Below are 56,812 nucleotides of genomic sequence, written 5' to 3' on the forward strand. Positions count from 1 at the left end.
GCTGGCTGATCTGGCGCTATCGCGAGCAGAGCTCCCTCCCACATCCATACTGGGCTGGTACGGCACACACGACACCCTGCTTACCAACCTCCACCCAGCGCCTTGTAAAGCCCCACCAGCGCCAGGGTCTGCGCGGTGCTGCTGTCGACCAGTTGCTCCTGACTGGCCAGCAACGAACGCTGCACCGTCAGTACATTGAGGAAATCCACCACCCCCTCCTTGTACTGCTGGTGGGCGGTGTTCAGCGCGAGCTGGTTCTGCGCGACGGCTTCACGCAGCTTGCCTTGTTGCAACTGGCTGGCGTTGTACAGGCTCATGCTGTCGTCGATTTCCTGCCAGGCGCGCAGCACGGTCTTCTGATAATTCAGCGCCGCCTCCTGCTCTTGCGCCTCGCGCAGATGCAACATTCCACGCAACCGCCCCCCCTCGAAAATCGGCACACTCAATTGCGGACCGATGCCGAACTGGCGCGATCCCCAACTGCCGAAATCCGCCAGTTGCATCGACTGAAAGCCGACATTGCCCGACAGTACGATACGCGGATAGAAATCGCCCTCAGCCACACCAACGCTGGCCGCCGCGACATGCAGACGGGCCTCGGCCTGACGAATGTCGGGGCGGCGCTGCGCCAGCTCCGATGGCAGTCCCACGGCAATCGCCGTCGGCAACGGCAGCCGCTGAACGGTTGTGCTCAGCTCGCTCTGCAAGGTGCGCGGCGTCTGCGCCAGCAGCAGGCTCAAGGCGTTGATCAATTGCGCCTGACGCTGCTCCAGCAGCGGAATGCGCGCCTCGACCGTCGCCACCTGCGCCGACGCTTCGGCCACGTCCAGGTGGGTCGCGACACCGCTGGCCTGCCGCACTTTCGACAGTTCCAGACTGTTGCGCGCCACCCCAAGATTGTCCCGAGTCACCGCCAGGGTGTCCTGCACGCCGCGCAATTGCAGATAGTCTCGCGCTGTCTCGGCCTGCAGCGACAGCAGCACACCGCGACGGTCGTTATCGGCCACTACGACACTGGCGTCGGCGGCCTCGACTTCGCGCCTGACCCTGCCCCACAGGTCAACTTCCCAGGACGCATCCACCCCGCCATCCCACAAATTGAACGCCGCCTTGCCGTTCTTGCCCGACGGGTCGCTCAAGCCTTCGCCGCTGTTGCGCGCACGCTGATAGCTCATGCCCGCCGCGACACTCGGCAACTGGTCTCCCGCAACCACCTGACGGGCCGCGCGGCTCTGTTCGAGACGGCTGCCGGCGATCTTAAGATCGAGATTCGCCGCCGTCGCCCGGTCGATCAGCGATGACAGCAGCGGATCGTTGAAGACCTCCCACCAGCGCGCCTTGATCGGGGCCGTCTGAACGCGGCTCGGCGCCTGCTCGCCGTTGACCGGCAGCCAGTCCACCTGAGCACTTGAGGCCGGTGCCTGAAAGTCATCGCCGACCTGACAGGCGGACAACGCCAGCACACACCCGGCCAATGCCAGCCCTTGCAGCATCACGAACGGCTTCATTGCGCGCTGGCCTCTTGCTGGTCAGCCACCGAGTGCACATCGATGCTCGCCTCCACCGACATACCCACGCGCAAGCGCTCCAGCAACGGCTGCTGGGCGTCGAAGACGATCTTCACCGGCAGACGCTGCACGACTTTGGTGAAGTTGCCAGTAGCGTTATCCGGCTTGATCGCGGCAAAGGTCACGCCGGTCGCCGGGGCAATGCTTTCCACGCGCCCCTTGAGGGTGTGCCCGGCGAAGGTGTCGACGCGCACCTCGACCGCCTGCCCCGGCAGCACGTCGGTGAGCTGGGTTTCCTGGAAATTGCCGACCACGTAGACCTGTTTCAGCGGCACCACCGACAGCAAGCGGCTACCCGGTGTCACGTAGTTGCCGACCCGCATCGCCCGCTCGCCGACCATACCGTCTACCGGCGCGACGATGCGCGTGTAAGACAGCTGCAATTGCGCCTGGTCGTGGGCCGCTTCGGCGCGCTTGAGCCCGGCGGCGGCAGCATGTTGTTGCGCAGTGAGGATGTCGATCTGCTTGCGGTCGGCAGCCAGCGAGGCCGTAGCACTGTTTTGCCGGGCGCGCGCCGTGTCGATGCGGTTACGCGCCTGCTGGGCGTTCTGCACCGTGCCGGCGCCCATGCCGGCCAGATGCGCGTAGCGCGCCTGTTCCTGTTCGGCAAAGGTCACTTCCGCCCTGCTCGCCGCCAGCACGGCATCGGCCTGGGAGATCACCGAAGCCTGCCGTTGCAGCACGGCACTGGCCTGTTCGAACTGCGCACGGGCGCTCAGCACTTCGGCTTCGGAGGCGGCCAGTGCGGTCTGGAAGTCACGGTCGTCGATCACTGCCAACAATTGACCGGCCTTGACCTGTTGGTTGTCTTCCACCAGCACCTGGCTGATGAATCCGGCCACCTTTGGCGCCACGTTGGAGTAATCGGCGACGATGTAGGCGTCGTTGGTGGTCTGTCGGCCACCATGGCCGGTCAGCGTATAGATACCGACCGCCGCCAGAGCGATCACCACGCCGCACAGGGCCAGGGTCTGTTTCGAAGTCATGCTCATGCTTGTGTTCTCAAAGGTCGCAATCAGGTGGGCGCACGAGGTGGATAGACCCGTCGTGTCATCAACGGAATGAGCAGGATCAGCGCCGCCGCCACCCAGCCCATGCAGTAATAGAGATCGATGCTGGTCAGGGTCACGACCTGCTCGTGGATGCGCTGCGCCAGCGATGCCGGCGAATCCGAGCCGGCCAGCTCAGGGCTGTTGCCAAGGCGGTCGACCAGCATGTTCGAGTGAAAATGCTGACGGGATGTGGTCAGCGCATCGAGTACCCCGGTGGCTACCACGGAGGCCAGGCCCCTGACCGTGTTGAACCACGCCGAGGCGAAGGGTCCGTCGGGTGGCGCGATGCCGCTGGTGGCCTGGATCAGCAACGGCAGCACCGCCATGGGCTGGCCGAGCACCTGCAGCAATTGCAGGCTGTAGAAATGGTCGCGAATCCATTCCGGGCTCATCTGTGTGGCCGCGAAGCAATACAGCGCCAGCAAACAGAGCCCGCAGGTCAGCACCCAGCGGCAGTCGATCCAGCGCAGGTTGCACAGGGCGGCCAACAGCGGCAGCACGATCAGTTGCGGCAGCGCCACCAGCAGGAACATCGGCGCCGTCTGCAGCGGCCGATAGCCGTGGACCTGGGCCAGGTACGCCGCCGGAATAGAACCGGTCGCCGTCAGCACCACCAGTACGCCGCCGAGAGTCAGCAGGGCGTGGGACAGGTTGAGGTTGGTCAACATGCGCAGGTTGAAGAACGGCACGGCGGTGAACCATTCATTGATCATGAACAGCACCAGCAGCAGCGCACCACCGCCGAGCAGCCAGCCGATCAGTGCCGACTCGAACCAGTCCAGCCGATTGCCCTGCAACAAGCCGGTCACCAACATGCCCAAGGACGCCGCGCCCAGCAGCGCACCGCGCCAGTTGAAGTCGCGAAAACGCTCCAGCCGTGGCGGATCCTGGGGGATGCCGTGGGCAATGGCGATCATTGCCACCACACACGGCGTGACCACCTGCCAGAACGTCCACTGCCAGTTGAAATACTCGGTCCACAGCGCCGCCAGCGGCACACCCAGACTGGGGCCGAACGTGGCGGTCAGCGCATAGCCCGCCAGGCCGTACAGCTTGATGCCCGGCGGCAGAAAACGCAGGGCCACGGTCATCAGCATCGGCGGCAGGCAACCGGCCGCCAGCCCCTGCAACAGGCGCAGCAGGATGAAACTGTGATAGTCGGGAGCCAGCGGCGACAGCAGTGCCAGTACCACGAACGCGCCTACGGCAGCGAGGGTGAAACGGCGCAGGGACAGGGTCACGGCAAACCAGGGCGCGAATGCTGTGGCGATCAGCGAGGTCGCGGCATAACCGGCAGTGACCCAAGTGCCTTCGTCGTAGCCGATGAACATCGCACCGCGAATGTCGGCCAGGGCAATCCGCGTCACGCCTTCGTTGATCCCTGCTACTAACACGGCCACCAACACGCCGACCAGGCCGAGGATGGTCTGCAGGCCGAACACAGCCGGGGCCGCCGGTTTGAGTGGCGAGACGGACACCACCGCCGTCACGCGCCGCTCCCGCCAACGTGCGGAACACAGGCAAATACAGCGTGAAACATGGCTATTCACTCCGGAAAATCAGGGAATTTCCGCTAGTTTAAAAAGCCGGTGGAATCACGAAAATTGATATTTGCTCAGTGTATGAATGCGTCAGACGCACGAATGAAGGATTGAATGATGACGTACGCGACAGCACCCGTTCAGGGTGCCGCCGCGCAGTGAAAAGAGACAGATCGCCAGAAAACCCGGCTGATCCGCAGATCAGCCGAGTACTTCGCTCAACGGAATGAAATCGAGCAGATCGCCCTCGGCGACGGTGGTGCCCTCTCTCACCTCGATCAGGCCGTCGGCCCAGGCTGCGCTGCGCAGCACGCCAGAGCTCTGATTGCGATAAGCGATCAGGCGCCCGTCTTCGATACGCCCGCGCAGGTACTCACGGCGGGTGCCCGGCTTGCCCCAGACAAACCCGGCGGGCACTTTGAACTGCAAGGGTTTGACCTTGCTGACGCCCAGCCGGCGCAGCAGGTAAGGTCGCGCCAGCAGCGCAAAGGTCACCAGCGTGGACGCCGGATTACCCGGCAAACCGATCACCGGCACGCCACGGAAATGGCCGAAGGTCAGCGGCTTGCCCGGCTTGATCGCCAGTTTCCACAGGGAAATTTCGCCTTCTTCACGCAGGGCATGGCCGAGGAAGTCGGCCTCGCCCACCGACACGCCGCCGGTGGACAGGATCAGGTCGACATCGCCAAGAGCACCGAGCGCCGCACGGGTCTTTTCCAGGTTGTCCGCCAGAATGCCGGCGTCGACCACTTCGCAGCCCATGCGTTTGAGCCAGCTGCACAGCAGCACCCGGTTGCTGTTGTAGATCTGCCCCGGCCCCAGCGGCAGACCCGGTTCGATCAGTTCGTCGCCGGTCGACAGCACCGCCACCCGCGCACGCCGCACCACCTGCAGATGGCTCAGGCCCAGGGTCGCTGCCAACCCCAGTTCAATCGGGGTGAGTCGAGTGCCAGCATCGAGCACCTTGTCGCCGACCGTGGTTTCCTGGCCCTTGGGGCGGATGTTCTGGTCGATGCTCAGCGGTTCGAGGAAACGCACGCGCTCATCGCCCTGAACCTCGGCGTTCTCTTGCATTTCCACGCAATCGGCGCCTTCCGGCACCGGCGCACCGGTGAAGATCCGCGCGCAGGTGCCCGGCTGCAAAGGCTGTGGTGCCTGCCCGGCGAAGATCCGCTGGCTGACCGGCAATGGCTCGCCGGTCCAGTCGGAAACCCGCAGCGCATAACCGTCCATGGCACTGTTCGGCCACGGCGGCAGGTCGAGGGTCGACACCAGATCGTCAGCCAGCACTCGCCCTTGGGCATCGGCCAGCGCCACCGTTTCCTGTTCGCGAATCGGCGCCGCAGCGGCCAGTTGCATCAGACGCTCCATGGCCTCTTCGACTGGAATCAGGCCCGGCTTTTCAGGATTACTCATCGTGCTCACCCGCGGCTGCCACAGGGTTCGGCCTTCTTCAGGTGCGGCACGAAATTGCACGGGCGGAAACTGTTGTTCAACTGGTCGGCGAGGATGCCGTCCCAACCGGTGCGCACGGCATTGGTCGAACCCGGCAGACAGCAGACCAGCGTGCCGTTGGCCAGACCGGCCAGGGCACGGGACTGGATGGTGGAGCTGCCGATATCGGCGAGGGAAATCTGCCGGAACAGCTCGCCAAAGCCGTCGACTTGCTTGTCCAGCAGGCAGGCCACCGCTTCCGGCGTGCTGTCGCGGCCGGTAAAACCGGTACCGCCGGTGATCAGTACGACCTGCACCTGATCGTCGGCAATCCAGGTCGCCACCTGGGCGCGGATCTTGTACAGGTCATCCTTGAGCAGGACGCGATCGATCAAGCCGTGACCCGCTTCGGTCAGGCGATCGACGAACATCTGCCCGGAGGTGTCGTTTTCAAAGGTACGGGTGTCGCTGACGGTCAGAACGGCAATGTTCAACGGCACAAAAGGAGTGTCAGCCTTGGCTTTCATCGGCAGGGTCCGGTTGTAGGAGAAACAGTGCGGTGTTATATCACAGCACTTCATTTTCCTCGCTGACCGAGTTCGCCATGAGTGCCGTCGATACCCTCGCCCCCTGCTCCATCCTGTTACTTGCCGGCGGTCAGGGCCAGCGCATGGGCGGTCGTGACAAGGGCCTGATCGAGTGGCGCGGCGAGCCGCTGATCCAGCATCTGCACCGATTGACCCGTCCGCTGACCGACGACCTGATCATTTCCTGCAACCGCAACGCCGAGCAATACGCCCGCTTCGCCGACCGCCTGGTGCAGGATGATGACCGCGACTTTCAGGGGCCGTTTGCCGGCATTCGCGCCGGACTGGCAGCCGCCCGTCACGGGTTTCTGCTGGTCATGCCCTGCGATTCGCCGCTGCTGGACGTCGAGCTGTTGCAGGGGCTGCGCCGTACCGCCGCCGAACACCCGGACAAACCGGTGATGGTCCGTCAGGGCGATCATTGGGAGCCGCTGCTGTGCTGCATTCCAACCACCCATGCCACAGCGTTCGAGCAGCATTGGCAACAGGGCCGGCGCAGCCCCGGCAAGACCATGGTCGAACTCGGCGCCGTGGCGCTGCACTGCCCCGACGACGATCCGCGGCTGGCCAACCTCAATACCCCGGATCTGTTGAGCGAGATCAAACCCTGAACCGCCCGACAACGGTTTCATGGAACTTTGCTGGCGAGCGTCACGTCAGAAAAGTTACTACACAAAGAAATATCTCTCGGAGACACAGTAATGAAACAACGGACTATCCCCGCAGCCCTTCTGCTCGCACTGAGCCTCGCCGGCCTGGCCGGTTGTTCCTCGCCCACTGTGATCACCCTGAATGACGGTCGCGAAATCCAGGCAACGGACACGCCAAAATATGACGAAGAGTCCGGCTTCTATGAGTTCAAGCAACTGGACGGCAAGGAAACCCGGATCAACAAGGATCAGGTGCGTACCGTCAAAGAACTGTGATTCCGGCCTGAACGCAAAAAAAGACCCGCCAACCATGGCGGGTCTTTTTTTATGGGCTGTCATTCTTGCCCTGCAGGAGCGCGCTTGCCCGCGATAGCCGTGGGTCAGGCGCTACAGCATTGCCAGGACTGACGCCATCGCGAGCAGAACCCTCTCCCACAGATGTGCATTTGCAAACCATCACAACTGCAAAAACACCATAAATCCCTGTGGGAGGGATCCGAGTTTGCGAGGGTCGCGAAAGCGGTCTGCCTGAAACACCGGCTTCAACGACAACACCGCTCCGTTCACCACTGCAAGCGGATACGGCTCTCGAACTGTCGCGCTTGCCCGTTGACCGGGTCGATAAAACGCAAGCCCCGCGCCAGCAGCTTCAGCGGGTTGTCGTAGTCGTCGACAGCATCGCGAATCACCTGCGGATAAAACGGATCGTTGCAGATTGCCGCCCCCAGCGCCGCCATATGCACCCGCAACTGATGCTTCTTGCCAGTCACCGGATACAGCCCGTAACGCCACAGGTCGCCGTTGCGCTCGCACACCTCGATACGGGTTTCGGTGTTGCTCGGCCCTTCCGCCGCTTCCTGCATGCGAAAGAACGGCTCGCCATCGACCAGTCGGCTTTTATGCACCATCGGAAACTCAAGATGAGGCAACGCCGGAGCCACGGCCTCGTAGCACTTGTCGATCTGCCGCGTGGGAAACAGCGCCTGATACGCCGCACGGGTGTCGCGATTGGCGGAGAACAGCACCAGCCCGGCAGTGGCCCGGTCAATCCGGTGCAGCGGCACCAGATGCGGGTTGTCCAAGGTACGGATCAGTCGGCGCAACAAGGTCTGTTCGACGTATTCGCCGGACGGTGTCACCGGCAGGAAATGCGGCTTGTCGGCCACCACCAGATGCTCGTCGGCGTACAGAATCGCCTCCTGCACCGGGATCGGTGTTTCATTCGGCACTTCGCGGAAGTAATGAATGCGCAGCCCTTCCCGATAGGCCAGGTCCACCGCAATAGGTTTGCCATCCGCGTCCAGCACCCGACCACGGGCGATCCGGTCGAGCCAGCGCTCACGGCTGATGGCACTGAAGCGGTCGCACAGGCAATCGAGCACGGTCAGCCAGGGACCGGGCGGCAGGTACAGGGTGCTGGCCTGACGATCGGCCGGGGTGAAAGCGGAATCGGACATGGATGACTCGACATCGGGGTGACGGAAGTGACGCGCGCCGCATTATCACCCGGCATGGGCAACGGATGCGAGGGAGGTCACAGCGCACAGCCCGTACTGGCGTTTCAGCCAGCGCAACACGTCGACCGGCGACTTGCGGCTCGGGTCGAACAGCGCGTAGATCTGACCTTCATAACCCAGCACGTCGATCTGTCGGTGATAGCCGGCGCGCTGGAACAACGCTTCGATCTCGGCAAAGCACGTATTGAAGTGCAGGCGGTTGAACGGGGTCTGATACTCGATCACGACGCCGTCCATGCGCAGTTCGAGCAGCGCCTCGCAGATCGCATCGGCCGGCATGTTCAGGACGTGGGATTTCAATTGCTCAACGTTAACCATGAGTAGCCTGCTTCCTTGTGAGTTACCTGTTTTCAATAGGTAAATGTGCGAAGTGTCAACGGCTGTACATGGTTCAATCGTAAGCAGGTACTGGACAAGCAGAACGGTAAGCGGGCGCTGTAGGACTTCACGCCCAGCCTGCTGAGGATGAAAACCGGATGACGACAGACATTCGCCACGAGCCCTGTGCGTGACGAAATGTCGCAGGAAAAAACAGCACCAGTTGTCTGACAACCACATGACGGCGGTAGATGCGCGAAGCCGTTTTGTTCTAAAATGTTTCCAAATCGGCAGACAGGCGCGAAAACGCACGACCCGGGCAATCCCGGTGATCGAAAGCGAACGCGTCTGCAAGACCTGAACTCATAAAAAGAAAGCCCGTCCTAGACGGGCTTTTTTCGTTTTCAGCTTTTGTTCAGCGCAAACATGCGTGAATGCCGCAGGTTCAGCGTCGGCACTGAAGACGCGCGACAGCCGCTGTCGCCCCACTGCCCACGTACAGATTTCTCTTTCAACTTTCGAGGTTTCACCATGCTGGTTCAACTGTTTCAATGGATCAAACGACTTTCCACCGGGACGTCCGCACAAAACGAAGAGAACTACTCGCAGTCGTTCAGCAATGAAGACAACGACGTCGGTCGCTGGACCTTCATGTCACTGTTCATCATTTTCACCCTGAGCCTGTACGTCGTTGCCGGCCTGGGCTACTACGCCAAGGTTCACGTCTGGGACGGCATGAGCGAAGCGCAGAAAGAAGCGGTCGCCAAGGCGATGGTGGTCGACACGCAATACCTCTGAAGCCTTTCAGGGTTTCTCGCTCTACCGCAGAAAATGCGCCACTTGCGCGGCGTCGAACGGCCAGTCCAGTTCGGCGCCGGTGTCGGTGCGCCGCAACACCGGAATACGCAGCTCGTACTTCTGGTTCCAGTCTTCACGCTCAGTGATATCGATCAGCTCGACCAGCAGGCCATGCTCCACCAGGGGCATCAACTCGGCCTCGGCGATTTCGCACAAATGACAACCCAGGGTACCGAACAGTTGGCATTCCGGCGACATGGCGGGTTCCTCGGTTCAAGGCGCGGGTCGCCAGTTTAGGTCGGTCCGCCCCCATCGTCGAGACTGAAACTGCGCCTGCCCGCCCACCGAACGGCGAGCGGTACAGGCACTCGCGGGTCAGTCGTGGCTGACTGCGCCGATCTTGTGAATCGACAGATCCGCGCCGTAGTACTCCTGCTCCTGTGTCAGACGCAGCCCCAGACACAGACGAATCACGCCATAGACCAGAAAGCCGCCAGCCAGGGCGATGACCACACCCAGTGCGCTGCCGATCAACTGGCTGATCAGGCTGACCCCGCCGATACCGCCAAAAGCGGTCTGGCCGAAAATGCCGCAGGCGATTCCGCCCCAGACACCGCACAGGCCATGCAGCGGCCAGACGCCCAGCACGTCGTCGATCTTCCAGCGCACCTGGGCCGCCGTGAAGCACCAGACGAACAAGGCACCGGCCACGACGCCGGTGACCAGCGCGCCAACCGGATGCATCAGGTCGGAACCGGCACACACCGCAACCAGGCCCGCCAGCGGGCCGTTGTGCAGGAAGCCTGGGTCATTGCGCCCCACCAGCAACGCTGCGACGGTACCGCCGACCATGGCCATCAGCGAGTTGACCGCCACCAGCCCGCTGACGCCGTCGAGGGTCTGGGCGCTCATGACGTTGAAGCCGAACCAGCCGACGATAAGAATCCACGAGCCCAGCGCCAGGAACGGAATGCTCGACGGTGGATAGGCCACCAGCTTGCCGTCGCGATAACGGCCATTGCGAGGGCCCAGCAAGGTGACCGCCGCCAGCGCCAGCCAGCCGCCCATGGCATGCACCACCACGGAGCCGGCGAAGTCATGGAAGCTGGCACCGAACCGCGCCAGCAACCAGGCCTGCAAGCCAAAATTGCCGTTCCACACCATGCCTTCGAAAAACGGGTAAACGAAGGCGACGATCAGCACCGTGGCGCACAACTGTGGGGCGAAGCGCGCACGCTCCGCGATGCCACCGGAAATGATCGCCGGGATTGCTGCGGCAAAGGTCAGCAGAAAGAAGAATTTGACCAGGCCGTAACCGTGGTCAGTGGCGATCACGGCCGCTGGCGCCAGGAACGTGACCCCGTAGGAAATCCAGTAGCCGACAAAGAAGTAGGCAAGGGTCGACACCGCGAAATCGCTGAGGATTTTCGACAACGCGTTGACCTGGTTCTTCTGCCGGACCGTACCGACTTCAAGAAAGGCGAAACCGGCGTGCATGGCCAGAACCATGATCGCGCCGATCAGAATGAACAGGGTATTGGAGCCATGGACCAGCGTGTCCACCGCGCTTTGCACATTTTCCATCGAGAGGCAGGCCTGCAAATGATGAAAACGCATCCGGACGGCACAATCTCTCTACCCTTCCGCAAAAAAAGCACCAATTAAGCGCACAAGGATGCAAGCACGACTCTTAATGGCGCACACAGGCAGGCAGACCGATTGACCGCGACGGCGTTTTTCTCGGTTTTATGATGTTCGGATCATGATTTCGGCGATATCGCCGCCACCCACGCTCCGCAATGGAGCGCGACACCTCCCTGGCGCACCAGCAGATAGCAAAAGCTGTACCAGTGTCGACGTGTCAACGCCGCGCCGATTGGAATGAACCTTCAGTTATCAGCCATACTCGAAACCCCATAACGCCACCTCAACGGAGAACACCATGGCTCGCCCGACAGCAGAGAAAGCCCAGGACATATTGATGGCAGACTTCCAGACACTGGTTGCCGACACGGAAAAGCTGCTGGCGCACACGGCCTCCCTGGCGGGAGACCAGGCCGACGAACTGCGGGCGCAGATCCAGGACAGCCTGCTGCGTGCTCGTGAAACGCTAAAACTGACCGAGGAAACCCTGCGCGTGCGCAGCGAGGAAGCGGTGGTGGCCGCTGAGGAATACGTGCAGAACAACCCGTGGCAGTCGATCGGCATCGCGGCCGGCGTAGGCTTTCTGATCGGCCTTCTGGCCACCCGGCGCTGATCGATATGACAGAAACCGGATCCGGTCCTTCGTCGACCGACACTGGCTCGTCCACTCGCCGCCTGGGCGCGGCTTTTCTGGGCCTGCTGCACAGCCATGTCGAGCTGTTCGGCATCGAGTTGCAGGAACAGAAAGCCCGCACCGTCAGCCTGCTGCTGTTTGCCGGCCTGGCGCTGGTGTTCGCGCTGCTGCTGCTCATCGGCCTTTCCGCACTGCTGCTGATTCTGCTCTGGGACAGCTATCGCCTGAGCGGCATCATTGGCCTCTGCGTGTTCTACACGCTGGCTGCGCTGTTCTGCGCAATGCGCCTGAAGGCGGCGATTTTCGATGAGTCCTCACCCTTCCACTCCACCCTGGAAGAACTGGCCAATGACCGCGAGCGATTGATGCCATGAGTCTGCCTGAATTGCCCCATGGCAATAACCGCCGTGAACTGCGCAAGGCGCTGATTCGTCTGCGCATGGAAATGCACCGCCAGGAAATCCGTCATGAGTCGGCCCAGGTGCTGCGCCCGCTGCACCGGATGCGCGGCATGGCCCACGACCTGCCCGGCTCGCTGGGGATCAAGCACGCGCCATTATGGGGAGTCGGCATCGTCACCCTGCTGGGCTTCCTCAGCGGCAAGGGCGCACGCAGCCCTGGTGGCAGCAGCCTTACCCGGCTGGTCCGTCTGAGCGCCACCCTGGCGCCGTTGATCAAGCTGGTGCTGCAGGGAACGTCCCGTCGCCCCTGAGATGGCCATCTGGCTGCATTCTTGCAAACAAACCTGATCCGCACCGCTGCCCCGCATTCCGTAGGGGGCAGCAGTGCGACCTTTGCTTTGCATAACAATGCCAATAACCCTTAAGGAGGCCACGTGATCGATGGGCAACCGCTAGCCTGTTTTCAGCCGTTCATCGACACCGCGACAGGCCGTATCGCCGGTATGGAAGCGCTGGGGCGCCTGCGTCAGGAGGATGGCAGCCTGCACAGCGTCGGGCCACTGTTCGCCGACCCGAAACGCCCCGCTGCGGAGCTGCGCCGGCTCGACCGGCAGATCCGCGATGACGCCCTGAGTCGCCTGCATGAAGCCCCTGCCGACTGGTTTCTGAGCCTGAACATTTCGCCGCGCTGGATCAGCCGCCTGCGCCCCGGTCAACCGCTGCCCAGTCTCAAACAGCTGCAACAGCACGGCATCGCGCCGCAGCGGATCGTCTTCGAAATCACCGAACTGGGTGGCGACAGCCAGCGCCTGGCCGATGTGGTGGCGCGCTATCGCAACGCCGGCGCGCGCATCGCCATCGACGATTTCGGTGCCGGTTATTCGCAACTGGATCGGGTGCTGGCGCTGCAACCGGACATTCTCAAGCTCGACATGCGCCTGTTTCAGGCCGCAGCCCGTGGTGGTCCGAGCAGCGATGTGGTCAAGGCTCTGGCACAGATGGCCGAAAAAACCGGCTGCTGGATCATTGCCGAGGGCGTGGAAACCGAGGCCGAACTGCATTTCGCGCTGGAGTGCGGATCGCGTTATGTGCAGGGCTTTCTGTTTGCCCAGGCACATCCGCAGTTCTTCGCAGCCACGGCCTTCGTTGAGCGCTTCGCCGAATTGCGTGATCGCTATGTGGCGCAGAAAGTCATCGAACGCGAACGCCTGATGAACCTGCGCAAACAGCTGAGCCACCTGATGACGCGGCTGCAGGGCTGGGCCGAAGGCAACGCACCGTTGAGCGACCTGCCCGATGTGCGCGAATACCCGTGGCTGCTGCGTTTCTATCAGTGCGACCGCCATGGCACCCAGCTCACGCCGAACCTGGAATGGCGTCAGGGCGCATGGGTCGCCGACACCCGTTATCTGGGACACAACTGGTCGTGGCGCCCATACTTTTATCACCTGCTTGCCGAAGGCTGGCACGAGCGACGCCTGACGCTTTCCAACACCTATCGCGACGCCACCAGCAACCAGTATTGCCTGACCGCCGGCCAGTTCTTCGATAACGGTCAGCGCCTGTTGTTGATCGATGTCGACGCCCTTGGATTCTGAACAGCGGCCTGAATCTTGTGCTTGCAGGCGGGCGGGTGAACCGGGAAGCTAGGACCGTTCCTCACCCGATGGAGTACGGCCTTGGATTGGCACACCCTGCTCACCCGCGAGCGCCTCGGCAAAACCTTGCACAGCCCCGAAGAACTGGGGCGCAGTCCCTTCCACAAGGACCACGACCGCATCATTTTTTCCGGCGCCTTTCGCCGCCTCGGGCGCAAGACCCAGGTTCATCCGGTCACCAGCAACGATCACATCCACACGCGCCTGACTCATTCGCTGGAGGTCAGTTGCGTCGGGCGGTCGCTGGGCATGCGGGTCGGCGAGACACTGCGCAAGGCCCTGCCCGACTGGTGCGAGCCGAGCGACCTGGGCATGGTGGTGCAGTCGGCCTGCCTGGCCCACGACATCGGTAACCCGCCCTTCGGCCACTCCGGCGAGGACGCCATTCGCAACTGGTTCAAGCAGGCGGCCGGGCGCGGCTGGCTGGACGCCATGAGCGACGCCGAGCGTAACGACTTCCTCAATTTCGAGGGCAATGCCCAAGGGTTTCGCGTACTGACGCAGCTGGAATATCACCAGTTCGAGGGCGGTGTGCGGCTGACCTACGCCACCCTGGGTACTTACCTCAAATACCCGTGGACCGCCCGACACGCCGACTCCATGGGCTACAAGAAGCACAAGTTCGGCTGCTATCAGAGCGAACTGCCACTGCTTGAACAGATCGCCGGCCGCCTGGGTCTGCCGCAACTTGAAGAACAGCGCTGGGCACGCCATCCACTCGTGTACCTGATGGAAGCGGCTGACGACATCTGTTACGCACTGATCGACCTGGAAGACGGTCTGGAAATGGACCTGCTCACCTATCCGGAGGTGGAGTCGCTGCTGCTCGGGCTGGTAGGCGACGATCTGCCGGAAACCTATCGACAGCTCGGCCCCGGTGATTCACGTCGTCGCAAACTGGCGATCCTGCGTGGCAAGGCCATCGAGCACCTGACCAACGCCGCTGCCCGCGCCTTCGTCGAACAGCAGGACGCCCTGCTCGCCGGCACCTTGCAGGGTGATCTGGTGGAACACATGCACGGCCCGGCCAAGCGCTGCGTGCTCAGCGCCAAGGACATGGCACGGAAAAAGATCTTCCAGGACAAGCGCAAGACTCTGCATGAAATCGGCGCCTACACCACCCTGGAAATCCTGCTGAATGCCTTCTGCGGCGCAGCGCTCGAACAATATGGCGGCCATACGCCGTCATTCAAGAGCCGCCGCATCCTCGACCTGCTGGGCAATAATGCCCCCGACCCGCAGTGGCCGCTGCACACCTCCTTCCTTCGGGTCATCGACTTCATCGCCGGCATGACCGATAGCTACGCCAGCGAAATGGCGCGAGAGATGACCGGACGCTCAAGCCCACCGTGAGCCCCTTTGGCTACTGACACATGCCCGATTTCCTATGAGAACTCGGGCATTTCTTTTCTTAAGTCCAGGAAAGCGGAATAGAAACTTCGGATCCGTCCTACACGCCGGTCGGAAATGCCTTATCGCCAACTTCACATCACTGCCGAATAATCCCGCCAGTTCTACGCATGGGACGACACGAGCCAGGACTTGCCTGCAATGCGAACACCCTTACCGGCCCCGGTATCGCAGGCAATCCGCCAGCGCCTTGATGCCCTTCGCTCTCACCGCATTGACTGGACGCTCAGATGCCCAAACAAGACCTTCGGATTTTATTGGTAGAGGATCACCCTTTTCAGCTGATCGCCCTGCAGATTCTGCTGAACAACCATGGCATCTATCGGTTGACCCCTGCGATGACTGCTTCCGAAGCATTGAGTGCACTGGAACGCAACGCCGGCAATTACGATCTGCTGCTGTGCGACCAGCGTTTGCCCGACATGTGCGGAATAGAACTGATTGAAATTGCCACCCGTAAAGGACTTGTCGAAAACGCGGTTCTGCTCAGCGGAGTCGACGCATCACAGCTGACAGCCATTGAAAACAACGCTCGCAAAAGAGGCCTCCCATTACTGGGCTGCCTGCATAAACCGCTCAACGCGCTGGAATTATTGAGTCTGCTCGCCACAGCACCCTGTGAATGCTGATCATGAGTGCCGCTTTTTTCTGCATCTTGAGTGCGAAAACGAAACCGCTCTTTCATCATTGCCGAATCAAGCCGGACTGATGCACCGACGTAGTCTCGACCTGATGCTGACGTAGGATCATTCCAAAACGAAATAAATAATCTTTTTTGATACTCTTTTCTTTAGAACCACAACGCGTTTAAACATTGCTGCCAACCCGGCCATTAACGTACGCCAATACGCTAATTCACGTAGGAACTTTCCTATATACAGCCATGTTTATGTGCGTACCGGAACAACTGCGATAAGGTGCGCGCTTTCTTCGCCGCCCGCTATGGATTTAACAATGAACTCAGTTTTTATTATCGACGACCATCCTGTCATTCGACTGGCCATCCGAATGTTGCTGGAAAACGAAAATTACGAAGTCGTGGGGGAAACCGACAACGGTGTCGATGCGATGCAGATGGTCCGCGAATGCATGCCCGACCTGATCATTCTCGACATCAGCATTCCCAAGCTTGATGGTCTGGAGGTCCTGGCCCGCTTCAGCTCGATGAACCTGCCCTCGAAGATTCTGGTCCTGACTGCACAAGCACCCAGCCTGTTTGCCATTCGCTGCATGCAATCCGGTGCGGCAGGTTATGTGTGCAAACAGGAAGATCTCAGCGAACTGGTCAGTTCGGTGAAAGCAGTATTATCCGGCTACAATTATTTCCCAAGCCAGGCACTTTCGACATCTGCTCTGAAAGATGGCGACCCTACCGAACTTGAAAGATTCAAGCTGGTCAACGACCGCGAGCTGATGGTACTGCAGTTGTTCGCCCAAGGCCGGACAAATAAGGAAATCGCCAAGGGCATGTTTCTCAGCAACAAGACAGTCAGCACCTACAAGACTCGACTGATGCAGAAGCTGAAGGCCAGAACCCTGGTAGAACTTATCGAGATGGCAAAACGCAACGCGTTAGTGTGAGAAAAAGGATGTTCAAGGGGTTAAAGGACTATTGGATGGCCGCCCTGTTTGTCTGCCTGAGTGTTGAAACTCTGGCGGACGATACGACGGCTGAACGCTACACCCTGCTGAGTCGCTCCAATCCAGCCCACATGGATGTCACGCTGGATCGGACTCAATGGCAATGGATACGCAACAAGCGCGAGCTGGTGCTGGGCACTTCGGCACCGGATTATCCGCCGTTCGACCTGACCCTGACCGGTCGCGATTACGAAGGCTTCACCGCTGACTACGCAGGCATACTCGGTCGCACCATGGACCTGCCGGTCAAGGTATTGCGTTACGAGAGTCGTGAGCAGGCCATGGCTGCACTGGCGCGCGGCGATATTGACCTGCTGGGTAGCGCCAACGGTTACGAAGCGCCCTCACAGGATATCCAGCTGTCATCGCCCTATGCGGTGGACCAACCGGTACTGGTGACCCGACTGGGCGAAACCCGACCGCTCACCGACGGGCTTAACGGCCTGCGTCTGAGCATGCTTTATCACTACCTGCCGCCCGATGTGATCGGTGCGCTCTACCCCAAGGCCCGATTACAGACGTTTCCGTCGTTTCAGAGCGCGATCAATGCCGTGGCCTTCAATCAGGCCGACGTATTCCTCGGTGACATGATTTCGACCCAGTACCTGATCAACAAGAGCTATCTGAACAATGTGCAGATGGCCAATTTCGGCAAACATGAACCCAATGGCTTCAGCTTTGCCGTCAAGGCCGGCAATACCATGCTGCTGGACATCGTCAATCAGGTCATCAAAGGCATCCCCCTCGAAGAACGGATCGCCATCTCCAAACGCTGGGGTGCCGGCAGTGACCTCACGCTGACCGATCAGAAGCTGCAACTGACCCAACGCGAAGAACGCTGGATCTCGCAGCATCCGGTCGTGCGCGTGGTGGTCAACGATGCCTACGCACCGCTGACCTTTTTCGATGCCAGCGGCAATTTCCGCGGCGCCACCGCAGACCTGCTGGACCTGATCAGGCTGCGCACCGGGCTCAGATTCCAGGTCAACCATGCCCCCAGCATGAATGACATGATGAACCAGCTCAAACAGGGCCAGGCCGATCTGATCGGCGCCATGATCGCCAGCGATGAACGCGAGAACCAGTTCAACTTCAGCCGTCCCTACATGGACGGCACCTTCGTGCTCGTCACACGCAAGGAATTGAACGCCCCTTCCAACCTCGAACAATTGGCTGGCAGGCGAGTCGTCCTGACGCTGGGCAGCCCGGTCCTGCCATATCTGCGTCAGGCCTACCCGCAGATCTACCCGGTGGAAGTCGACAATCCCGCTCAGGCGCTGGACATGCTCACCCATGGCCGGGTCGAAGGCGCGATCACCTCACTGTTCAACGCCAGCTACTTCCTGGCCTCCCGCACCCTGCAGGACACCCTGCAGATGCGCGTGACCGTGGGGCTGGAGCCCTCGCGCATCGTCATGGCCACCTCTCGCAATGCCACGGAACTGAGTGCCATCATCGACAAGGCGCTGTCCAGCATCGCCCCCGAGGACCTGACGGTGATCAACAACCGCTGGCGCACTTACGTGCCACCGGGCAGCGGCGCCTGGCAGAACTACGAGCGGCTGATCTACCAGATCATTGTCGGAGCCGGCCTGCTGCTGCTCGGCTCGCTGGCCTGGAACGCCTGGATGCGCCGCCAGATCAAGCAACGCGAACGCGCCGAGCGCGCCCTGAACGACCAGTTCGAGTTCATGAGCGCACTGGTCAACGGCACGCCGCACCCCATTTACGTGCGGGATCACATGGGGCTGCTGAAGATGTGCAACGACAGCTACCTCACTGCGTTTTCCGCAAAGCGCGACGAGGTCATCGGCAAGACCATCCTCGACGGCGTGCTCAGCGACGTTCAGGAAGCCCGCAAATACGTCGCCGATTATCAGGAGGTGATGGAAAACGGCACGCCGCTGATTCTCGACCGCTCGCTGCATATCGGCGACCGCTCCCTGACCATCTACCACTGGATCCTGCCGTTCCGCGATTCCCTCGGTAAGGTGCAGGGCATCATCGGCGGCTGGATCGACATCAGCGAACGCCTCGAACTGATCGGAGAGCTGCAGTCGGCCAAGCAGCAGGCCGATGACGCCAACCGCGCCAAGAGCACGTTCCTTGCCACCATGAGCCATGAAATCCGTACCCCGATGAACGCGGTCATCGGCATGCTGGAGCTGGCGCTCAAGCGCGCCGATCAGGGACAACTGGACCGCCCCGCCATCGAAGTCGCCTACAGTTCGGCCAGGGATTTGCTGGAACTGATCGGTGACATTCTCGACATCGCGCGCATCGAATCCGGACGCCTGACCCTGAGCCCGGAGCGGGCCAACCTGCGGCAACTGGTGGAGTCCGTGGTCAGGGTCTTCGACGGCCTGGCCCGGCAGAAAGGCCTGGTTCTGCAACTGGATCTCGACGGCCGCAGCAACGTCGACGTATTGATCGATCCGCTGCGTTTCAAACAGATCCTGTCGAACCTGATCAGCAACGCCATCAAGTTCACCCCCAAGGGCCAGATCAGAATCCGCCTGCAGGCAGAGGACACCGACGACGAGCAGCGCCTGCGCCTGCATCTGGAGGTTCAGGACAGCGGCATCGGCATTACCGAAGACGACCAGAAGCGCCTGTTCGCGCCCTTCGCTCAGGCCGACAACAGCGGACAACTGGCTCGGACCGGCGCAGGTCTGGGCCTGGTCATCTGCCGTAGCCTGTGCGAGATGATGGGCGGCACGCTGACACTGGACAGTCGGCCCGGTCAGGGCACCCGTGTGCAAATGGCGTTCGAACTGACCTCGCTGGACCCGCTCGCCAGCCAGCCGCCAGCCCGTGAACCGGAAGAACGCAGCAGTGCCACGCTGGACATTCTGGTGGTCGACGACCATCCGGCCAATCGCCTGCTGCTGTGCCAGCAACTGGGCTTTCTCGGTCATCACTGTGAAGTGGCAGAGCAAGGTGCAGAGGGCCTGGAAAAATGGCTGCAGCGCGATTTCAATCTGGTGATCGTCGACTGCAACATGCCGGTCATGAACGGTTACGACCTGACGCTGGCGATACGTGCCCACGAACGACAGCACGGCCTGGAACCTTGCGTGGTGCTGGGATTTACCGCCAATGCTCAACCGGAAGAAAAACAACGCTGTCTGGACGCCGGAATGGATGACTGCCTGTTCAAACCCATCAGCCTTTCGGCGCTCAATGATCGTCTGTCACGCGTGGAGGTGCATGCGCCCCGGCAAGCGGCCAATGCACCAGCGCCCAAGCCGTTCGACATGGCCAGCATCGTCGCCCTGACAGGTAACCGACCGGAAATGATCCAGCACCTGATCCGTCAGTTGCTCTGCAGTGTTCATGACGACCGTGAAGAACTGCTCGCAGTCAGCCGGCGTGGCGACCCTCGGGAGATCAGGGATATCGCGCACAAGATCAAGGGCGCCGCGCGCATCATCAGCGCCGCAGAGGTCATCAGACTGTGCGAGCAACTGGAACAGACCGGCAACGAGATCGACATCGACCGGCTCGACGAGCACACCCGGGCACTGGAGAACGCCATGGGCGTACTGGAAGAGGATTTGTTGCGGCATCGGCAGCCGGTCGACTAAATCGGACAGGCACAAAAAAGGGGAAGCCGTGGCTTCCCCTTCTCATACCCGAGCGTTCAACGGTTCGGCAGCACTCAGGCTACCGGGTTGATCGGCTTCTCAGGGTACCAGGCATCGATCAGCGGGCTGACTTCGATCTTGGTCAGCTCGCTGCGCGATTTCAGCCAGCTTTCGACAGTGGCGCGCTGCTCTTCGGTGACCGAGCCACGCTTGGCCGAGCACACCAGACCGTAGTCATCACCGCCGACGTAATCCAGACCGTTGGCATCCATCGCGTCTTCCAGGAAGGCGTCGAGGAAAGCGTCAATCGCCGCGTCGTCCAGGTCTTCCTTGAACTCCAGGTTCAGTTCGAAGCCCAGTTCCTGGAATTCATCCACGCACAGTTTTTTGCGCAGACGGCGGGAGCGGTTAGTCGCCATGAAAACAATCCTCAAAAGTAAATATCGGGCGGCACTCTACCAGTTTGGCCGAACAAAAGCCCGAGCCTCGTGCCCGGGATCTGACGAGTTGGCACAGAAAACCGGCGTCCAAGGCGACAATTGTCGGTCAATTGAAAAAATAGCGGCGTTTGACGGCCGCTTCCCGGCGCAAGTCACGAATGCTTGGGGCATAATGCCGCTTTATTGAGAAGCGATGTTTCGGCTCATGGCCTGGGCATTTTTCAAGCTTCCATTTTTACGTTACGAGGGAATTCATCCCCTCTTTGTCTCCCCTCTTGCAGTAGGGTTTTACTGAATGATCAAGTCTTTGCGTCCTTTGTTTCTTGCCACACTGCTTTTGCCGATTTCCCTTTCCGTCTCCGCTGCCCCCGTGAATACCGCGCTGCCACCCAAGGTTCAGGAAGCGCTCAAGGCCAGCAAGCTGGAAAACAATGCCCTCTCTCTGGTTCTGCTGCCGTTGACCGGTCCCGGCACTCCGACCGTGTACAACGCCGACGTGTCGGTCAACCCGGCCTCGACCATGAAACTGGTCACCACCTACGCTGCACTGGAAATGCTTGGCCCGACCCACCAGTGGAAAACCGAGTTCTTCACCGATGGCACCCTGAGCAACGGCGTGCTGCGCGGTAACCTGTACCTCAAAGGGGGCGGCGACCCCAAGCTGAACATGGAGAAGCTCTGGCTGCTGATGCGTGACTTGCGTGCCAATGGCGTGCAGCAGGTGACCGGCGATCTGGTGCTGGACCGTAGCCACTTCATCCAGCCGCAACTGCCGGTGTTCGACGACGATGGCAACGACAAGAACAAACCGTTCCTGGTGCGTCCCGACTCGCTGATGGTCAACCTCAAGGCCTTGCGCTTCGTCACCCGTAACGACGGCGGCAAGATTCTGGTGGCGGTGGAGCCACCGATTGCGGCGATCCGCATCAACAATCAGGTCAAGGCGCTGTCCTCGAACAAATGCACGGGTGACGTGCTGTACAACCCGGTACCGGATACCGACGGTGGCATCACGGTGACTGTGTCCGGCCAGCTGGGTGATGGCTGCAACTCGCAGACCTACCTGTCGCTGCTCGACCACCCGACCTACACCGCCGGCGCCGTGCGGGCGATCTGGCAGGAGCTGGGCGGCACCATTCTCGGCAAGGACCGTCTGGATGTCGTGCCGGGCAGCGCCAAGCTGCTGGCCAAGGCCTACTCGCCGGACCTGGCGGAAATCATTCGCGACATCAACAAATTCAGCAACAACACCATGGCCCAGCAGTTGTTCCTGAGCCTGGGTTCCGAGTTCCGCAACGAAGCCGACGGCGATGATGCCAAGGCGGCACAACGGGTCGTCCGTCAGTGGCTGGCGAAGAAAGGGATTACCGCGCCGCATCTGGTGATGGAGAACGGCTCCGGCCTGTCCCGCGCCGAGCGGGTCAGCGCAAGGGAGATGGCGCAAATGCTTCAAGCGGCGTGGAACAGCCCCTATCAGGCGGAGTTCATGAGTTCGCTGCCGCTGGCCGGCATGGACGGCACCATGCGCAAGCGCCTGAAGCGCACAGCCCTGCGTGGCGAAGCCCATATCAAGACTGGCACCCTGAACACCGTCCGCGCCATCGCCGGCTTCAGCCGCGACAGCAACGGCAACACCTGGGCCGTGGTGGCGATCCTCAACGACCCGCGTCCATGGGGTGCCTCGTCGGTGCTCGATGAAGTGCTGGTGAACATGTTCAACCAGCCGAAGCTGGCGAACACCACCATTTCCCTGCAGCAATAACTCTTCTGCAGTTGCGCGGCGTCATTCGAACCGACCCGCGCTGCCTGCGCGGCGCTCTCGCCAGAGTGAACGCCGCGTAGAACGCTGGAAGATTACAGACAGGTCGCCAGTACCGCGCCGCGCTTGTCGACGACTTTGGCACCCGGTTTGGCGTAGAAGCTGACCGAGGTCGCACCGCCCTTGCCTGCCACATCGGCGAAGTACTCGCCTTCGGTGGTGTAGACCGTGAATTCACCCGGCTTGCCCTTGTCCATGAACACGTCGGCCACATCGCCGAACAGTTGCACATTGGCCCAGGTGACTTTGATGCACTCGGCGACCGCTACCGCCGGCTTCTGACTCGAATAGACCTTTACCGGCCCCGCAGACCGCGTGCGGTCCAGGCTCATGCAACCCGCCAGCACGACCAGCGCCAATGCTCCCACCCAGTGTTTCATGACAGTCCTTTCAATAAAAAAGGAGCGATGTTAGCAGTTGGCCAAACATCGCTCCTAGCCCGGCAACGCCAGAGTTGCCCTTTCATCAGTCGTCAGGCTGTACTGGCGGTGCGGCCGGCGCGCCCTTGCCGGCTTTCGCCGTCTTGCCGCCGGGGCCTGCCTTGGGTTCTGCCGGTGGAGCGACCGGTGCCGGCGCTGCGGCCTCTTTCTCCGCCATCGGCATCTGGTCGATGGTGCTGAAGATCTCCTTCGGATCGATCGGGCCCTTGTGGTCGATTTTCTTCTCACCATCCTTGCCGACCAGAATCACCTGGGCTTCGTTTCGAGCCTGCGCGCCCAGTTTCAGCTCGCGGATCAGCGCCATGGTCGACTGTGCATCCATGTCCCTGCCGTTACGCTGGCCGATCGTGTTGACGATGGTGTACAGGACCATGTCGCGCTTGGCGAACGCGTCCTTGTTGGCGGGTTCATCGAGGTTCTTTTTCAGACTCACCAGTGTCGGGTCCACTGAGCTTGCGGCAATGATGATCAACGGACGAAACTTGCCCCGCTCCTGGGCCAGTGGGGTATCGCTGTCAGCCGCCAGCAGCGGACCGGACACGGCAAACAGCAGGGCAAGGGTCAGTGACCGACTTAACATACACACCTCCTTTCGATATCCATGCACTTGATGATCGCGCATCGTGGCAAAAGATCCAGGCGATTGATTGAAAAATCAGGATTTTTTTCGCAAGAGAGTGTGTGAAAACATTCAGCCAGCCGTACGAAAGGGCCACAGCGACTGTCAGTCATCGGCAGGAAGTAGCGTGAATTGAAGACAACAAAAAAGGGCAAATCTTTCGATTCGCCCTTTTCGTTACCGCCCGGCAGGGAGCGGATTTGTTTGGTAGGCACGATTGGACTCGAACCAACGACCCCCACCATGTCAAGGTGGTGCTCTAACCAACTGAGCTACGTGCCTGCTGTGAGGCGGCATTCTACGGATATTCAAATAGGTGTCAACGTCTTTTTTGCGCACTAAGCCTATGAATATGCGAATTTTTTGCGCTCACCGCCACTACCGCACGCGGCGGCATACCGGCCCCGGCATGTTTCCCGCGCCTATACTGAGAAGACCGCCGCCCTCCGGGCGCTCAAGGAACAGCCATCGTGAATGCGCGCGCCTTGATCATTGCTGCAGCACTGACCCTGGCGAGTTGCACCTCCTCGCCATCGTCCGCGCCGCCTGCGGCCTCTGTTACTCCGGAAACCTGGCATCAGGTGGATCAGGAAATCCTCGCCGCATCGAAGACCGCTACTGCGCCAGCACGACGTTACGCCACGCAGACCATGGATGCCTGGATGGACAGCGTCTATCAGCGTACCGAGTCGGACTTCATTCCCTGGTTTACCGGCTACTGGACCCAGCAATGGCTGACCGTGAAGGTCAGTTGGTACAAGCTCAGCAGCAGTAAGGACGCGCAAACGCCCGCACAACGACTGGATGCCTACCTGCAGACGCAGTATCACCAGCGCGTGCTCGATCCGGTGTCCGAAGAAATCGACCCAGATGCCGTCATGGCTCAAGCCACCGCCTATTACGTGCAGTTACTCGGTCAGGAACTGCAACCCATCCCGCAGCGCTACAACATCCCTGCCGAGCAATTCGCCGCCCACCTGAACGAGATTCCCGCCATCAGCCTCGCGCCGCCGGCCGGCAACAGTGCCACCCTCTACCAACTGCTGCACAACGAACCGCTGGCAAAAATGCCCGCCTACCTCGCATTGCTGGAGCATGTTCACAAAGCCGCTGCCGGCCCCGCTGCCGGGCGCCCGGATGCCGGGATTTCAACGGTGGCGATTCACTCCAGCGAAAAACTCGAAGCCAGCCTGGCCCCGCGCGGAGCCGCCAGCGCCGTCGCCGCAACCGTCGGAAGAGTAGCGGGTCTGATGATCTCGGTGGGCATGGCCGGATTCGGCGCCATCAGTCATCAAAACGAACGCGCCGACATGGAAGAACAACTGCGCAACAGCCTGTATGGCGCACTCAACGAGAAAAAGCGCAGCTTGATCGATAACCCTGAGTTTGGCGTGCTGGCAGGCGTCTACTACCTGGCCGGGCAGATCGAGGGCAGCCTGGGTGACGCGCCGTTGATGCCGTCGTCGATGGAGAACACCTACACCCCGTAAAGGCGCCTCGTCGCCGTTGGTCGCCATGATGGCACTATGTCCGTGTTGGCGCGGCCCAATATCAGGCAAGCATCACGACATGGAGATCACCTGATGAACAAATCACTCGCGGCACTGGCGCTGGGCTGTGCACTGACCTGCACGTCATTCGCGGCACTGGCCGGCTCCACCTCGCCCGACATGGGCCCTCCCCCCTCGCAAACCGGTAACGATCCCCGGGTACAAGGCAGCGACATAGAACGCCAGGGCACCGAAATGGACCCTGCCGGTGGTAAAGCCGGCATTCGCAGCGGCATGAATACAGGCTCCATGAGCAACGGCCACAATGATGATGCCGACCTGCCAGGTGGCGACACTTCAGGCGGGGGCACGAAATCCAAAGGCCCCTCCAGCAGCTCCAGCGCAGGTGGCGTAGGCGGCTAGATCGACCTTGTCATCATCGTCGAACGCAGGGCGGCCACACCTGCTGCCCTGCGTCGCGTCGACTTGCCTGTCTACCCATCCAGCATGGATAAAGTGCCAGTAACGCTATTGGATCCAATAGTAGTAGCTTTGCGCCTTCATCCACGTATTCAGGAAGTTACGATGGCGCTGGTCAGTCCCGTCACTCGCGGTTATGTCACAGAAACCCTGTCGGACAACGATCACTGGACCCACGCCTACGGCGTCGGCACCGCGGTTCCGGTTTCGGGCATCTATCGTTGCATGGGGTGCGGTGAGGAAATTGTGTCGAAACGGGGTGAGTCCTTCCCGCCACAGAATCGCTATCAGGCGGTATGCCAGGAAAAGCCGGTGCTCTGGGAATTGGTGGTCATGACCCAGACGGTCAGGGTCGCCACGCCTGCCTGAGATGGCTTGCGTCAAGATGTAATTGCGGCATGAATGCTGAAAACGAAAAAGGGCGAATCTTTCGATTCGCCCTTTTTTGTTTCCACATCGATCAACGGTTGAAAATCGCCTGAGCAGCCCTGCCGCGCCGGCCGCTGCCCACTCCATCCCGTATATCAGGTGCTCAGTCTGTGTATCGTTGGTGATGCACTTTTGTGATAGCGTTCTGCCTTCATTCGCATATCACGCTCAGGAGTAGCAGGGATGGCAGCCGCACAGTATCTCGATTCGATTCAGCAGATTTACATCGCCTACTTCGGTCGCCCTGCGGACCCGGCCGGTCTCGATTACTGGGCTGCCGAGGCAAATGCCGCAGGAGGTGATCTGACTGGCATCCTGAACAGCTTCTCGGTGTCTCAGGAGTCCCAATCGCTTTACGGCCAGATGACCATCGAGCAGACCATCACTGCCATTTATCACTACCTCTTCAATCGTGTACCCGATGGTGCGGGCCTGACGTATTGGCAGGAGCAGATCACCTCCGGCAACGTATCGAGTGCAGCAGCGGCCTATGCCATTCTCAAGGGCGCGCAATTCAGCGACGTCACGGCAGCCGGCAACAAACTGACCGTTGCCAATGCGTTCACCGCGCAAATCGATACTGCTGCTGAAAAAGCAGGTTATGCGGGTTCCGCATCGTTCGCGTACGCCCGCGACTTTCTGGGTAACGTTGATGCCACAGACAGCAGCCTGACAACAGCGCAGAACGGCCTGAGCAATGCCGTCATCATTGCCACCGGAACATCTACTTCGCCAGGGGAGCCGCCCGCGGCACCGGCACTCACGATCACCAAGGACAGCAGCAACATTGCCTCCCTCACCCATGCGGGCGCGGAAATCACCGTCACCGATACCGGCGGCACCTACACCTTCACCAGCAGCACCGGCACCACCACACTGGACGCTCCTATTGCTGGCTATATCGTCCCCGCCGGCAGCACCCTCATTATCAGCAGCGCGCTGGCAGCCAACACCAGCTTCGCCGGCGCCGGCAGCAGCATCATCGTGGCCAGCGCCAGCGGTGAAGACCTGACCGGCCTCAATGCCAGCGGCGAGACTGCCATCCAACTCACCAGCGGCCAGAACTACACCCTGACCCAGGCCGAGGCCGCTATCAGCAAGATCGGCGCGAACGGCACCCCGGGCGAGTTGGCCCACAGCACCGGCACCATCTCGGTCGTCGACAGCCTGACGAACCTGATCGGCAACACCGGTACGTTCACCGGAGCCGACAGCGTGACCGCAACACTCGGCAGCACGAGCAACATCGCGGCCATCGATACCAGCGCCATCACTCGCCTTGTGCTCTCCAGCAACCAAGACTACACAATGACGTCAGCCCAGGCCGGCACCATTGACACCACTCAGGCCACTACCGGCGTATCCATTACTCTCACCACCGCAGCAGCAGGTCAGGCCCTGGCCGCCAACGTGCAGGACTGGACGCTGGCCGATGTCTCCGGCAACAGCGTCACCCTGGGCTCCGCAGCGCAGAACGTGGACGACGGTAATGCCACCAACAACGTTACCCTCTCCATCAACGGCCTGACCCCTACCGGCACCTGGGCGTTGCACGGCGCCAGCGATACGCTCGTTGCCGGCAACGGCGCCAACCTCAGCGGCCTGAACAGTGGTAACGCCACCACTGCCGAGAACCTCACCCTCACTGGCACTGCCCCCGGCATCAGCATGACGGCCGCGCAGTACAACGGTTTCAGCGGCACGTTGAACACTCAGGCCGGCGCTTCCGTCACCATTACCGACAGCGGCAATATCGCAGGCAGCACCGCCTTCCAGACCTACAACCTGGCCGCCGCCGGGGGCAGCAACATCACCCTCACCGGGAACTCGGCCGCCAGCGTCGGCGGCGTCGGCACGGGCGACACCATCACCGTCGGTACGGGTACCTACACCGGAGCGTGGTCCCTGGGCAGCAGCAACGAAAAACTGGCCGCTACCGGCACAGTCGATGTCACTGGCGTCAACGGCGCCGCCGCCCTTCACGTCCAGGGGCTGACGCTCGACGGCGCGATCACCATGACGACAGCGCAGTACAACGGGCTGACCAACGGCATCGCCGTCGCCTCCGGAGGCTCCGCCGCCGGGAACACCGTCACCATCACCAACTCGGGCACCCTGACCGACAGCGCCAGCGTCGACAATTACGTCCTGAGCACCACCAGCTACAACACGTTCAACATCGTCAACAACGCCGCCATTCATGTAAAAGACGTGTCCAACAACGGGGGCAGCACCTACAACATCAAGGTCGCCAACTTCACCGGCAATCTGGAACTGAACGCATCCAGCGCCATCGACGCCGTCGGCGTTGCGAGCGGGTCTGACATCTCCGACGGCACCATCACGGGTACGGCCCACCGGGCCAAGCTGATCATCAACGGTACGGGCGGCGCGGCAAACATCACCGTCAACGCCGACGAAGCGGCCGTGTTCCATGCCTCCCCTCTGGCATTCACGGTCAATAACGCCACTTCAGCCACCATGAACATCGCCAACACCGGCACCATCAACCTGGGGTCGCTGGAAAGCGCACTGACCGCGGTGGGCGTACAGGCTGGCTCCACCGTCAACATCTCGGTCGGCGCATCGACCACGGGCAGTGGTTTCAACAAGACCGTCATTGAAAACGACAGCGCCGGCAACACCCTGTTTACCTTCAACAACGGTGGCGCCCATGTGACCACTGGCACAAGCGACAGCACCCACTACGCCAGCATCAACAACTTCAACACGACATCGGACAACATCAGCCTGACGCTGGGCAGCGTCGCGCAAACAAACGGCTTTCAATACATCAGCGACTCCGGCAACGACACCATCACTATCGGCAACAACGGAGTCATTCTGCTGGAGGACCTCGGCGCCATTCCAGGCTTCTCGGTGTTCGACGCCACCGACCTTTCCAGCGCCACGGCCAATCTACAGAAGGCAGTCAACGCCGCTACAGGGACCACGGGCGTATACACCTTCGTCATCGACAGCAACCAGGGTGCTGCCATCTACCAGGCCCACCTGAACTCAGGCTCCGCCAGCATCGATGGCATACAGCTTGTCGGCGTCGTACATGGGGTCGGGACTTTTAATCTGGCTGGCCACTTTGGCTGACGTCATCCACTGAGAAACGTCTGTAGCTCTGCGACCTGACGGTGTGCTTGCGTACGCTGCCAGGTCGCTTCTGCACGAAGCACCTTGGCCTGCTGACGAATCTGTTCAAGTTCGCGGTGGCCAAGAGACTTGCAGAACAGAGCGTGCCGGGACCGACCCTGCCGAGACGAGAGGAAGAGAAAAAGCGTCGGCGCCCTGCCATCGAGGGCGGGCAAAAGATGACGAAGGAAATTCAATACAGCGAAGTGGGCACCGGACTGGCACCTTGATCAGAACGGCATGCTAGGAATCGCGGCGAAGGCCAAGGCATTTTTTGGTGGCAATTTTTTTGCAAAAAAATGGCGACCCTTTCGGATCGCCATCTTCCAGCCCGTCTAGTACGGGGCTTACAACTGGTAGGCACGATTGGACTCGAACCAACGACCCCCACCATGTCAAGGTGGTGCTCTAACCAACTGAGCTACGTGCCTGCTGTGGGGCGGCATTCTACGGATATTGAAAGCTGTGTCAACCTGATTTTTCAGCTAAGCCTCTGAATAACCGAAGTTTTTATCCTGTAACCCGGTAAATGCTGGCAGAGCGGCGGGTGCCCGGCTGGTGGCGGATTTTTATCTCAGGTAGGATCGGTGCATTCGTAAAAAATATAAAACGGAGGTTACAGGATGACGAACACTCCTTACCCGCAGTCTTACTACGCCGCTTCCGCCAATCCCGTCCCTGCCCGCCCGCCGTTGCAGGGCGAGGTGGAAACGGACGTCTGCATCATCGGCGCCGGTTACACCGGTCTGTCCAGCGCGCTGTTCCTTCTGGAAAGCGGCTTCAAGGTCACGGTGCTGGAAGCGGCCAGGGTCGGCTTTGGCGCGTCGGGCCGCAATGGCGGGCAGATCGTCAACAGTTACAGCCGCGACATTGATGTCATCGAAAAAACCGTCGGCGCCAGACAGGCGCAACTGATGGGCGAGATGGCTTTTGAAGGCGGTCGCATCATTCGCGAGCGCGTCGCGAAGTATCAGATTCAATGCGACCTCAAGGACGGCGGTGTATTTGCCGCCATCACGCCTAAACAGATGGGCCACCTTGAGTCGCAGAAAAAGCTCTGGGAACGCTACGGCCACACGCAACTGGAATTGATGGACCAGCGCCGGATTCGTGAAGTGGTGGCCTGCGATCAATACATCGGCGGCATGCTCGACATGAGCGGCGGTCATATCCACCCGTTGAACCTGGCGTTGGGCGAAGCGGCAGCGGTCGAGTCTCTGGGCGGGGTGATTCACGAGCAATCGGCGGCGGTGCGCATCGAGCGCGGTGCCAATCCGGTGGTGTACACCGCGCAGGGCAAGGTCCGGGCGAAGTTCATCATCGTTGCCGGCAACGCCTACCTCGGAAATCTGGTGCCGGAGCTGGCGGCGAAATCGATGCCGTGCGGCACCCAGGTGATCACCACCGAGCCGCTGAGCGAAGAGCTGGCAACTTCGTTGCTGCCGCAGGACTACTGCGTCGAAGACTGTAACTATCTGCTCGACTACTACCGGCTCTCTGGCGACAGGCGCCTGATCTTCGGTGGCGGCGTGGTCTACGGCGCCCGTGATCCAGCGAACATCGAAGCAATCATCCGGCCGAAGATGCTCAAGGCGTTTCCGCAGCTCAAGGACGTGAAGATCGATTACGCCTGGACCGGCAACTTCCTGCTGACCCTGTCGCGCCTGCCGCAAGTCGGGCGGCTGGGTGACAACATCTATTACTCCCAGGGGTGCAGCGGCCACGGCGTCACTTACACCCACCTGGCGGGCAAGGTGCTGGCCGAAGCACTGCGTGGGCAGGCCGAGCGCTTCGATGCGTTCGCCAGCCTTCCGCACTACCCGTTCCCCGGCGGTCAGGCACTGCGTGCGCCGCTGACGGCGTTGGGTGCGTGGTATTACAGCCTGCGGGACAAGTTGGGGTTCTGACGGGGCAACCCGGCATTGGATGCCAAGCCGGCGGGAGCGAATTCATTCGCGATGCGGTGTTCCAGACGACGAAGCAGTGTCGACTGGAGTCCTTTTCGCGAATGAATTCGCTCCCACAATCGGCCGGACCGAACCTGCTGGACCGACTCGTTTGTGGCGTTTCAATGCGCGTTATTGATCGCCTTGACCGCCTCGCCCGCCGCCTGTTCCTGCCCCGCCTGCGCCAGATCACTGGCCGCTTTCAGCCAGCGGTCGCGATCCACCGGCACCGGCAGCTGCCGGGGCCCTTGCACCAGCACGGCCCAGTTGCCGGCATTGTTCCAGTCGGAGGTGAACTCTTCGAAACTCACGGTGAGCCGGCCCAGACCGGTGTAGATCAGCACCGTGCGCTTGTTCTGGTTGAACCCGACCAGCACGCCATAGCGCTGCTCTTTCCACCACATCGAGCCTTCGGAGAAGCGCACCAGCACCGGATAGCCTGCCGACACCTGCGCCAGCAGATCCGGCAACTGGTGATCGACCGGATAGACCACGAATCCATATTCACGGGCCAGGTCCGGCATGCTCTGGGCCAGCTTGTCTTCGGCACCCGGCAGCTTCAGCGGTTTTTCCAGCAAGCCCGGAGTGATCTGCACGCCATGCACGGTCAGCATGCTGGCCAGGGCAAACGGGCCGCTCTGGTAGGCCTTGCCACGGAAAAACGGCACTGCGTTGATTTCCACCCGGTCCGGCAGGCGTTTGTATTCAGCCGGATAACCCGGTTTCCAGTCATGACGACCGCTTGAACAGCCACCCAGCGTCAGCGCCATGGCCACCGCCAGCCATGCGGCCTTCCTTGCAGAAACACCCATTCGAGACCCTCTCGACACGTTGTTCACTCACTTGTCTGATGCCGGGCAACCGGCCTGGACGCCGATCATAGAGGCGCTGCTGCCCTCGGTATAGCCCAAAACGCAGTCGTGGCGCATCGATAGAACAAATCGGTCATGGCCGTCATACCAACGGTCAATTTTCAGAAACAACAGACGTACTAGACTGTCGATGAGTGAGAGAACGAAGTAGAAGATGCCGGAGGAACGTATGAGCCTCGGAATGACCATTGTGATGTTGATCGCTGCGTGGCTGGCCGTGGCCGGCGCCATGTTATGGGGAGTCATGCGCATTGCGCGCCGGCACCATCCCCATCACCACCACGTTGAAGCCGCAAAACCCGCCCAGACTACGAGACGCAAACACCGTCACGTCACGGCCCATTGAGTCGGCCACCTAACCCTTCCTGAAAAGCAGACGGTCGGCGATGTTTCCATCGCCGACCGTTTTTTCATGTGCCGCCGTCAGGCGCCTTGCACCTTGGGCGTCAGGCCTTCTGCGCCTCGGCTTCAGCGTCCAGGCGCTTGAGCTTCGCCCGGCGCGCCAGCATGTTCAGCACTTCGATCAAGGCCGAGAACGCCATGGCGGTGTAGACATAACCTTTCGGCACGTGGGCACCGAAGCCTTCGGCAATCAGCGTCATGCCGATCATGATCAGGAAGCCCAGAGCCAGCATGACCACCGTCGGGTTGTCATTGATGAACTTCGCCAGCGGTTCGGACGCCACCAGCATCACCACCACAGCGGCAATCACGGCGATGATCATGATTGGCAGGTGCTCGGTCATGCCCACCGCGGTCACGATGCTGTCGATGGAAAACACCAGGTCCAGCATCAGGATCTGACCGATGGCGGCGGCCATGCCCAGGGTAACGGTGGACGAGACCTTCTTTTCTTCCTCGGTCTTGATGTCGACGCTGTGGTGAATCTCGGTGGTTGCCTTCCACACCAGAAACAGGCCACCGGCGATCAGGATCATGTCCTTCCAGGAAAACAGCTGGCCGAACACTTCGATGACCGGCTCGGTCAACTGGACGATCCAGGCCACGGTGCTGAGCAGACCCAAACGCAGGAACAGCGCCATGCTGATACCGATACGCCGCGCCTTGGTGCGCTGATGCACCGGCAGTTTGTTGGTCAGGATCGAGATGAAGATCAGGTTATCGATACCCAGGACGATTTCCATGACGACCAGGGTCGCCAGGGCAATCCACGCCGTGGGACTTGCAGCCAGTTCCAAAAGATATTCCATGTGCCGGTATCCAGTGTGGTTCGGGGGAGACAAGGCGGCATTCTAGGGATGACAACAGTTCAGGAAAATTCGTATTTATAAGGCGTATACTTCGATTTTTACGAAGTGATACAACTCATGCTCAATTACCGACAGTTGCACTACTTCTGGGTGGTGGCCAAGACCGGCAGCATCGTACGCGCCTGCGAGCAGCTGAACCTGACGCCACAGACCATCAGCGGGCAAATCACCCTGCTGGAGCAGACCTTTGGCGTGGAGCTGTTCAAACGTGTCGGCCGCCAGCTGGAGCTCACCGAAACCGGGCGCGCCGCCCTGCCCTTCGCCGAGCAGATGTTCCAGCTGGGTGGCGAGCTGGAAGCGCTGTTGCGGGCACAACCGGACGAACAACAGATCCTGTTCCGCGTCGGCGTGGCGGACGTGGTGCCGAAATCCATCGTGTATCGCCTGATCGCACCGACCATGGCGCTGGACGAGCCAGTGCGCATCAGTTGCCGCGAAGACCAGCTGGAACGCTTGCTGGCGGATCTGGCGATTCAACGCCTGGATCTGGTGATTTCCGACAGCCCGATGCCTTCGCATCTGGACATCAAGGGCTACAGCCAGAAACTCGGCGAATGTGGTGTGAGCTTCTTCGCCACCCGCGCCCTCGCGGCGGCCCACGGTGCGGACTTCCCGCGCGGCATGCAGGGCGCGCCGTTGTTGATTCCCGGCCAGCAGACCGTGGTCCGCAGCCGCCTGATGCGCTGGTTCGCCGAGCAGAATGTGCAGCCGAAGATCGTCGGCGAGTTCGACGACAGCGCGCTGATGAAGGCTTTCGGCAAATCCGGCAGCGGGATTTTCATTGCGCCGAGCGTGATCGCCGACGAAGTGATGGAGCAGTACGACGTCGAACTGATCGGCCAGACCGACGCGGTGACCGAGTCGTTCTACGCGATCTCGGTCGAGCGCAAGGTCAAACACCCCGGCATCGTCGCCATTACCGAAGGCGCCCGACGCCAGTTGTTCACCGATTAGGCATTACACGCAGCGACCTTTGGCTGTGCGCTCATCAACAGCAGCGCCAGCAGAATCGAAAGCAGAATGATGCCGGCGGCGGCAAAGCCGAGGCTGCCCAGCCCCAGATGGTCGATCACCCGCCCGCCGATCAACGCACCAAGGCCGATCCCCAGATTGCCGCCGGCGATGTTCAGCGAAGCGGCGAACGCTGGCGCCTGCGGCGCAGCTTTCATCAACCGTACGTGGCTGACCAGGAACAACGCGGCCTGGGTCACGCCCCACACGGTCAAGGCCAAAACCAGCGCCGGCAGCGAATGCATGCTCGGCACCACCATGACCATGCCGCCGATCATGAAGGTACAGAACGTCAGGCTGGCGATCAGCGGATGGCGGTCGACCAGACGTCCGCCCAGGGAGTTGCCCAGCAAGCCGACGGCGCCGAAGCCCATCAGGCACCAGCCCACCACCGAACCATTGAAACCGGCCAGGCGTTCGAGCATGTCGGCGAGGTAGGTGTAGGCGGTGAACATGCCGCTGAACACCAACACCGACAGCAGCACATGGCCCTGCATCAAGCGGCTGCGCAGGATACCGAACTGGCTGCTGAACGAGGCCTGATCCTTGTGCACGCTGCGCGGCAGGTAGATGAACAGCAACAGCGCCTTGGCAAATGCCACGACCGACAGAACGGCGAACGCACTGCGCCAGCCGAAGGCGTCGGAAATCAGCGTTCCGACGGGAATACCGAACACCGTGGCGCAGACGATGCCGAAGCCGATTTTGGCAATGGCGCGGCCAGCGTGGTCCGGGCCGACGATGTCCACCGCCGTTTCACTGGCCAGCGCCCAGAACACCGGCAAGCCCAGCGCCGGAATCAGGCGAGCAACGGCCATCACCCCGATATTGGGCGCCAGCGCCGCGACCGCATTGGCTACGCCGAACATGATCAACACCGAGATGAACAGGCGCTTGCGCTCGAACCGCGAAAAATACGCGGTGAGAAACGGGCCGAAGCAGGCCACCGTGAAGGCGAACAGCGTCACCAGGAGACCGGCCTGCGGAATGGTCACCGCCAGATCGCGGGCGATGGCCGGCAACAGACCGACGATGACGAACTCTGTGGTCAGCACGGTGAATCCGGCGGCCGACAACAGGTAGATGGGGAAAAACATGAAATCTCCATAACGACGAAACGACCAGTCCTTGCGGAGCGGTCGTCGGATGGCATGAAACGAGCGGCGGATGGTAACAGATGGCCTGAAACGAAACCGCCGCCTGAGAACACTCAGACGGCGGCGTAAAGCGGACGTTCAGTCCAAGATCAGAACGTGCCCATGTAGTCGCGCTTGCCCACCTCTACACCGTTATGACGCAGCAGGTCATAGGCGGTGGTGACGTGGAAGAAGAACTGCGGCAGCGCGTAATGCACCAGATAATTTTGGGTGCTCAGACGCTTTTCCTTGTCGGTGCCCGGGCGCAGAACGATTTCGCGTTCTTCGTTACCGTTGACCTGCTCCGGCGTGATGGTGGCGAGGAACGCCAGGGTCTTGGCCAGCAGCGCCTGCAGGTCGGCGAAGGTGGTTTCCGAATCGTCGTACTTCGGCGGCTCGATGCCGGCCAGACGCGCGCCAGCGCCCTTGGCGAAATCGACGGCGATCTGCACCTGACGGGTCAGCGGGAACATGTCCGGGAACAGACGCGCCTGCAACAGGGCATCGGGCTGAATGTTCTTTTCGGTGGCGTGGGCTTCAGCCTTGGCCAGCACGTTGCCCAGCGCGGTGAGCATTTGTTTGATGACAGGTACGGAAGCGGCGTACAGGGAAATAGTCATGGCAGATCCTGGTGGATGAATGCAGGGGGTCGCATGGCGATGCATGCGACGCGGCTTGTCTTTTACCTCATCCAACCCCTACCCTCATAGCCCTTTCAACGCCAAGGGAAGCGCCATGTCCAACGAGCCGGATTCCGAAAACACCACCGAGCCTGCCGACACGCTGCAACTGAACAGCACGGAAGTGCGCATTCTGGGCTGCCTGATCGAGAAACAGGCCACCAACCCGGAAACCTACCCGCTGACCCTCAACGCACTGGTACTGGCCTGCAACCAGAAAACCAGCCGCGAGCCGGTGATGAACCTGACTCAGGGTCAGGTCGGCCACAGCCTGCGGGCACTGGAAAGCCACCAATTGACCCGCCTTGTCATGGGCAGCCGCGCCGATCGCTGGGAGCACCGGGTCGACAAGACCCTGGAACTGGTGCCCGCGCAGCTGATTCTGACCGGCCTGTTGCTGCTCCGCGGCCCGCAGACCGTCAACGAACTGCTGACCCGCAGCAACCGCATGCACGACTTCGACGACGCCGATGCGGTCATTCACCAGCTGGAGAGACTGATCGGTCGAGGCCTGGCAGTGCTGATCCCGAAACAGCCGGGCCAGCGCGAAGACCGTTACACCCACGCGATGGGCGATCCGGCCGATCTGCAGGCGATCCTCGAAGCCCGGCAAAACGCACCGGAGCGCAGCAGCGGCAGCAGCCCGGCGCTGGCCGAGCGGGTCGAAGAGCTGGAAGCCCGGATTGCGGCACTCGAAGAGCGTCTGGCGAAGCTGGAAGGCTGATCGACACCCGATCCCTTGCAGTCCGGCTTGCCGGCGGTAGAGATCTTCAGGACGCCACCGCTGGCAAGCCAGATAGATGACCTGTGGGAGGGAGCTCTGCTCGCGATGGCGGCTGATCAGACACTGCTGTGGTGGCTGATACACCGTTATCGCGAGCAGAGCTCCCTCCCACGGCTTCGGCCAGAGTCAAAAGCCTTCGCGGGCAAGCCCGCTCCCACAGCGATCGTATAAATCTCATCTGTAGCAGTCCGGCTTGCCGGCGGCAGTGATTTCGAGAACGCCACCGCCGGCGAGCCGGGCTGCTACAGGGTGGGTGTCGTACCGTAGCAGTCCAGACACTTCAAAATCCTGTGGGAGGGAGCTCTGCTCGCGAAGGCGGTGGCCCCGTCACCACGGCATTGTCTGGCTTGACGCTTTCGCGAGCAGAGCTCCCTCCCACAAAAAAGCACCCTCGACAGCAGCGGCTTTTACCCTCGCGCAAACGCCGCAGCCGCCTGATACTGCGCCTCGCTCGGCGTCACCCCGGTGTACAGGATGAACTGCTCCAGCGCCTGAATCGCCGCCACCTGATCCCCGGTGATCAACCGCTTGCCAGCCGCCTCGGCATGCACGATGAATGGCGTGCGCGCCGGCGTGGCGACCACGTCGAACGCGGTGTCAGCGGCTTCGATGGCAGCCTTGTCGAACGCCAGTTCATGGGCCTGATCACCCGCCATGCCCAGCGGCGTGACGTTGACCAGCAACGGCGGACGCTCGTCGCCCAATTGCGCCTGCCACTCGAACCCACAGGTTTTCGCCAGCGCCCGCCCTGCCGCTTCGTTGCGCGCGACGATCAGCCCGTCGGTGAACCCGGCGTCACGCATGGCGCACGCCACCGCCTTGGCCATGCCGCCGCTGCCGCGCAGGGCAAAGCGGGTTTTCGGCACGGCATGGGTTTCCAGCAATTGTGCGACGGCAATGTAGTCGGTGTTGTAGGCCTTCAAATGACCATCGGTGTTGACGATGGTGTTGATCGATTCGATGGCCGCCGCGGACGCATCCATCTCGTCGATCAACGGAATGCAGGCTTCCTTGAACGGCATCGACACGCCGCAACCGCGAATCCCCAGCGAACGCATGCCGGCAATGGCGGCCGGCAGGTCATTGGGGGAAAAGGCCTTGTAATAGAAGTTCAGCCCCAACTGCTGATACAGGTGGTTGTGGAAACGCACACCGAAGTTGCCGGGCCGTCCGGCCAGGGACATACACAACAGCGTTTCTTTACTGGCAGTCACCAACATGAAATCTCCCGAACGGTATTAGGTAGCGGGCAAGGAAAGGCGTAGAATTCAACTGCTTGCGGCGTTAAGCCAGAGCAATTGTCAGAAAACGTGTCGAGCACCTTACACAAAATTTACGCAACGGCGTCGCAGATTTCCCCAAATCCGTTGTCAGAGCAGTTATCCCGTGGCAATGCCTGAGCGTAACGCAGGCTCGCGACAACGGGACTGAACACCGAGGAACAGTCATGATTCGTCACATCCCCAAGGTTGCCCTGTTGTTAGGTGCCCTCGCCCTTGCAGGCCAGGCCGAAGCCCATGGCGGCGGTCCAGGCTGGGGTGGAGCGGCAGTGATCGGCGCTGTCGTCGGCGGCGTGGTGGGTGCCGCCGTGGCCTCTGGCCCGACGTACGTGACGCCGGCTCCGGTGTATGCGGCGCCCGCACCTGTGTACGCAGCGCCAGCGCCTGTGTACTACGCACCGCCTCCACCGCCACCTGTCTACGTTCAGCCAGCCTATGTGGTTGAGCGTCCAGTGGTCGTAGGCCCTGGCTACTACGGTCCGCCACGCTACTACGGCCCACCCCATGGTTACTACCACGGTGGTGGTCGCTGGTAACAGCGCAATAACGGTAAACACAACCCCGCCATCCGGCGGGGTTGTCGTTTCTGCGATCCGGTTCGATGCCCCTCGGCAGCCCTGCCCAATTGCACAGTGGACAGCGGCCTACAACGTGATCCCCGTCACGTCGCTTGACGGATTTATTCCCGAAAGCCGACCTCTCGCCAATCAATGATGACTATCGAGAGCAGTGATTTCTGCGCGCTGCAACGGCGCCGTAAAGTAGCCCCATAGATTGATGGAGGCACTTATGACCAAGGTACAAATCATGTCGGTAGTTGGTAGCGCTGTTCCCGCTCAGTTGCGTGAGCGCGGCCTGCTGGCCTGCTGGTACCTGATGCTGAACGGCGAGCCCGTCAGCGGTCCGTTGCCTTCGTTGCCTGCGGCTCAAGCGCTGTCTCAACAAATGGAGACCCGCGGCAAGCTCAATGCCTGAAACCGGATTCGCTCTTCCCTGAAATCGTGCGTTGCTCCGCACTTCCCTTTAGCCCGCCTCTCTGACGCGGGCTTTTTTTTGCCTGAAATCCCTGAAATCCCTGAAATCAGTGGAACGGCGTGTTCGATCCGTAGGAGCGCGCTTGCCCGCGATTGTGGCATCTGCGCTCCTGCCTTGTCTGACACGACGCCATCGCGGGCAAGCGCGCGCCTGCAAAACAGGCAGCTAGGTTCGCTCGGCCACGGTCGCGTTGATCTGGCAACGGTGCGCCAGTTTCTGCAGGCGTTTCTCCAGCGCGCCCAGAACCACGCGATCCGAACGGCCGCTTTCAAGCTCTTCGATCAGGTCATTGGCCACCAGCCTCAGCTCATGGGCGATCACCACACGGTCGTCGTTCTGGTCCAGCTTGTGCGATTCGAACAGGCGATGCAGGTAGTCCTCCAGCGTGCGCTGCAGGCGATGGCGGTCGGCGGCACGCAAATGCACCAGATTGACGGTGATTTTCGCCAGCAGTTCATTGAGTTCGCCGCACAGGTATTGCATGCGCCGGGCATAGCCGGTTTCACGGTCACGCACTTCCTTGCGGCGCACGTCCATTTCCTGGCGTTTCTGCACGGCCGGCACCGCCACGGCGATGGCCAGACCGACGATCAGACCGATGGCCTGAATCCAGCCGGCCCAGTCAGACGGCTTGGCGAACAGACCGGTGACAAGCAAGAGCACCACCACCGTCACCGCGACAAACGCCACGCCAACGTAGTCCTTGCTGATTAACCCTTTGGGCATTGCACAACTCCTGAATCCAAGGAAAGCGAGACCAATCAATGGCGTGGAATGCTAATCGGTGGCCGGACCGAGTGCCACGAATATCGACAATATTCGTTCGAATGGATGGCCATTTGGATCCTTAACCTGAACGAATGCTATACGCGCGGTTTTTATTACTTAAACGTCCTTCGCCGCCCATCGACATCTTTAGAAACATACTCCTAAAATGCTCCGATCTTGTTGTCGTTCTTGAAAAAAGTCCGGCATTTCCTACGGCTTTCCACTCAATTAAGTGAGCGTTGCTCTTGAACATTCGCACATCACTCGTCGGCCTGTTTTTTGCGTTCACAGGCGCGGCTTTTTCCACCGGTGCCCTTGCGAACGAACCTGCCGCTTTCAATCGCGACCCCGCGAACCTGCACCTGGCGTCCGGCAGCGCCATGATTACCGACCTGCAATCGGGTCAAGTGCTCTACTCCAGCAATCCTGACGTGGTCGTCCCCATCGCCTCGGTGACCAAACTGATGACCGCCATGGTCACGCTGGACGCCAAACTGCCGATGGACGAGATGGTCAAGGTCGACATTTCCCAGACCGCTGAGATGAAGGGCGTGTTTTCGCGGGTCAAACTGGGCAGCGAACTGAACCGCCACGACATGCTGCTGATCACCCTGATGTCGTCGGAAAACCGTGCGGCCGCCAGCCTGGCCCACAGCTATCCGGGTGGCTACCCGGCATTCATCAAGGCGATGAACGCCAAGGCCAAGGCGCTGGGCATGACCCACACGGTGTACATGGAGCCGACCGGTCTGTCGGTGTTCAACGTGTCCACCGCCCGTGACCTGACCAAACTGGCCCTGGCCGCGCGCAACTATCCGCTGCTGCGCGAACTGAGCACCACCCCGGAAAAAACCGTGACCTTCCGCAAGCCCACTTACACCCTGGGCTTCAGCAACACCGACCACCTGGTGCGTAAATCCAACTGGGACATCAAGCTGACCAAGACCGGCTTCACCAACCAGGCCGGGCACTGCCTGGTGCTGCTGACCAGCATGGCCAATCGTCAGGTGTCGGTGGTGATCCTCGATGCCTTCGGCAAGTTCACCCACTTCGCCGACGCCAGCCGCATGCGCCTGTGGATGGAGACCGGCAAGAGCGGTCCGGCGCCGGAAGTGGCGTTGCAGTACAAGAAGGAAAAGAACCTGCAGATGAAACAGAAAGGTCTGCAGGCTTCCGAATAAATCTGTAGGCGTGAGCTTGCTCGCGATAGCGTTCTGTCTGCCGACAATGGCGTGACTGAATAATGGCTATCGCGGGCAAGCGCGCTCCTATAGAGGCAGTCCCGCCCAACGTGGCCCCGCTCAACATCCCCGCCCTCACCCAAGTTTGCCCCCTCACCTCAACGCATAACCGCGCCGACCCGCTAAGCTTCTGTTGTTGGCAATTGCTGATAACTAACGCTCTCGGGGGAGTTGAACCATGCTCATCAAGTGGGTAGTGGCTGCGTTACACCTGTTGGCCTTTGGCTTTGCCCTGGCGGCGGTGCTGGCGAGGGGACGGGCGTTGAGGCGCTTGCGCAAGGAGGATGCCCGCTCGTTTCGCGATGTCTTCGTGGTCGACAATATATGGGGGGTATCGGCGGGGATCCTGCTGATCACCGGGGCGTTTCGCGCCTTCGGCGGGCTGGAGAAAGGCTCGTTCTACTACCTGCACCAACCGCTGTTTCACCTGAAAATGACCGCCTTCGTCGCCATTCTCGCGCTGGAAGTGGTGCCGATGTTTGCCCTGATCAAATGGCGCATCGCGTTCAAGAAACAACAACCCATCGATACGTCCCTGTCACGCCGCTTTGCGCGGATCAGCCATATGGAAGCCGCGCTGATGGTGATCATTGTGATCGCCGCCACGGGCATGGCGCGGGGGTTGATGATCAGTTAGCGGCCCACCATCGATGGGAAGATTTTCCTGTGGGAGCGAATTCATTCGCGATGGGCATTCCAGTCGATACAGATGTGTTGCCCGGACTACCGTATCGCGAATGAATTCGCTCCCACAAAACGCCCCGGTGATGCCATTGAAATCGTCACTGGTGGGCAAACGCTCAATTGACCCAGAAATACAACAACGTCAGGTTGGCTGCCGAAATCAGCCCGAACAGCCCCCAGGCCAGGAGTTTGGTCAGGGCGTTGTTGGCGAACGGCCCCATCAGCTGCTTATCGCTGGTGAAACGAATCAACGGCCACAGCGCAAACGGCAGTTGCAGGCTGAGCACCACTTGGCTGAGCACCAGCATCTTGCCCACCGCACCGTCACCGAACCAGATCACCCCGATCAATGCCGGGATCAGCGCCAGCGCGCGGGTGATCAGGCGCCGTTGCCAGCAAGGAATCTTCGCGTTGAGAAAGCCTTCCAGCACCACCTGACCGGCGATGGTGCCGGTGAAGGTCGAGCTCTGCCCCGCTGCCAGCAAGGCAATGCCGAACAACACACTGGCCAGCGCGCCGCCCACCAGCGGGTCGAGCAGGTGGTAGGCATCCTGGATTTCCACCACGTCGGCGTGACCGGTGCCGTGAAACGCAGCCGCGGCCAGAATCAGGATCGCCGCGTTGATCACCAGCGCCATGCTCAACGACGCGATGGTGTCGACGCGGGCATAACGGATCGCGCTGGCCTTGCTCTCCAGCGACGTACCGTTGACCCGGGTCTGCACCACCGACGAGTGCAGGTACAGGTTATGCGGCATCACCGTGGCGCCGAGAATGCCGATGGCGATGTACAGCGGCTCTTGCTGGCTGAGCACATCCCATGACGGTTTGAGCCCGGCGGCGACATCCGGCCAGAACGGTTTGATCAGCACCAGCTCGATGAAGAAGCAGGTGGCGATGGTCGCGATCAGGCCCAGCACGATGGCTTCCAGACGGCGGAAATTGGCGCCCTGCAAGGCCAGCACGATCACCGTATCGAAGGCCGTCAGCGCCACGCCTGTGGTGATCGATACGCCGAGCAACAGATGAAACGCCAGCGCCGCGCCGAGCACCTCGGCAAGGTCGGTGGCGAGGATCGACAGCTCGGCAAGGATCCACTGGCCCATGCCGACCCGATGGCTGTAACGCTCGGCCGACAGCTGCGCCAGATCACGTCCGGTGGCGATGCCCAGCCGCGAACAGAGGTTTTGCAGGACCATGCCCGACAGGCTCGCCAGCACCACCACGAACAGCAGCGCATAGCCAAAGCGCGATCCTGCTTCGATGGCGGTCGCCCAGTTGCCGGGGTCCATGTAACCGATTGAAATCAAAAGGCCCGGGCCGACAAACAGCATCAGCTTGCGCAGGAACGACGCGTTGGCCGGGATGGCGACGCTGTCGGTCACGGCCGAAGGGCAGAAAGGAGCGGTGGCGGTGGTCGGGAGTCTGTATTTCACGGGAATCCGGCGGGTGATTGCGATCAGCCATGGAGCTTAAACGCAAGGAAATATTTTGTCTTGAATCTCTGTAAAAGCTCTAACATGCGGGGTCCCACGGATCCGGAAAACAATAATGTCTTCGCTTTCACACACCTCCGATCACCCTTCTGATCAACCCGACAGCCCGCGCGACGGTATCGACCCGATTCGCGCCGCACAGATCTCCGCACGCATCGACCGTCTGCCCGCCGTGGCGACGATCTGGAAACTGGTGGCGCTGCTGTCCATCGGCGGCTTTTTCGAACTGTATGACCTGTTCCAGACTGCCTATATCAGCCCCGGCCTGATCCGCGCCGGGCTGTTCGCCACCGGCGCCGACGGCGTGTTCGGCTTTTCCGATCAGGCCGCGTTCGCCTCGGCGACGTTCCTTGGCCTGTTCCTCGGTGCCAGCCTGCTTAGCCCGATTGCCGACCGCTTCGGTCGCCGGGCAATTTTCACCTTCGCACTGATCTGGTACACCATCGCCACCGTGCTTATGGGCCTGCAGACCTCGGCGCTGGGTATCATCTGCATGCGTTTTCTGGTGGGTATCGGCCTGGGCATCGAGCTGGTGACCATCGACGCCTACCTCTCGGAGCTGGTGCCCAAGCGCATGCGCAGCTCGGCCTTCGCCTTTGCCTTTTTCGTGCAGTTTCTGTCGGTGCCGTCGGTGGCGCTGATGTCCTGGTGGCTGGTGCCGCAGGACCCGTTCGGCTTCAGCGGCTGGCGCTTCGTGGTGCTGGCCAGTGCGGTGTTCGCGCTGTTCATCTGGTGGCTGCGCTCGCGCCTGCCGGAGTCGCCGCGCTGGCTGGCCCAGCACGGGCGCTTCAGCGAGGCGGAAAAGATCATGGACGCCCTGGAAGCGCGCTGCGTGAAGGACCACGGCCAGGCGCTGGACGCACCGGAAACCCATAACGTTGCGGTCGAGGGCAAAGGCCGTTTCGCCGACATTTGGCAGCCGCCTTACCGCCGTCGCGCGCTGATGCTGATCGTCTTTCATGTGTTTCAGGCCATCGGCTTCTTCGGCTTCGGCAACTGGCTGCCGGCCTTGCTTTCGGGCCAAGGGGTCAGCGTCACCCACAGCCTGGCCTACGCCTTCATCATCACCCTCGCCTACCCGCTGGGGCCGCTGTTGTTCGTCAAGTTCGCCAACCGTTTCGAGAACAAGTGGCAGATCGTCGGTTCGGCCCTGGGCGCGATGATCTTCGGCAGCCTGTTCGCCCAGCAGACCACCGCCGTCGGCCTGATCACCTGCGGGGTGATGATCACCTTCTGCAACGCCTGGCTGAGCTTCAGCTATCACTCGTACCAGAGCGAGCTGTTCCCGACCAACATTCGCGCCCGGGCAGTGGGCTTCTGCTATTCGTTCAGCCGCCTGTCGACGGTGTTCAGCAGCCTGCTGATCGGCCTGTTCCTCGACCACTTCGGTACGCCGGGGGTGCTGACCTTCATCGTCATCAGCATGCTGATCGTGATGGTCACCATCGGCGCCTTCGGCCCGCGCACTCGTAATCTGGCGCTGGAGGACATCGCCCACCGCTGAGTGATCATCGCCATTCATCCTGCGCGGTGAACGCCGCTGTGCTTGACTCCTCCAACCATCATCACCCTATGGCTGGAGGAGATCATGAGCGGCTCACGCCCCGAAAACCCGGATGCCAGACCACAGGACGTGGCCTTTCCGGAAACCGTCCCCGATCCGGTAGACGGCGACTGCGACCCGATCGACGAAGGCTGCAACCCCAAGACCGGGTTCGAGCCGGGCACCGAGCTGGTGCCGGAAAAAGGTGATTTCCGTACCCGGCCAAAGTAGTCGAATCCCCGCAGGAGCGCGCTTGCCCGCGATGGCGGTGCATCCGCCACCATCGCGGTGCCTGACCTGACGCTATCGCGAGCAGGGCTCCCTCCCACGGCCTTCGGCCAGAATCAACAGCCGCCGGCATTGGCGATCTCACCTGCCTGTCGCCAATCACTGTAGGAGCGCGCTTGCCCGCGATGGCGGTGCATCCATCACCATCGCAGCGCCTGACCGGACGCCATCGCGAGCAGGGCTCCCTCCCACGGCCTTCGGCCAGAATCAACAGCCGCCGGCATTGGCGATCTCACCTGCCTGTCGCCAATCACTGTAGGAGTGAGCTTGCTCGCGATGGCTGCTCATCCAGCACCATCGCAGCGCTTGACCTGACGCATTCGCGAGCAGAGCTCCCTCCCACGGCCTTCGGCCAGAATCAACAGCCGCCGGCATTGGCGATCTCACCTGCCTGTCGCCAATCTCTGTAGGAGTGAGCTTGCTCGCGATGGCTGCTCATCCAGCACCATCGCAGCGCCTGCCCCGACGCATTCGCGAGCAGGGCTCCCTCCCACGGCCTTGTGCCAGACGCAATTTGTGCGGCCCCATCGGTCCCGTACCACCACCAATAACAACAGGAAACACGCGGGCTTAGCGAATCCCCAACCGTTTCGCCAGGCGACTGAGGTTGGCGCGGTCGAGGTTGAGTTCGCGGGCGACGTCGGCCCATTTGCCTTGGTGACGGCTCAACGCTTCGCTGATCAGCAGTTTCTGGAAGGCATCGACGGTTTCCTTCAATCCCTCCCCCGGTTTGACTATCGGCGCGCTGCCGTTCAGCACCGGCAGTTCCGCCGCCGGCATCGGCACGTCATCAAGGCCCAGTGCCTGCGGCTCGATGGTGAGAATGCGCGGCCGTTCGTTGTGTGCCGACAACGCCTTGAGCACGGCCCGGCTGATCAGATGCTCCAGCTCGCGCACGTTGCCCGGCCATGGGTACGCCACCAGTGCTTTCTGTGCATCGCTGCTCATGCGCAGGCTGCGCAATCCCATGCGCGCGCGGTTTTCCTCAAGGAAATACCCGGCCAGCAGCAACACATCCCGGCCACGTTCACGCAACGGCGGCACCACCAGCGGATACACACTCAACCGGTGATAGAGGTCGGCGCGAAAACGTCCGGCGCGCACTTCTTCGGCCAGGTCGCGGTTGGTCGCGGCGATGATCCGTACATCGACATGATGCTCCTGATCGGAACCGACCCGCTGCAGCTGCCCGCTTTGCAGCACCCGCAGCAGCTTGGACTGCACCGGCAACGGCAACTCGCCCACCTCGTCGAGGAAGATCGAGCCGCCATCAGCCAGTTCGAATTTGCCGCTGCGCCCACTCACCGCGCCGGAAAAAGCGCCTTTGACGTGGCCGAACAGCTCGCTTTCCACCAGCAACTCCGGCAAGGCTGCGCAGTTGAGGCTGATCAGCGGCTTCTGCGCCCGTGGCGATTGCAGGTGAATCGACTCGGCCACCAGTTCCTTGCCGACCCCGGTTTCGCCGGTGATCAACACGGTCAGCGGGCTGTTGCCGACCAACTGGATTTCCTGCTGCAGCCGCCGATGCACCGCGCTTTGCCCGATCAGTTCCCGTGGTCCGCGCCCACCGGCCGCACGCTTGTAGACTTCGGCCAGTTGCCGCTGATCTTCAAAACTGCGCGCCAACTGATTGATCCGCTCGCTGGCCATTACCGTGGCTGCCGCCAGGCTGGCAAAGGCCTGCAGATTGTCCAGATCGAGGCTGCCGAAACTGGTCGGGTCCAGCGAATCCAGGGTAATCACGCCCCACAGTTTGTCCTGCACATACAACGGGCAACCAAGGCAGTCATGAACTTCCAGATGCCCGTGCAGGCCGTCCACCAGACCGTCGTACGGGTCAGGCAAATCGCAGTCGGTGGAGAAGCGGGTCGGCTCGCGGTTCTGCACGATGATGTCCAGCCGCGGGTGCTCACCGAGTTTGAAGCGACGGCCGAGGGTGTCCGGGCTCAGGCCTTCCACCGACAGCGGCACCAGCACGTCGTCGTCCAGCTTGAGCAGCGCCACCGCATCGCACGGCAACAACTGGCGCAGCGAGCGCAACAGCCGGCGGTAGCGCTCTTCGTCGGGCAACTCGCGGGACAGGTCGGCCACCAGCGGCACCAGCGCCAGCAACAAGGGATTGGTCATACGGACTCCGGAGACAGAGAGGGCTTATCCAGGCGACGGAAACGCGGTCATTATGACCCCGTAACGAGTTAAAACGACAGCATTCGACAAGGTCAGAATGACAACAGCATCACAAGCCATTGATTTTACGTTCAATAAAAGCTGGCACAGTTCCTGATACCTGTAGAGCAACGGCGAAGGATTTCCCCGCCACCTCAACAGGAGTCACGGCCATGTTCGATTTCTTCCTCAACCCGCACAACGTTCTGCACCTGTCGACCCGCGTTCTCTGGACCGGCCTGGTCATGCTGCTCAGCGGCATCCTCGGTGCCTATGTGCTCGACCTGCATCTCAATCTGTTCGGTCTGGTCGGCCTGCACGCCATGACCATTCTCGGCCCTACTCTGATCAAGATCGGCTATGTCATGCGCCTGCTGTCGCAACATAACCTGCGCAAGGCACAGGCCCGCGTTGCCAGCCATTAATCGGTCGCCAATTAGTCGGCGCCGACTGTTTCAACGCCGAGACGCCAGGCATTTAAAGTTCGTCGATTATTCGCTGTTTTATTCTGACGCCAACAGGACGACGAACTAACGACACTCATTTAATTTAAATGACGAGGCGACATTATTATTTTGTTTATAGTCGAGTGATCTCGTCAGGAGCACTCCACCATGGCCAGAATTCAGGGAAGAGTTCTTGAGGCAATGCCGCCTCTGGTTGTCGATCTGGATGGCACACTGTTGCGTTCGGATCTATTGATGGAAACCGGCATGGCCTTCATCAGAAGCCAGCCATTGAAGGTGTTCAAACTGCTCGGCTGGTTGCTCAAAGGCAAGGCCGCACTCAAGGAAGGCCTCGCGCTGGAGACCGGAATAGACGTCTCGGTGCTGCCCTACGACCCGCAAGTCATTGAGCTGATCAAGACCGAAAAGTCCAGTGGGCGCATGATTGTGCTGGCCACTGCCAGCCATGTCAGCCTTGCTGATCGAATTGCCGAACACTTGGGTTTGTTCGATCTGGTGATGGCCTCCAACAGCCAGCGCAACTTGTCCGGCGATAATAAGCGCGATCTGTTAGTTGCCCACTTCGGCGAAGGCGGCTTCGACTATATCGGCAACTCCAAAGATGACTTACCGGTGTGGAGCGCCTCGCGTCAGGCCTATGTCGTCAATCCGGATCCGGGGGTGGAACACCGGGTCAGGGCCATGGTGCATGTCGAACCGACCCTGCGCACCCACACGGCGAGCCTGCGTGACTGGCGCAAAGCGTTGCGCCTGCATCAATGGCTGAAAAACCTGCTGATCTTCGTGCCGCTGCTGGCCTCGCACCGCTTCACCCAGTTCGAACTGGTACGCGACGGGGTGTTTGCCTTTTTCTGCTTTGGCCTGTGCGCCTCCAGCGTGTATATCCTCAACGACCTGCTCGACCTGTGCGACGACCGCCATCACAAGAGCAAATGCCAGCGACCGTTCGCCAGCGGGCGCCTGTCGATCAAAGCCGGCCTGCTGTTGGTCCCCGCGTTGCTGGCAGTAGCGTTCGGCGCCGCATTGCTGTTGTTGCCCTGGCAGTTTTCCGCAGTCATGGCGGCCTATTACGCCACTACTCTCGCCTACTCGCTGTACCTCAAGCGCCTGATGGCGATGGATGTGATCGTACTGGCGATGCTCTACACCGCGCGGATCATCGCCGGGGTCGCCGCGTTCAGCCTGACCCTGACGTTCTGGATTCTGGCGTTCTCCATGTTCGTCTTCCTCAGCCTGGCGATGGTCAAGCGCTACGCCGAGCTGCGCGATGCCCGGGTCCGCGAGGTCAACACCCTCACCCGTGGACGCGGCTACTACCCCGGTGATCTGGACATGATCGCTTCGCTCGGCGCGTCATCGGGGTACCTGGCGGTCATGGTGCTGGCGCTGTACATCCAGGACGCCCGGACCACCGAGCTGTACGTGACGCCCCATGTGATCTGGCTGGCATGCCCGCTGCTGCTGTTCTGGGTCACCCGCGTGTGGATGCTCACCCACCGCGGGCAGATGAATGAAGATCCGGTGGTGTTCGCCATCCGCGATCGCACCAGCCAGTTGATCGGTGCGGTGTTCCTGCTGATGTTCTGGATCGCCGCATGAGCACGCCACTGTATTCCTGGGGCCGTTTTCCGCGCAGTCCGCAACGCGGCCACAGCTGCGCCTGGCTGGACGAGTTGCCGGCGCATCTGGAGCGGGTCATCGATACGCACCAGAGCAGCCTGCCCTACGGCAACGGCCGCAGCTACGGCGACAGCTGCCTGGCGGCCAGCGACCAGGTGCTGCACATGCGCACGCTGGACCGGCTGATCGAGGCCGACTGGAGCAGCGGGATCATCAAGGTGGAAGCCGGCATCACCCTGGCCGATGTGCTGGCGGTGGCGATTCCCCGTGGCTGGTTTCTGCCGGTGACGCCGGGCACCCAGTACGCCACGGTCGGTGGCGCGATTGCCAACGACGTCCACGGCAAGAATCACCATGTGCGCGGCACCTTTGGCCGCCACGTGCGCAGCTTCGGCTTGCTGCGCCACGGCGCGCCGGAGATCACCTGCTCGCCCGGCAGCCACACCTCATTGTTCTCTGCGAGCATCGGCGGCCTCGGCCTGACCGGCGTCATCCACTGGGCGCAGCTGCAACTGATGCCGATCCGCGCCAGCCAGATCGACACCCTGAGCGTGCGCTTCGCCAATCTGGCCGAGTTCTTTGCCCTGTCCGCCGAACTCGACGACCAACACGAATACAGCGTGGCCTGGGTCGACTGTCTGGCGAAAGGCGCCGACTGCGGACGCGGTGTATTCATCGTCGGCGACCATGCGCCGTATGGCTCGCTTGACGTCGACCAGCGAACGAAGCTGAGCATGCCGCTAACGCCGCCAGTGTCGCTGATCAACAAGGTGTCCCTGAGCGCCTTCAACAACCTCTACTGGCGTCTGCAACCGAGCCGACGCACACCGGGACGCAGCCGTTACGAGCCGTTTTTCTACCCGCTGGACCGGGTGCTGCACTGGAACCGCATCTACGGCCGCCGGGGCTTTCAGCAGTATCAGTGCGTGATTCCCACGCAGAATGCCGAAGTCGCCATCGCCGAACTGCTGCGGGCCATCGCCGACGCCGGCGAGGGCTCGTTTCTCGCCGTGCTCAAACGCTGCGGCGACATCCGCTCGCCGGGGCTGTTGTCGTTCCCGATGCCGGGCACCTCGCTGGCGCTGGACTTTGCCCAGAGCGAGGCCTTGGAAAACGTTGTATTCCCACGCCTGGACGACATCGTCCGCGCGGCGGGAGGCCGCTTGTACCCGGCCAAGGATGCCCACATGAGCGGCGCCGACTTCCGTCAGGCCTACCCGGACTGGGAACGGCTGGAAGCGCTGCGCGATCCCTCCCTGATGTCCCGCTTCTGGAGCCGTGTCATCTTATGAAAAGAGTCCTGATCATCGGCGCCACCTCGGCCATCGCCACGGCCTGCGCCCGCCTGTGGGCCAGCGAAGGCAGCGATTTTTTCCTGGTCGCGCGCAACGTCGACAAGCTGCAACAGACCGCCGCCGACCTGCGGGCACGAGGCGCACAGAACATCACCCTGCACGAAATGGACGCCACCGACATTGAGGCCCATCCGCTGATGCTCGGGCGTTGCCTGACCGCACTGGGGCAGATCGACATCGCCCTGATCGCCCACGGCACCTTGCCCGACCAGAAAGCCTGCGAGCAGGACGTCGGTCTGGCGATGCGCGAGTTTGCCAACAACGGCACTTCGGTGATTGCCCTGCTGACCACGCTGGCGACTCAGTTCGAAACCCAGCGCTGCGGCAGCCTGGCGATCATTTCCTCGGTGGCCGCCGACCGTGGCCGCCCCTCGAATTACCTGTACGGCAGCGCCAAGGCGGCGGTGTCGACCTACTGCGAAGGCTTGCAGGCGCGGCTGTTCAAGATCGGCGTGCATGTCACCACGATCAAGCCGGGCTTCGTCGACACACCGATGACCCAAGGCCTGTCGCTGCCTGCGGCTTTGCTGGCGCAACCGGCCCAGGTGGCGCAGCGCATCGTCAAAGGCATCGCCAATCGGGTGCCGACCCTGTATGCCCCCGGTTTCTGGGGCCTGATCATGCTGATCATCCGCTCGATTCCGCAGCCGCTGTTCAAGAGGCTCAACCTGTGAACAGCCTCTCCGGCTGGCGTTATCGCGCGGTGCTGCTGTCGGTGGCAGGCTCGGCGCTGGCCTACCTCGGCTTCTCGCTGTGGGGCGGCTGGCACGCCGTCGGCGCCGCAGTCGCGGAAGTCGGGCTGATCGGTATCGTCATCGCCCTGTGCCTGTCGCTGATCAACTACGGCCTGCGCTTTCTGCGCTGGCAGACCTACCTCAAGGTGCTCGGCCATCCCGTGCCGTGGCGACCAAGTCTTGCGATCTATCTGGCCGGCTTCGCCCTGACCACCACCCCCGGCAAGGCCGGCGAAGCCTTGCGCGGCGTGCTCCTCAAACACTGGAACGTGCCGTGGCCGCAGAGCTTCGCGGCGTTTTTCAGCGAACGGCTGTCGGACCTGTTTGCCGTGGTGCTGCTGACCCTGTTCGGCCTGTCGCTGTACCCCGCCGCAACGCCGATGATCGTGGTCGGCATCGGGCTGGTGATGGTCGGTCTGCTGGTGCTCTCGCAACGCCGACTGTTGCAACGCCTGACGCTGTTGTTGCCGGCCGATGGGGGCAGCAAGCTCATTCGGTTGCTCAAGCACCTGCTGCAGGTTCTCGACCATGCCCGGCAATGCCATCGCCTGCCGCTGCTGCTCGGCCTGACCGCGCTCAGCGTGGTGGCCTGGAGTGCCGAGGCGCTGGCGTTCCACTGGATTCTGCAATGGATGGGCGCCGACGTTCCGCTGGCCTTCGCGGTGTTCGTCTACGCCCTGGCGATGCTGGCCGGCGCGGTGAGTTTCATGCCCGGCGGGCTCGGTGGTGCCGAAGCGGTGATGGTCGGCCTGCTGGTGTGGAAAGGCATGAACAGCGCCGACGCCATCGCCGCCACGGTGCTGATCCGTCTGGCCACGCTGTGGTTCGCCGTGGCCCTCGGCGCACTGATGCTGTTCAGGTTCAAAGGCCTCGCCCAGACGCCGCAAGGTCAACCGGTTCAATAACGCGTACAGGCAACAACAGGGACAGGAGTGGAAGTCATGGTGGCAGCGGTTCGTTATCAAACGTCGATGTTGGTCCCGTTGGTGTTGGCGGTCGGCGCTATCATCGCCAGTTTTCTCGCCTCCAGCGGGCCGATTCAGTGGATGGACAACGGCATGTTTCTCGCCGACGCCGCCCAGGGCAATTACTTCAGCCAGACGCTGGGGCCGCTGGACCATCCGCTGTATCTGTTCGTCAGCACCGCGCTGTATGCGGGTTTCGGGCCGCTGGTCTTGAGCTACATGAACTCACTGCTGCTGATTCCCCTGGCCTGGGCGATCTTCCGCCTCGCCACGGCAGTCGGCGCCAGCCCGCGCCTGGCGCTGCTGACGGTGGCCGCCGCGACCCTGGCCCACGGCGTGTTCTGGGTCTCGACCAAAGCCGAGGTGTACCTGCTGCACACCCTGCTGGTGACTCTAGCGTACATGCTGTATTTCGACGCCAGACTGCGCCTCGGCGTGCCAGCAAAGCTGGTGCTGATCGGCGTGCTGACCGGCCTGGCTGCGGCGATCCACCAACTGACGTTCATCGTCCTGCTGCCGCTGTACGTCAGCATGCTCTGGCACTACAGGGCCTACACACTGCTGACCTTGCCGGGTTTCGTGCTGGGCTTCAGCGTCACCTTCCCGGCCATCGCCCACGACCTGCGCAACGGCTACGGACTGATCGAAATCGCCCACCGCTACCTGATCGGCATCCCCGACCACGCCGACCAGCAAACCTGGGAAGGCGCGCTGTTCCGCTTCGACGACATGTGGCACGAGAAGAACTCGGTGATGCTGCTGATGCTGTCCCTGATCGGCCCGCAACTGTTCGGGCTGCTGTTTCCGGGCAATGCGAAGCTGCGCCTGCTGTGGTGCGCGGCGATGATGAACTTCCTCTTCGCGGTGTCTTACAACGTCACCGACCGCTTCACCTTCTTCCTGCCGGGCATCGTGCTGCTGACCATCATCGGCGTCATCCAGCTACAAGCCTGGCTGCCACGCCGCATCGCCCCGACGCTGATGAACGCCGCCCCGCTCAGCGCACCACTGACCATTCTTGCGGTGTACGCGGTGTACGCCAGCGGCGTGATCAACCTGCCGGTACACAAGGAAGCGCTGCCGTTTCGCGACGACATCCACTACTTCATGGCGCCCTACCTGCGCGACCGCTCTGCAGAAGACTTCGTGCTCAGCTACGAACAATCCACCTCCGATGGCTCGCTGATCATCGGCGACTGGACGCCCAACGGCGCTCTGCGCTCGGCTCTTGCCAGCGGCCTGCTCAAAGGCCGCACCGTCGAACTGTGCGACGACGTTCAGGCCGACGTGCCCAACATCACCGACTACCTCAAAGGCCCTGGCGCCTATCTGGCCCGCACCAGCTACTGCGGCGTCATCGCCGAACGCTTCGCCCTGCAAACCCTGCCGGTGGGGTTTGAATTGCGGGAGAAGTAGCGATCCTGCGGACGTCGACTCCAGCAAGCCGGACGGCTACGGGGCGACCGGTCACCACAAAAAAATCGTGGGAGGGCGCTCTGCTCGCGATGACGGTGAGTCAGACAGCACAGCATTGTCTGGACTGACGCCATCGCGAGCAGAGCTCCCTCCCACAGGAGTGTGGTGTTTGCTGGATCTGGGCAAACCAGCGCCATGTGCTGGAAAAACACATAACCCCGTGGGAGGGATCCGAGTTTGCGAGGGTCGCGAAGGCAATCTGTCTGACACTCCGCCTTCGCGACCCTCGTTACCTCGGATCCCTCCCACGGCCTTCGGCCAGAATCAGAAGCGGATGGCATGCACTGACCCGTAGCAGTCCGGCTTGCCGACGGTGGCGATCTCAAGGACGTCTTCGCGGGCAAGCCCGCTCCCACGGGGAGTGTGTTTCACCGGCTTTTGATCTGGTTTTTGATCTGGCTTTTGATCTTGGGGCCCCGTCCCAGAAGGCCGAACGCAGGTGATGCGCAGTGGCGCCGAGCGGCATGGATGCCGCGAGAGCCGCGTGGGCCATGGATGGCCCATTCGCGGCGTGCCCACGGAGCATTGCCGGAGTGCGGGTACACCGAGCATTAGCGAGGTGCCGTATGGCGGGGAAAGAAGCCCTTGGTTACTTGGGGCTTTTCCAAGTAACTCGCCGCCAGGCGAAACCAAGCTGCGTGAGCAGCTAAGGCGTCAGACCAGACAAACCGAGTGCGCAGGTTTTACGACGACTGCGTCGCCGCTCGCAGGGCAAGCCAGCTCCTACAAGGGAATGGCGTTCATTCAGAAACGACGTCATCGCCGGGCAAGCGCGCCCCTACCGTTGCCACCTAATACCTACGTCAGGCTGGACGTCAGGCAACCCGGCTCCATAAACTGACGCCCATAATTCGAAACATCGGGTGACAAATGCCGGGTAACGAGGACGCTTCATGAACCGTAACGAGCTGCGCAAGGCCGACATCAACCTGATGGTGGTGTTCGAAACCTTGATGCAAGAGCGCAACGTCACCCGTGCCGCCGAGAAACTGTTCCTCGGCCAACCCACCATCAGTGCCGCACTAAACCGCCTGCGTGCCCTGTTCAACGACCCGCTGTTCATCCGCGTCGGCCACCGCATGGAACCGACCGCCCGGGCCAACGAAATCATTCATCACCTGTCGCCGGCACTGGACGCCATGTCCGTGGCGCTGAGCCTGACCCGCGATTTCGACCCGGCCAGCAGCGACATGACCTTCCGCATCGGCCTGTCCGACGACGTCGAATACAGCCTGCTGCCCCCCCTGCTGCGCTCGATTCGCGAAGAAGCGCCAGGCATCGTCATCGTCATCAAACAGGTCAACTACTGGAACATCTCCGAATTGCTCATGGCCGGCGAAATCACCGTCGGCGTCTGCCTGACCCGAGAACTGCCGGCCAATGCCAAACGCAAACTGTTGCGCAGCGTGCAACCGATGGTGGTGCGCGCCGATGATTCGGCCGAGCCACTGACCCTCGACGAATATTGCTCACGCCCCCATGTGGTGGTGTCCCACGTGGCGAACATTTCCAGTTTTGCCGATGAGTGGCTGGCCGCGATTGGCCGCAAGCGTCAGGCGGTGCTGTCAGTGCCGCAGTACAGCACGTTACCGGCGTTGATGGCGGGGACCGATCTACTGTGCAACCTGCCCGATCACCTGACGTTGGCGATGGGCAAGACCGGCTTGCTGCGAGGAGAACCGCTGCCGTTCATCACGCCCAATCTGGAACTGTCGATGGTCTGGCTGAGTGTGATGGACACCGATCCGGCGGAGCGCTGGCTGCGCAAGAAGCTGGAACTGTTCATGGGCGATCACAGCGCGATTGCGCCGTTGCCGAAGGGCTGAATTGCGAAGGGAGTTGGTGTCCTGCAGCGGCCTGCCAACACCGCAAACTGTGTGGGAGGGAGCTCTGCTCGCGATAGCGTCAGGTCAGACACATCGATTGGGCAGAACCACCGCTATCGCGAGCAGAGCTCCCTCCCACAATTCACCGGCCAAGCTGCCGATGGTGGTGTTCTTCAGATCGCCTTCGCCAGCAAGCCGGCTCCTGCAATGGTGGGATTCTTGACATCGCCCTCACCAGCAAGCCGGCCCACAGTGACGGCGTCCTTGCCGTCACTTGCCCCTCTCATCAGCCGAAACGACCGGTGATGTAGTCTTCGGTCTGGGTCTTGGTCGGCTTGGTGAAGATGGTGTCGGTGTCGCCGTGTTCGATCAGCTCGCCCAGGAACATGAACGCGGTGTAGTCCGAGCAGCGCGCGGCCTGTTGCATGTTGTGGGTGACGATGACCACGGTGAACTGCTCTTTCAGCTCGGTGATCAGCTGTTCGATACGACCGGTGGAGATCGGGTCGAGCGCCGAAGTCGGTTCGTCGAGCAACAACACCTGCGGACGCAGGGCGATGGTGCGGGCAATGCACAGACGCTGCTGCTGACCACCGGACAGACCCTGGGCGTTCTTGTCCAGCTTGTCCTTGACCTCATCCCACAACGCCGCACCGCGCAGGGCTTCCTCGACGCGCTCTTCCATCTCGCGACGGTTGAGCTTTTCGTGGTGCTTCACCGCGTAGGAGATGTTGTCCTTGATGGTCATCGGGAACGGCACAGGCTTCTGGAACACCATGCCGACGTGACTGCGCAGGCGGTTCATCGAGTAGCCCGGTGCCAGGATGTTTTCGCCGTTGAGCAGCACTTCACCCTTGGCTTCCAGTT

At 61.4% G+C, this 56,812-nt stretch carries 55 protein-coding genes and 2 tRNA genes (1 of these 57 running past the window's edge); 33 read left to right on the forward strand and 24 right to left on the reverse strand.

Annotation, left to right across the window (positions count from 1 at the left end; genetic code table 11):
* Positions 1-80: 80 nt before the first annotated feature.
* The 5 genes from ACIPL0_RS20240 to moaB form a co-directional block, all read right to left on the reverse strand.
* Positions 81-1,508 carry an efflux transporter outer membrane subunit gene (locus ACIPL0_RS20240; protein WP_400598678.1) on the reverse strand — a complete coding sequence of 476 codons (1,428 nt, stop codon included), beginning with the start codon at positions 1,506-1,508 and terminating at the stop codon, positions 81-83.
* Positions 1,505-2,560: an HlyD family secretion protein gene (locus ACIPL0_RS20245; RefSeq protein WP_400598676.1), complete on the reverse strand. Its 1,056-nt coding sequence runs from the start codon at positions 2,558-2,560 to the stop codon at positions 1,505-1,507. Before ACIPL0_RS20245 ends, ACIPL0_RS20240 begins: the two co-directional genes overlap by 4 nt.
* A gap of 23 nt (positions 2,561-2,583) precedes the next feature.
* Positions 2,584-4,110, reverse strand: coding sequence for an MFS transporter (locus ACIPL0_RS20250; protein WP_400598674.1), 1,527 nt, complete (start codon positions 4,108-4,110; stop codon positions 2,584-2,586).
* 252 nt (positions 4,111-4,362) lie between these two features.
* Positions 4,363-5,577 carry a gephyrin-like molybdotransferase Glp gene (gene glp, locus ACIPL0_RS20255; RefSeq protein ID WP_400598672.1) on the reverse strand — a complete coding sequence of 405 codons (1,215 nt, stop codon included), beginning with the start codon at positions 5,575-5,577 and terminating at the stop codon, positions 4,363-4,365.
* A gap of 5 nt (positions 5,578-5,582) precedes the next feature.
* Positions 5,583-6,122, reverse strand: a complete 540-nt coding sequence (moaB, locus tag ACIPL0_RS20260) for a molybdenum cofactor biosynthesis protein B (RefSeq protein ID WP_400598670.1) — start codon at positions 6,120-6,122, stop codon at positions 5,583-5,585.
* 77 nt (positions 6,123-6,199) lie between these two features.
* Between moaB and mobA the strand changes: the two genes are divergently transcribed.
* Positions 6,200-6,793: a molybdenum cofactor guanylyltransferase MobA gene (mobA, locus tag ACIPL0_RS20265; protein ID WP_400598668.1), complete on the forward strand. Its 594-nt coding sequence runs from the start codon at positions 6,200-6,202 to the stop codon at positions 6,791-6,793.
* Between the two features lie 90 nt (positions 6,794-6,883).
* Positions 6,884-7,108 (forward strand): YgdI/YgdR family lipoprotein, encoded by a 225-nt coding sequence (locus ACIPL0_RS20270; protein WP_400598666.1) that lies wholly within the window; start codon positions 6,884-6,886, stop codon positions 7,106-7,108.
* A gap of 287 nt (positions 7,109-7,395) precedes the next feature.
* Here ACIPL0_RS20270 and ACIPL0_RS20275 read toward each other — a convergent pair whose 3' ends face one another.
* Complete coding sequence (locus tag ACIPL0_RS20275; protein WP_400598663.1) at positions 7,396-8,289, reverse strand: pseudouridine synthase; 894 nt, start codon at positions 8,287-8,289, stop codon at positions 7,396-7,398.
* A gap of 45 nt (positions 8,290-8,334) precedes the next feature.
* Positions 8,335-8,667 (reverse strand): transcriptional regulator, encoded by a 333-nt coding sequence (locus tag ACIPL0_RS20280; RefSeq protein ID WP_400598661.1) that lies wholly within the window; start codon positions 8,665-8,667, stop codon positions 8,335-8,337.
* Between the two features lie 531 nt (positions 8,668-9,198).
* Here ACIPL0_RS20280 and ACIPL0_RS20285 point away from each other — a divergent pair.
* Positions 9,199-9,465: a hypothetical protein gene (locus ACIPL0_RS20285; RefSeq protein ID WP_400598659.1), complete on the forward strand. Its 267-nt coding sequence runs from the start codon at positions 9,199-9,201 to the stop codon at positions 9,463-9,465.
* A gap of 21 nt (positions 9,466-9,486) precedes the next feature.
* Here the strand turns inward: ACIPL0_RS20285 and ACIPL0_RS20290 are convergent, their stop codons facing one another.
* Together ACIPL0_RS20290 and ACIPL0_RS20295 are read right to left on the reverse strand one after the other, a co-directional pair.
* A complete protein-coding gene (locus tag ACIPL0_RS20290; RefSeq protein WP_400598657.1) occupies positions 9,487-9,723 on the reverse strand; it encodes a glutaredoxin family protein in 237 nt (78 codons plus the stop codon).
* Positions 9,724-9,840: 117 nt separating this feature from the next.
* Positions 9,841-11,049 carry an ammonium transporter gene (locus ACIPL0_RS20295; RefSeq protein ID WP_400598655.1) on the reverse strand — a complete coding sequence of 403 codons (1,209 nt, stop codon included), beginning with the start codon at positions 11,047-11,049 and terminating at the stop codon, positions 9,841-9,843.
* Between the two features lie 358 nt (positions 11,050-11,407).
* On the opposite strand from ACIPL0_RS20295, the gene ACIPL0_RS20300 reads away from it, so the two are divergent.
* The 8 genes from ACIPL0_RS20300 to ACIPL0_RS20335 all read left to right on the forward strand — a co-directional run bounded on the left by ACIPL0_RS20300 (position 11,408) and on the right by ACIPL0_RS20335 (position 20,440).
* A complete protein-coding gene (locus tag ACIPL0_RS20300; RefSeq protein WP_400598653.1) occupies positions 11,408-11,722 on the forward strand; it encodes a YqjD family protein in 315 nt (104 codons plus the stop codon).
* 5 nt (positions 11,723-11,727) lie between these two features.
* On the forward strand, positions 11,728-12,117 hold the full coding sequence (locus ACIPL0_RS20305; protein WP_400598651.1) for a phage holin family protein: 390 nt from the start codon (positions 11,728-11,730) through the stop codon (positions 12,115-12,117).
* Positions 12,114-12,455, forward strand: a complete 342-nt coding sequence (locus tag ACIPL0_RS20310; protein ID WP_400598649.1) for a hypothetical protein — start codon at positions 12,114-12,116, stop codon at positions 12,453-12,455. Before ACIPL0_RS20305 ends, ACIPL0_RS20310 begins: the two co-directional genes overlap by 4 nt.
* A 123-nt stretch (positions 12,456-12,578) precedes the next feature.
* Positions 12,579-13,742 carry an EAL domain-containing protein gene (locus ACIPL0_RS20315; protein WP_400598647.1) on the forward strand — a complete coding sequence of 388 codons (1,164 nt, stop codon included), beginning with the start codon at positions 12,579-12,581 and terminating at the stop codon, positions 13,740-13,742.
* An 81-nt stretch (positions 13,743-13,823) separates the two neighbouring features.
* Positions 13,824-15,155 carry a deoxyguanosinetriphosphate triphosphohydrolase gene (locus ACIPL0_RS20320; RefSeq protein ID WP_400598645.1) on the forward strand — a complete coding sequence of 444 codons (1,332 nt, stop codon included), beginning with the start codon at positions 13,824-13,826 and terminating at the stop codon, positions 15,153-15,155.
* 287 nt (positions 15,156-15,442) lie between these two features.
* Positions 15,443-15,841, forward strand: a complete 399-nt coding sequence (locus ACIPL0_RS20325) for a response regulator (RefSeq protein WP_400598643.1) — start codon at positions 15,443-15,445, stop codon at positions 15,839-15,841.
* A 325-nt stretch (positions 15,842-16,166) separates the two neighbouring features.
* The gene (locus tag ACIPL0_RS20330) at positions 16,167-16,793 is read left to right on the forward strand and encodes a response regulator (protein WP_400598641.1); all 627 of its coding nucleotides are present in this window, start codon (positions 16,167-16,169) and stop codon (positions 16,791-16,793) included.
* Positions 16,794-16,828: 35 nt separating this feature from the next.
* The gene (locus ACIPL0_RS20335; protein WP_400598639.1) at positions 16,829-20,440 is read left to right on the forward strand and encodes a transporter substrate-binding domain-containing protein; all 3,612 of its coding nucleotides are present in this window, start codon (positions 16,829-16,831) and stop codon (positions 20,438-20,440) included.
* Positions 20,441-20,514: 74 nt separating this feature from the next.
* Here the strand turns inward: ACIPL0_RS20335 and ACIPL0_RS20340 are convergent, their stop codons facing one another.
* Positions 20,515-20,859, reverse strand: coding sequence for a YggL family protein (locus ACIPL0_RS20340; RefSeq protein WP_400598637.1), 345 nt, complete (start codon positions 20,857-20,859; stop codon positions 20,515-20,517).
* 316 nt (positions 20,860-21,175) lie between these two features.
* Between ACIPL0_RS20340 and dacB the strand changes: the two genes are divergently transcribed.
* A complete protein-coding gene (dacB, locus tag ACIPL0_RS20345) occupies positions 21,176-22,642 on the forward strand; it encodes a D-alanyl-D-alanine carboxypeptidase/D-alanyl-D-alanine-endopeptidase (RefSeq protein WP_400598635.1) in 1,467 nt (488 codons plus the stop codon).
* Positions 22,643-22,734: 92 nt separating this feature from the next.
* On the opposite strand, the gene ACIPL0_RS20350 is transcribed toward dacB, so the two are convergent.
* From ACIPL0_RS20350 to ACIPL0_RS20360, 3 genes are all read right to left on the reverse strand, one after another.
* Positions 22,735-23,079, reverse strand: coding sequence for a 2-oxoacid ferredoxin oxidoreductase (locus ACIPL0_RS20350; protein WP_400598633.1), 345 nt, complete (start codon positions 23,077-23,079; stop codon positions 22,735-22,737).
* Between the two features lie 85 nt (positions 23,080-23,164).
* Positions 23,165-23,719, reverse strand: coding sequence for a DUF4174 domain-containing protein (locus ACIPL0_RS20355; protein ID WP_400598631.1), 555 nt, complete (start codon positions 23,717-23,719; stop codon positions 23,165-23,167).
* Between the two features lie 244 nt (positions 23,720-23,963).
* Positions 23,964-24,040 (reverse strand) — tRNA-Val (locus tag ACIPL0_RS20360).
* 188 nt (positions 24,041-24,228) lie between these two features.
* On the opposite strand from ACIPL0_RS20360, the gene ACIPL0_RS20365 reads away from it, so the two are divergent.
* The 5 genes from ACIPL0_RS20365 to ACIPL0_RS20385 all read left to right on the forward strand — a co-directional run bounded on the left by ACIPL0_RS20365 (position 24,229) and on the right by ACIPL0_RS20385 (position 29,531).
* The gene (locus tag ACIPL0_RS20365; RefSeq protein WP_400598629.1) at positions 24,229-25,248 is read left to right on the forward strand and encodes a hypothetical protein; all 1,020 of its coding nucleotides are present in this window, start codon (positions 24,229-24,231) and stop codon (positions 25,246-25,248) included.
* Between the two features lie 93 nt (positions 25,249-25,341).
* Positions 25,342-25,671, forward strand: a complete 330-nt coding sequence (locus tag ACIPL0_RS20370) for a hypothetical protein (protein WP_400598626.1) — start codon at positions 25,342-25,344, stop codon at positions 25,669-25,671.
* 162 nt (positions 25,672-25,833) lie between these two features.
* A complete protein-coding gene (locus ACIPL0_RS20375; RefSeq protein WP_400598624.1) occupies positions 25,834-26,097 on the forward strand; it encodes a protein L in 264 nt (87 codons plus the stop codon).
* Positions 26,098-26,340: 243 nt separating this feature from the next.
* Positions 26,341-29,262 carry a DUF4214 domain-containing protein gene (locus ACIPL0_RS20380; protein WP_400598622.1) on the forward strand — a complete coding sequence of 974 codons (2,922 nt, stop codon included), beginning with the start codon at positions 26,341-26,343 and terminating at the stop codon, positions 29,260-29,262.
* 47 nt (positions 29,263-29,309) lie between these two features.
* Positions 29,310-29,531, forward strand: a complete 222-nt coding sequence (locus ACIPL0_RS20385; protein ID WP_400598620.1) for a hypothetical protein — start codon at positions 29,310-29,312, stop codon at positions 29,529-29,531.
* A 124-nt stretch (positions 29,532-29,655) separates the two neighbouring features.
* Here ACIPL0_RS20385 and ACIPL0_RS20390 read toward each other — a convergent pair.
* Positions 29,656-29,732 (reverse strand) — tRNA-Val (locus ACIPL0_RS20390).
* 192 nt (positions 29,733-29,924) lie between these two features.
* Between ACIPL0_RS20390 and ACIPL0_RS20395 the strand changes: the two genes are divergently transcribed.
* The gene (locus tag ACIPL0_RS20395) at positions 29,925-31,208 is read left to right on the forward strand and encodes an NAD(P)/FAD-dependent oxidoreductase (protein WP_400598618.1); all 1,284 of its coding nucleotides are present in this window, start codon (positions 29,925-29,927) and stop codon (positions 31,206-31,208) included.
* Positions 31,209-31,369: 161 nt separating this feature from the next.
* On the opposite strand, the gene ACIPL0_RS20400 is transcribed toward ACIPL0_RS20395, so the two are convergent.
* The 3 genes from ACIPL0_RS20400 to ACIPL0_RS20410 form a co-directional block, all read right to left on the reverse strand.
* Entirely contained in the window at positions 31,370-32,059 is a 690-nt protein-coding gene (locus tag ACIPL0_RS20400; protein WP_400598615.1) for a cysteine peptidase family C39 domain-containing protein, read from the reverse strand.
* 27 nt (positions 32,060-32,086) lie between these two features.
* Positions 32,087-32,371 (reverse strand): hypothetical protein, encoded by a 285-nt coding sequence (locus ACIPL0_RS20405; protein ID WP_400598912.1) that lies wholly within the window; start codon positions 32,369-32,371, stop codon positions 32,087-32,089.
* Positions 32,372-32,565: 194 nt separating this feature from the next.
* Positions 32,566-33,330 (reverse strand): TerC family protein, encoded by a 765-nt coding sequence (locus ACIPL0_RS20410; protein ID WP_400598613.1) that lies wholly within the window; start codon positions 33,328-33,330, stop codon positions 32,566-32,568.
* Between the two features lie 117 nt (positions 33,331-33,447).
* Between ACIPL0_RS20410 and nhaR the strand changes: the two genes are divergently transcribed.
* Positions 33,448-34,344, forward strand: a complete 897-nt coding sequence (gene nhaR, locus ACIPL0_RS20415) for a transcriptional activator NhaR (RefSeq protein ID WP_400598611.1) — start codon at positions 33,448-33,450, stop codon at positions 34,342-34,344.
* On the opposite strand, the gene ACIPL0_RS20420 is transcribed toward nhaR, so the two are convergent.
* On the reverse strand, positions 34,341-35,498 hold the full coding sequence (locus tag ACIPL0_RS20420; RefSeq protein ID WP_400598609.1) for an MFS transporter: 1,158 nt from the start codon (positions 35,496-35,498) through the stop codon (positions 34,341-34,343). The two genes, nhaR and ACIPL0_RS20420, sit on opposite strands and share 4 nt — an antisense overlap.
* 149 nt (positions 35,499-35,647) lie before the next feature.
* Entirely contained in the window at positions 35,648-36,157 is a 510-nt protein-coding gene (locus ACIPL0_RS20425; protein ID WP_400598607.1) for a DUF1993 family protein, read from the reverse strand.
* Positions 36,158-36,272: 115 nt separating this feature from the next.
* On the opposite strand from ACIPL0_RS20425, the gene ACIPL0_RS20430 reads away from it, so the two are divergent.
* Complete coding sequence (locus tag ACIPL0_RS20430; protein WP_400598605.1) at positions 36,273-36,941, forward strand: YceH family protein; 669 nt, start codon at positions 36,273-36,275, stop codon at positions 36,939-36,941.
* A gap of 467 nt (positions 36,942-37,408) precedes the next feature.
* Here the strand turns inward: ACIPL0_RS20430 and ACIPL0_RS20435 are convergent, their stop codons facing one another.
* A complete protein-coding gene (locus tag ACIPL0_RS20435) occupies positions 37,409-38,221 on the reverse strand; it encodes a shikimate 5-dehydrogenase (protein ID WP_400598603.1) in 813 nt (270 codons plus the stop codon).
* 227 nt (positions 38,222-38,448) lie between these two features.
* On the opposite strand from ACIPL0_RS20435, the gene ACIPL0_RS20440 reads away from it, so the two are divergent.
* On the forward strand, positions 38,449-38,817 hold the full coding sequence (locus ACIPL0_RS20440; RefSeq protein ID WP_400598601.1) for a hypothetical protein: 369 nt from the start codon (positions 38,449-38,451) through the stop codon (positions 38,815-38,817).
* A gap of 253 nt (positions 38,818-39,070) precedes the next feature.
* Positions 39,071-39,256 (forward strand): hypothetical protein, encoded by a 186-nt coding sequence (locus ACIPL0_RS20445; RefSeq protein WP_400598599.1) that lies wholly within the window; start codon positions 39,071-39,073, stop codon positions 39,254-39,256.
* Between the two features lie 225 nt (positions 39,257-39,481).
* Here ACIPL0_RS20445 and ACIPL0_RS20450 read toward each other — a convergent pair whose 3' ends face one another.
* Positions 39,482-40,042, reverse strand: coding sequence for a hypothetical protein (locus ACIPL0_RS20450; RefSeq protein ID WP_400598597.1), 561 nt, complete (start codon positions 40,040-40,042; stop codon positions 39,482-39,484).
* Between the two features lie 281 nt (positions 40,043-40,323).
* On the opposite strand from ACIPL0_RS20450, the gene pbpG reads away from it, so the two are divergent.
* The gene (gene pbpG / locus ACIPL0_RS20455; RefSeq protein WP_400598595.1) at positions 40,324-41,265 is read left to right on the forward strand and encodes a D-alanyl-D-alanine endopeptidase; all 942 of its coding nucleotides are present in this window, start codon (positions 40,324-40,326) and stop codon (positions 41,263-41,265) included.
* Positions 41,266-41,503: 238 nt separating this feature from the next.
* Positions 41,504-41,962 carry a DUF2214 family protein gene (locus tag ACIPL0_RS20460; protein WP_400598594.1) on the forward strand — a complete coding sequence of 153 codons (459 nt, stop codon included), beginning with the start codon at positions 41,504-41,506 and terminating at the stop codon, positions 41,960-41,962.
* Between the two features lie 163 nt (positions 41,963-42,125).
* Here the strand turns inward: ACIPL0_RS20460 and ACIPL0_RS20465 are convergent, their stop codons facing one another.
* Entirely contained in the window at positions 42,126-43,445 is a 1,320-nt protein-coding gene (locus tag ACIPL0_RS20465; RefSeq protein ID WP_400598592.1) for an Nramp family divalent metal transporter, read from the reverse strand.
* A gap of 115 nt (positions 43,446-43,560) precedes the next feature.
* On the opposite strand from ACIPL0_RS20465, the gene ACIPL0_RS20470 reads away from it, so the two are divergent.
* Positions 43,561-45,009: an MFS transporter gene (locus tag ACIPL0_RS20470; protein ID WP_400598590.1), complete on the forward strand. Its 1,449-nt coding sequence runs from the start codon at positions 43,561-43,563 to the stop codon at positions 45,007-45,009.
* Between the two features lie 84 nt (positions 45,010-45,093).
* Entirely contained in the window at positions 45,094-45,279 is a 186-nt protein-coding gene (locus ACIPL0_RS20475) for a hypothetical protein (RefSeq protein WP_400598589.1), read from the forward strand.
* A gap of 627 nt (positions 45,280-45,906) precedes the next feature.
* On the opposite strand, the gene norR is transcribed toward ACIPL0_RS20475, so the two are convergent.
* Entirely contained in the window at positions 45,907-47,463 is a 1,557-nt protein-coding gene (gene norR, locus ACIPL0_RS20480) for a nitric oxide reductase transcriptional regulator NorR (protein ID WP_400598588.1), read from the reverse strand.
* A gap of 212 nt (positions 47,464-47,675) precedes the next feature.
* Between norR and ACIPL0_RS20485 the strand changes: the two genes are divergently transcribed.
* The 7 genes from ACIPL0_RS20485 (at position 47,676) to ACIPL0_RS20515 (ending at position 55,945) form a co-directional block, all read left to right on the forward strand.
* Complete coding sequence (locus ACIPL0_RS20485; protein WP_400598586.1) at positions 47,676-47,927, forward strand: transmembrane sensor/regulator PpyR; 252 nt, start codon at positions 47,676-47,678, stop codon at positions 47,925-47,927.
* A 189-nt stretch (positions 47,928-48,116) separates the two neighbouring features.
* Positions 48,117-49,568 carry a UbiA family prenyltransferase gene (locus ACIPL0_RS20490; protein WP_400598585.1) on the forward strand — a complete coding sequence of 484 codons (1,452 nt, stop codon included), beginning with the start codon at positions 48,117-48,119 and terminating at the stop codon, positions 49,566-49,568.
* Positions 49,565-50,881 carry an FAD-dependent oxidoreductase gene (locus ACIPL0_RS20495; protein ID WP_400598583.1) on the forward strand — a complete coding sequence of 439 codons (1,317 nt, stop codon included), beginning with the start codon at positions 49,565-49,567 and terminating at the stop codon, positions 50,879-50,881. Before ACIPL0_RS20490 ends, ACIPL0_RS20495 begins: the two co-directional genes overlap by 4 nt.
* Complete coding sequence (locus ACIPL0_RS20500) at positions 50,878-51,618, forward strand: SDR family oxidoreductase (protein WP_400598581.1); 741 nt, start codon at positions 50,878-50,880, stop codon at positions 51,616-51,618. Before ACIPL0_RS20495 ends, ACIPL0_RS20500 begins: the two co-directional genes overlap by 4 nt.
* Positions 51,615-52,583: a YbhN family protein gene (locus ACIPL0_RS20505; RefSeq protein ID WP_400598579.1), complete on the forward strand. Its 969-nt coding sequence runs from the start codon at positions 51,615-51,617 to the stop codon at positions 52,581-52,583. Before ACIPL0_RS20500 ends, ACIPL0_RS20505 begins: the two co-directional genes overlap by 4 nt.
* A 36-nt stretch (positions 52,584-52,619) precedes the next feature.
* A complete protein-coding gene (locus tag ACIPL0_RS20510; RefSeq protein WP_400598578.1) occupies positions 52,620-54,059 on the forward strand; it encodes a DUF2723 domain-containing protein in 1,440 nt (479 codons plus the stop codon).
* Between the two features lie 953 nt (positions 54,060-55,012).
* A complete protein-coding gene (locus tag ACIPL0_RS20515) occupies positions 55,013-55,945 on the forward strand; it encodes a LysR family transcriptional regulator (RefSeq protein WP_400598576.1) in 933 nt (310 codons plus the stop codon).
* A 286-nt stretch (positions 55,946-56,231) separates the two neighbouring features.
* Here the strand turns inward: ACIPL0_RS20515 and pstB are convergent, their stop codons facing one another.
* Positions 56,232-56,812: the 3' portion of a phosphate ABC transporter ATP-binding protein PstB gene (pstB, locus tag ACIPL0_RS20520; protein WP_400598574.1), read on the reverse strand. Its footprint extends 199 nt past the window's final position; only the last 581 of its 780 coding nucleotides appear in the window; its start codon lies beyond the right edge, outside the window — the gene reads right to left on this strand; it ends in the stop codon at positions 56,232-56,234.

The sequence above is a fragment of the Pseudomonas sp. NPDC090208 genome (genome assembly GCF_044746785.1).
In the GTDB taxonomy this organism is placed as follows: domain Bacteria; phylum Pseudomonadota; class Gammaproteobacteria; order Pseudomonadales; family Pseudomonadaceae; genus Aquipseudomonas.

Coding starts and splice junctions, on each gene's coding strand:
- ACIPL0_RS20335 (WP_400598639.1), top strand. CDS start 16,829: ATGGCCGCCCTGTTTGTCTGCCTGAGTGTTGAAACTCTGGCGGACGAT.
- ACIPL0_RS20500 (WP_400598581.1), top strand. CDS start 50,878: ATGAAAAGAGTCCTGATCATCGGCGCCACCTCGGCCATCGCCACGGCC.
- ACIPL0_RS20240 (WP_400598678.1), bottom strand. CDS start 1,508: ATGAAGCCGTTCGTGATGCTGCAAGGGCTGGCATTGGCCGGGTGTGTG.
- ACIPL0_RS20340 (WP_400598637.1), bottom strand. CDS start 20,859: ATGGCGACTAACCGCTCCCGCCGTCTGCGCAAAAAACTGTGCGTGGAT.
- ACIPL0_RS20305 (WP_400598651.1), top strand. CDS start 11,728: ATGACAGAAACCGGATCCGGTCCTTCGTCGACCGACACTGGCTCGTCC.
- ACIPL0_RS20510 (WP_400598578.1), top strand. CDS start 52,620: ATGGTGGCAGCGGTTCGTTATCAAACGTCGATGTTGGTCCCGTTGGTG.
- ACIPL0_RS20515 (WP_400598576.1), top strand. CDS start 55,013: ATGAACCGTAACGAGCTGCGCAAGGCCGACATCAACCTGATGGTGGTG.
- ACIPL0_RS20300 (WP_400598653.1), top strand. CDS start 11,408: ATGGCTCGCCCGACAGCAGAGAAAGCCCAGGACATATTGATGGCAGAC.
- ACIPL0_RS20400 (WP_400598615.1), bottom strand. CDS start 32,059: ATGGGTGTTTCTGCAAGGAAGGCCGCATGGCTGGCGGTGGCCATGGCG.
- ACIPL0_RS20425 (WP_400598607.1), bottom strand. CDS start 36,157: ATGACTATTTCCCTGTACGCCGCTTCCGTACCTGTCATCAAACAAATG.
- moaB (WP_400598670.1), bottom strand. CDS start 6,122: ATGAAAGCCAAGGCTGACACTCCTTTTGTGCCGTTGAACATTGCCGTT.
- ACIPL0_RS20325 (WP_400598643.1), top strand. CDS start 15,443: ATGCCCAAACAAGACCTTCGGATTTTATTGGTAGAGGATCACCCTTTT.
- ACIPL0_RS20405 (WP_400598912.1), bottom strand. CDS start 32,371: ATGCGCATGACTCCCCATAACATGGCGCCGGCCACGGCCAGCCACGCA.
- ACIPL0_RS20460 (WP_400598594.1), top strand. CDS start 41,504: ATGCTCATCAAGTGGGTAGTGGCTGCGTTACACCTGTTGGCCTTTGGC.
- ACIPL0_RS20245 (WP_400598676.1), bottom strand. CDS start 2,560: ATGAGCATGACTTCGAAACAGACCCTGGCCCTGTGCGGCGTGGTGATC.
- nhaR (WP_400598611.1), top strand. CDS start 33,448: ATGCTCAATTACCGACAGTTGCACTACTTCTGGGTGGTGGCCAAGACC.
- ACIPL0_RS20375 (WP_400598624.1), top strand. CDS start 25,834: ATGGCGCTGGTCAGTCCCGTCACTCGCGGTTATGTCACAGAAACCCTG.
- ACIPL0_RS20370 (WP_400598626.1), top strand. CDS start 25,342: ATGAACAAATCACTCGCGGCACTGGCGCTGGGCTGTGCACTGACCTGC.
- ACIPL0_RS20285 (WP_400598659.1), top strand. CDS start 9,199: ATGCTGGTTCAACTGTTTCAATGGATCAAACGACTTTCCACCGGGACG.
- ACIPL0_RS20475 (WP_400598589.1), top strand. CDS start 45,094: ATGAGCGGCTCACGCCCCGAAAACCCGGATGCCAGACCACAGGACGTG.
- ACIPL0_RS20420 (WP_400598609.1), bottom strand. CDS start 35,498: ATGTTTTTCCCCATCTACCTGTTGTCGGCCGCCGGATTCACCGTGCTG.
- ACIPL0_RS20310 (WP_400598649.1), top strand. CDS start 12,114: ATGAGTCTGCCTGAATTGCCCCATGGCAATAACCGCCGTGAACTGCGC.
- mobA (WP_400598668.1), top strand. CDS start 6,200: ATGAGTGCCGTCGATACCCTCGCCCCCTGCTCCATCCTGTTACTTGCC.
- ACIPL0_RS20350 (WP_400598633.1), bottom strand. CDS start 23,079: ATGAAACACTGGGTGGGAGCATTGGCGCTGGTCGTGCTGGCGGGTTGC.
- ACIPL0_RS20435 (WP_400598603.1), bottom strand. CDS start 38,221: ATGTTGGTGACTGCCAGTAAAGAAACGCTGTTGTGTATGTCCCTGGCC.
- ACIPL0_RS20430 (WP_400598605.1), top strand. CDS start 36,273: ATGTCCAACGAGCCGGATTCCGAAAACACCACCGAGCCTGCCGACACG.
- ACIPL0_RS20295 (WP_400598655.1), bottom strand. CDS start 11,049: ATGGAAAATGTGCAAAGCGCGGTGGACACGCTGGTCCATGGCTCCAAT.
- ACIPL0_RS20495 (WP_400598583.1), top strand. CDS start 49,565: ATGAGCACGCCACTGTATTCCTGGGGCCGTTTTCCGCGCAGTCCGCAA.
- ACIPL0_RS20445 (WP_400598599.1), top strand. CDS start 39,071: ATGACCAAGGTACAAATCATGTCGGTAGTTGGTAGCGCTGTTCCCGCT.
- ACIPL0_RS20275 (WP_400598663.1), bottom strand. CDS start 8,289: ATGTCCGATTCCGCTTTCACCCCGGCCGATCGTCAGGCCAGCACCCTG.
- ACIPL0_RS20410 (WP_400598613.1), bottom strand. CDS start 33,330: ATGGAATATCTTTTGGAACTGGCTGCAAGTCCCACGGCGTGGATTGCC.
- ACIPL0_RS20395 (WP_400598618.1), top strand. CDS start 29,925: ATGACGAACACTCCTTACCCGCAGTCTTACTACGCCGCTTCCGCCAAT.
- norR (WP_400598588.1), bottom strand. CDS start 47,463: ATGACCAATCCCTTGTTGCTGGCGCTGGTGCCGCTGGTGGCCGACCTG.
- ACIPL0_RS20355 (WP_400598631.1), bottom strand. CDS start 23,719: ATGTTAAGTCGGTCACTGACCCTTGCCCTGCTGTTTGCCGTGTCCGGT.
- dacB (WP_400598635.1), top strand. CDS start 21,176: ATGATCAAGTCTTTGCGTCCTTTGTTTCTTGCCACACTGCTTTTGCCG.
- glp (WP_400598672.1), bottom strand. CDS start 5,577: ATGAGTAATCCTGAAAAGCCGGGCCTGATTCCAGTCGAAGAGGCCATG.
- ACIPL0_RS20490 (WP_400598585.1), top strand. CDS start 48,117: ATGGCCAGAATTCAGGGAAGAGTTCTTGAGGCAATGCCGCCTCTGGTT.
- ACIPL0_RS20440 (WP_400598601.1), top strand. CDS start 38,449: ATGATTCGTCACATCCCCAAGGTTGCCCTGTTGTTAGGTGCCCTCGCC.
- ACIPL0_RS20485 (WP_400598586.1), top strand. CDS start 47,676: ATGTTCGATTTCTTCCTCAACCCGCACAACGTTCTGCACCTGTCGACC.
- ACIPL0_RS20470 (WP_400598590.1), top strand. CDS start 43,561: ATGTCTTCGCTTTCACACACCTCCGATCACCCTTCTGATCAACCCGAC.
- ACIPL0_RS20450 (WP_400598597.1), bottom strand. CDS start 40,042: ATGCCCAAAGGGTTAATCAGCAAGGACTACGTTGGCGTGGCGTTTGTC.
- ACIPL0_RS20380 (WP_400598622.1), top strand. CDS start 26,341: ATGGCAGCCGCACAGTATCTCGATTCGATTCAGCAGATTTACATCGCC.
- ACIPL0_RS20270 (WP_400598666.1), top strand. CDS start 6,884: ATGAAACAACGGACTATCCCCGCAGCCCTTCTGCTCGCACTGAGCCTC.
- ACIPL0_RS20280 (WP_400598661.1), bottom strand. CDS start 8,667: ATGGTTAACGTTGAGCAATTGAAATCCCACGTCCTGAACATGCCGGCC.
- ACIPL0_RS20330 (WP_400598641.1), top strand. CDS start 16,167: ATGAACTCAGTTTTTATTATCGACGACCATCCTGTCATTCGACTGGCC.
- ACIPL0_RS20290 (WP_400598657.1), bottom strand. CDS start 9,723: ATGTCGCCGGAATGCCAACTGTTCGGTACCCTGGGTTGTCATTTGTGC.